The sequence below is a fragment of the Azorhizobium sp. AG788 genome (assembly GCF_943371865.1).
Taxonomy (GTDB): Bacteria; Pseudomonadota; Alphaproteobacteria; order Rhizobiales; family Xanthobacteraceae; genus Azorhizobium.
This window is the reverse complement of sequence record NZ_CALRWL010000010.1, coordinates 57672-115342: the sequence shown is the minus strand read 5'-3', so window position 1 is coordinate 115342 and position 57671 is coordinate 57672. Positions and strand designations below refer to the sequence as shown.

General features: G+C 65.8%; 46 protein-coding genes (2 of these 46 cut by a window edge). 16 read left to right on the top strand and 30 right to left on the bottom strand.

Annotated elements, in window-relative coordinates; genetic code table 11:
- The 15 genes from tssC to tssH form a co-directional block, all read right to left on the bottom strand.
- Positions 1-1419 carry the 5' portion of a type VI secretion system contractile sheath large subunit gene (tssC, locus tag AAG816_RS08615; protein ID WP_341989187.1) on the bottom strand. 84 nt of this gene lie to the left of the window's left edge, so 1419 of the gene's 1503 nt are visible here — the first part of the coding sequence; the start codon lies at positions 1417-1419; its stop codon lies beyond the left edge, outside the window.
- A gap of 4 nt (positions 1420-1423) precedes the next feature.
- Positions 1424-1942: a type VI secretion system contractile sheath small subunit gene (tssB, locus tag AAG816_RS08610; RefSeq protein WP_341989186.1), complete on the bottom strand. Its 519-nt coding sequence runs from the start codon at positions 1940-1942 to the stop codon at positions 1424-1426.
- A gap of 72 nt (positions 1943-2014) precedes the next feature.
- Entirely contained in the window at positions 2015-3145 is a 1131-nt protein-coding gene (gene tssA, locus AAG816_RS08605; RefSeq protein ID WP_341989185.1) for a type VI secretion system protein TssA, read from the bottom strand.
- 179 nt (positions 3146-3324) lie between these two features.
- Complete coding sequence (gene tssM / locus AAG816_RS08600; RefSeq protein ID WP_341989184.1) at positions 3325-6867, bottom strand: type VI secretion system membrane subunit TssM; 3543 nt, start codon at positions 6865-6867, stop codon at positions 3325-3327.
- Between the two features lie 36 nt (positions 6868-6903).
- On the bottom strand, positions 6904-8472 hold the full coding sequence (gene icmH / locus AAG816_RS08595) for a type IVB secretion system protein IcmH/DotU (RefSeq protein ID WP_341989183.1): 1569 nt from the start codon (positions 8470-8472) through the stop codon (positions 6904-6906).
- Positions 8473-8559: 87 nt separating this feature from the next.
- Positions 8560-9894 (bottom strand): type VI secretion system baseplate subunit TssK, encoded by a 1335-nt coding sequence (tssK, locus tag AAG816_RS08590; RefSeq protein WP_341989182.1) that lies wholly within the window; start codon positions 9892-9894, stop codon positions 8560-8562.
- Positions 9891-10907: an FHA domain-containing protein gene (locus AAG816_RS08585; protein ID WP_341989181.1), complete on the bottom strand. Its 1017-nt coding sequence runs from the start codon at positions 10905-10907 to the stop codon at positions 9891-9893. Before AAG816_RS08585 ends, tssK begins: the two co-directional genes overlap by 4 nt.
- Positions 10908-10912: 5 nt before the next feature.
- Positions 10913-11512 (bottom strand): hypothetical protein, encoded by a 600-nt coding sequence (locus AAG816_RS08580; RefSeq protein ID WP_341989180.1) that lies wholly within the window; start codon positions 11510-11512, stop codon positions 10913-10915.
- Positions 11513-11523: 11 nt separating this feature from the next.
- The gene (gene tssI / locus AAG816_RS08575; RefSeq protein WP_341989179.1) at positions 11524-13617 is read right to left on the bottom strand and encodes a type VI secretion system tip protein TssI/VgrG; all 2094 of its coding nucleotides are present in this window, start codon (positions 13615-13617) and stop codon (positions 11524-11526) included.
- Positions 13618-13773: 156 nt separating this feature from the next.
- On the bottom strand, positions 13774-14250 hold the full coding sequence (locus AAG816_RS08570; protein WP_341989178.1) for a type VI secretion system tube protein Hcp: 477 nt from the start codon (positions 14248-14250) through the stop codon (positions 13774-13776).
- Positions 14251-14298: 48 nt separating this feature from the next.
- On the bottom strand, positions 14299-16212 hold the full coding sequence (locus tag AAG816_RS08565; protein ID WP_341989177.1) for a hypothetical protein: 1914 nt from the start codon (positions 16210-16212) through the stop codon (positions 14299-14301).
- Positions 16213-16235: 23 nt separating this feature from the next.
- Complete coding sequence (locus tag AAG816_RS08560) at positions 16236-16712, bottom strand: type VI secretion system tube protein Hcp (protein WP_341989176.1); 477 nt, start codon at positions 16710-16712, stop codon at positions 16236-16238.
- A gap of 200 nt (positions 16713-16912) precedes the next feature.
- Positions 16913-17971, bottom strand: coding sequence for a methyltransferase domain-containing protein (locus tag AAG816_RS08555; protein ID WP_341989175.1), 1059 nt, complete (start codon positions 17969-17971; stop codon positions 16913-16915).
- A gap of 4 nt (positions 17972-17975) precedes the next feature.
- Positions 17976-18359, bottom strand: a complete 384-nt coding sequence (locus AAG816_RS08550; protein WP_341989174.1) for a PAAR domain-containing protein — start codon at positions 18357-18359, stop codon at positions 17976-17978.
- A gap of 60 nt (positions 18360-18419) precedes the next feature.
- Positions 18420-21053, bottom strand: a complete 2634-nt coding sequence (gene tssH / locus AAG816_RS08545) for a type VI secretion system ATPase TssH (protein WP_341989173.1) — start codon at positions 21051-21053, stop codon at positions 18420-18422.
- A gap of 417 nt (positions 21054-21470) precedes the next feature.
- Here tssH and tssJ point away from each other — a divergent pair, with 417 nt between their 5' ends.
- On the top strand, positions 21471-22016 hold the full coding sequence (gene tssJ, locus AAG816_RS08540; RefSeq protein WP_341989172.1) for a type VI secretion system lipoprotein TssJ: 546 nt from the start codon (positions 21471-21473) through the stop codon (positions 22014-22016).
- A gap of 89 nt (positions 22017-22105) precedes the next feature.
- Here tssJ and AAG816_RS08535 read toward each other — a convergent pair whose 3' ends face one another.
- The gene (locus tag AAG816_RS08535) at positions 22106-23464 is read right to left on the bottom strand and encodes an MFS transporter (protein WP_341989171.1); all 1359 of its coding nucleotides are present in this window, start codon (positions 23462-23464) and stop codon (positions 22106-22108) included.
- On the bottom strand, positions 23461-28953 hold the full coding sequence (locus AAG816_RS08530) for an AAA family ATPase (protein WP_341989207.1): 5493 nt from the start codon (positions 28951-28953) through the stop codon (positions 23461-23463). Before AAG816_RS08530 ends, AAG816_RS08535 begins: the two co-directional genes overlap by 4 nt.
- Before the next feature lie 396 nt (positions 28954-29349).
- Between AAG816_RS08530 and AAG816_RS08525 the strand changes: the two genes are divergently transcribed.
- The gene (locus AAG816_RS08525; RefSeq protein ID WP_341989169.1) at positions 29350-30990 is read left to right on the top strand and encodes a Na+/H+ antiporter; all 1641 of its coding nucleotides are present in this window, start codon (positions 29350-29352) and stop codon (positions 30988-30990) included.
- A 47-nt stretch (positions 30991-31037) separates the two neighbouring features.
- Here AAG816_RS08525 and AAG816_RS08520 read toward each other — a convergent pair whose 3' ends face one another.
- On the bottom strand, positions 31038-32066 hold the full coding sequence (locus tag AAG816_RS08520) for a TRAP transporter substrate-binding protein (protein ID WP_341989168.1): 1029 nt from the start codon (positions 32064-32066) through the stop codon (positions 31038-31040).
- Positions 32067-32371: 305 nt separating this feature from the next.
- Between AAG816_RS08520 and AAG816_RS08515 the strand changes: the two genes are divergently transcribed.
- Entirely contained in the window at positions 32372-33361 is a 990-nt protein-coding gene (locus AAG816_RS08515) for a serine hydrolase (RefSeq protein ID WP_341989167.1), read from the top strand.
- Positions 33362-33434: 73 nt separating this feature from the next.
- Here AAG816_RS08515 and AAG816_RS08510 read toward each other — a convergent pair whose 3' ends face one another.
- Positions 33435-33962 (bottom strand): DUF1269 domain-containing protein, encoded by a 528-nt coding sequence (locus tag AAG816_RS08510; RefSeq protein WP_341989166.1) that lies wholly within the window; start codon positions 33960-33962, stop codon positions 33435-33437.
- A 216-nt stretch (positions 33963-34178) separates the two neighbouring features.
- On the opposite strand from AAG816_RS08510, the gene AAG816_RS08505 reads away from it, so the two are divergent.
- The 5 genes from AAG816_RS08505 to AAG816_RS08485 all read left to right on the top strand — a co-directional run bounded on the left by AAG816_RS08505 (position 34179) and on the right by AAG816_RS08485 (position 37291).
- Positions 34179-35096: a hypothetical protein gene (locus tag AAG816_RS08505; protein ID WP_341989165.1), complete on the top strand. Its 918-nt coding sequence runs from the start codon at positions 34179-34181 to the stop codon at positions 35094-35096.
- Between the two features lie 58 nt (positions 35097-35154).
- Entirely contained in the window at positions 35155-35862 is a 708-nt protein-coding gene (locus AAG816_RS08500; protein ID WP_341989164.1) for a chromate transporter, read from the top strand.
- Positions 35859-36380 (top strand): chromate transporter, encoded by a 522-nt coding sequence (locus AAG816_RS08495; RefSeq protein ID WP_341989163.1) that lies wholly within the window; start codon positions 35859-35861, stop codon positions 36378-36380. The genes AAG816_RS08500 and AAG816_RS08495 overlap by 4 nt, the downstream gene beginning before the upstream one ends.
- Before the next feature lie 102 nt (positions 36381-36482).
- Complete coding sequence (locus AAG816_RS08490; RefSeq protein WP_341989162.1) at positions 36483-36884, top strand: response regulator; 402 nt, start codon at positions 36483-36485, stop codon at positions 36882-36884.
- On the top strand, positions 36881-37291 hold the full coding sequence (locus tag AAG816_RS08485) for a response regulator (RefSeq protein WP_341989161.1): 411 nt from the start codon (positions 36881-36883) through the stop codon (positions 37289-37291). The genes AAG816_RS08490 and AAG816_RS08485 overlap by 4 nt, the downstream gene beginning before the upstream one ends.
- A gap of 24 nt (positions 37292-37315) precedes the next feature.
- Here AAG816_RS08485 and AAG816_RS08480 read toward each other — a convergent pair whose 3' ends face one another.
- Both AAG816_RS08480 and glmM read right to left on the bottom strand, forming a co-directional pair.
- Positions 37316-37963, bottom strand: coding sequence for an outer membrane beta-barrel protein (locus AAG816_RS08480; protein ID WP_341989160.1), 648 nt, complete (start codon positions 37961-37963; stop codon positions 37316-37318).
- Positions 37964-38124: 161 nt separating this feature from the next.
- A complete protein-coding gene (gene glmM / locus AAG816_RS08475; RefSeq protein ID WP_341989159.1) occupies positions 38125-39468 on the bottom strand; it encodes a phosphoglucosamine mutase in 1344 nt (447 codons plus the stop codon).
- Between the two features lie 210 nt (positions 39469-39678).
- On the opposite strand from glmM, the gene AAG816_RS08470 reads away from it, so the two are divergent.
- The 4 genes from AAG816_RS08470 (at position 39679) to AAG816_RS08455 (ending at position 43405) form a co-directional block, all read left to right on the top strand.
- A complete protein-coding gene (locus AAG816_RS08470; RefSeq protein ID WP_341989158.1) occupies positions 39679-40680 on the top strand; it encodes an adenosine kinase in 1002 nt (333 codons plus the stop codon).
- Positions 40677-41987: a DEAD/DEAH box helicase gene (locus tag AAG816_RS08465; RefSeq protein ID WP_341989157.1), complete on the top strand. Its 1311-nt coding sequence runs from the start codon at positions 40677-40679 to the stop codon at positions 41985-41987. Before AAG816_RS08470 ends, AAG816_RS08465 begins: the two co-directional genes overlap by 4 nt.
- A gap of 143 nt (positions 41988-42130) precedes the next feature.
- Positions 42131-42580 (top strand): hypothetical protein, encoded by a 450-nt coding sequence (locus AAG816_RS08460; RefSeq protein WP_341989156.1) that lies wholly within the window; start codon positions 42131-42133, stop codon positions 42578-42580.
- A gap of 87 nt (positions 42581-42667) precedes the next feature.
- Positions 42668-43405: a helix-turn-helix domain-containing protein gene (locus AAG816_RS08455; protein WP_341989155.1), complete on the top strand. Its 738-nt coding sequence runs from the start codon at positions 42668-42670 to the stop codon at positions 43403-43405.
- On the opposite strand, the gene AAG816_RS08450 is transcribed toward AAG816_RS08455, so the two are convergent.
- On the bottom strand, positions 43392-44237 hold the full coding sequence (locus AAG816_RS08450; RefSeq protein WP_341989154.1) for a sterol desaturase family protein: 846 nt from the start codon (positions 44235-44237) through the stop codon (positions 43392-43394). The genes AAG816_RS08455 and AAG816_RS08450 overlap by 14 nt on opposite strands.
- Positions 44238-44404: 167 nt before the next feature.
- Complete coding sequence (locus AAG816_RS08445; protein ID WP_341989153.1) at positions 44405-44803, bottom strand: PRC-barrel domain-containing protein; 399 nt, start codon at positions 44801-44803, stop codon at positions 44405-44407.
- Between the two features lie 320 nt (positions 44804-45123).
- Here AAG816_RS08445 and AAG816_RS08440 point away from each other — a divergent pair, with 320 nt between their 5' ends.
- Positions 45124-46296 carry a phosphoserine transaminase gene (locus AAG816_RS08440; protein WP_341989152.1) on the top strand — a complete coding sequence of 391 codons (1173 nt, stop codon included), beginning with the start codon at positions 45124-45126 and terminating at the stop codon, positions 46294-46296.
- 179 nt (positions 46297-46475) lie between these two features.
- Positions 46476-48062, top strand: a complete 1587-nt coding sequence (serA, locus tag AAG816_RS08435) for a phosphoglycerate dehydrogenase (RefSeq protein ID WP_341989151.1) — start codon at positions 46476-46478, stop codon at positions 48060-48062.
- Positions 48063-48151: 89 nt separating this feature from the next.
- Here the strand turns inward: serA and AAG816_RS08430 are convergent, their stop codons facing one another.
- The 7 genes from AAG816_RS08430 to AAG816_RS08400 form a co-directional block, all read right to left on the bottom strand.
- The gene (locus AAG816_RS08430; protein ID WP_341989150.1) at positions 48152-49096 is read right to left on the bottom strand and encodes a DMT family transporter; all 945 of its coding nucleotides are present in this window, start codon (positions 49094-49096) and stop codon (positions 48152-48154) included.
- A gap of 308 nt (positions 49097-49404) precedes the next feature.
- Positions 49405-50007, bottom strand: coding sequence for a disulfide bond formation protein B (locus AAG816_RS08425; RefSeq protein ID WP_341989149.1), 603 nt, complete (start codon positions 50005-50007; stop codon positions 49405-49407).
- Between the two features lie 10 nt (positions 50008-50017).
- Entirely contained in the window at positions 50018-50173 is a 156-nt protein-coding gene (locus tag AAG816_RS08420) for a DUF5993 family protein (RefSeq protein WP_341989148.1), read from the bottom strand.
- Between the two features lie 93 nt (positions 50174-50266).
- The gene (locus AAG816_RS08415) at positions 50267-51148 is read right to left on the bottom strand and encodes a dienelactone hydrolase family protein (protein ID WP_341989147.1); all 882 of its coding nucleotides are present in this window, start codon (positions 51146-51148) and stop codon (positions 50267-50269) included.
- 101 nt (positions 51149-51249) lie between these two features.
- Positions 51250-52122 (bottom strand): VOC family protein, encoded by an 873-nt coding sequence (locus AAG816_RS08410; RefSeq protein WP_341989146.1) that lies wholly within the window; start codon positions 52120-52122, stop codon positions 51250-51252.
- A gap of 633 nt (positions 52123-52755) precedes the next feature.
- Positions 52756-54756 carry a protein meaA gene (locus tag AAG816_RS08405; protein WP_341989206.1) on the bottom strand — a complete coding sequence of 667 codons (2001 nt, stop codon included), beginning with the start codon at positions 54754-54756 and terminating at the stop codon, positions 52756-52758.
- 85 nt (positions 54757-54841) lie between these two features.
- A complete protein-coding gene (locus AAG816_RS08400) occupies positions 54842-55078 on the bottom strand; it encodes a GlsB/YeaQ/YmgE family stress response membrane protein (protein WP_341989145.1) in 237 nt (78 codons plus the stop codon).
- A gap of 252 nt (positions 55079-55330) precedes the next feature.
- On the opposite strand from AAG816_RS08400, the gene ccrA reads away from it, so the two are divergent.
- Positions 55331-56632, top strand: a complete 1302-nt coding sequence (ccrA, locus tag AAG816_RS08395; RefSeq protein WP_341989144.1) for a crotonyl-CoA carboxylase/reductase — start codon at positions 55331-55333, stop codon at positions 56630-56632.
- 157 nt (positions 56633-56789) lie between these two features.
- On the top strand, positions 56790-57671 hold the 5' portion of the coding sequence (locus AAG816_RS08390; protein WP_341989143.1) for a TIGR03862 family flavoprotein. It continues 420 nt past the right edge of the window; the window shows 882 of its 1302 coding nt (coding positions 1-882); its start codon is at positions 56790-56792; its stop codon lies off the right edge, out of view.

Sequence of the window (57671 nt, the reverse complement as noted above, 5' to 3'; positions counted from 1 at the left end):
GGCGTTGTACGAGCCCGGCTTGCCGGGGATCTCGCGCACTTCCACCTTGGCTTCCGCCAGCGGATATTTGGCCTTCATGTCCTGGCCGGCTTCGGGATTGCCGTTGACATAGTTGATGATCCAGCGGTTCAGCCACGCCTCGCAATCGCTGGCTTCCATGAAGGAGCCGACCTTGTCGCGGCCCATGATCTTCAGATAATGGGCGAAGCGGGAGGTGGCCATCATGTACGGCAGACGCGCCGAGATGGCCGCATTGGAGGTGGCTTCCGGCCGGTCGTACTTCTTGGGCTTCTGCGTGGTCTGGCCACCGAAGAACACCGCATAGTCCGTGCCCTTGTAATGGCACAGGGGCAGGAAGCCGAGCTTGGACAGTTCGGCCTCGCGCCGATCGGTGATGCCGATCTCGGTGGGGCACTGCTGATCGCTGTCGCCATCATCGGAGATGAAGACGTGGCTCGGCAGGTTTTCCACCTTGCCGCCGCCCTCGGCGCCGCGGATGGCGGTGCACCATCCATGCTGCGCGAACGCGTCGGTGAGGCGCGCACCCAGCACATAGGCCGAGTTCATCCAGGTGTATTCGCTGTGGTGCATGGCGTGGGGCACGCCATTCACGATCGGGGCTTCCTCATAATCGAAGGCCTCGACCGGCTTGGTGTCGGCGCCATAGGGCAAACGCGACAGGGTGCGCGGCAGGGCCAGCGTGACGAAGCGGGAATCCTCGCTGTCGCGGAAGCTGCGCCATTTGGCATATTCGATGGTGTCGAAGATCTTTTCCAGATCGCGCGGCTTGGACAGTTCGGTGTAGTCGTCGAAGCCGAACAGCTTGGGGCTGGCCGCCGCAATGAACGGCGCGAACGCCGCTGCGGCAACGCTGGAGACCTGGGTCAGCAGCTCGACGTCTTCGGGATGGTTGGTGAATTCATAGTCGCCGATGAGGGCCCCATAGGGCTCGCCGCCGGGGCTGCCGAACTCGGTCTCATAGATCTTCTTGAAGATGGTGCTCTGGTCGAACTCCGACGACTTCGTCAGGCTCTTGTAGAGCTCGCGCTTGGTGCAGTTGATGACGCGGATCTTGAGGCCGGTGCCGGTCTCGGAATTCATCACCAGATAGTTCAGGCCCCGCCAGGTACCTTCCAGCTTCTGGAAGTCCGGGTGGTGCATGATGGCGTTGAGCTGGGTGGAAATCTTCGCATCAATGCCCTTGATGGCATTGTTGATGGTCTGCGACAGATTCTTCGAATAGGTCACCGTCCCGGCGAGCGCTTCGCGGGTAAAGGTGCGCAGCAGTTCGGTGGTGCGGTCAGGATCGGTCTGCTTGGTGGCAGCGATGGCCTGATCGAGGAAGCTGGCGGTGCCAGCGGCGGCTTCGGAAGCTGCGGCTTCCGGGGCGGCGCCGTCTTGAGCCTGTGCGTCAGCCATGATCTCAGCCCTCCTTCTTTTCGGGGGCAGTCTCGATGCCGAGCTGACCGCTCAAGGTCTTCAGGTCTTCTTCCTTGGTGAGGATCTGCTCCAGCAGATTCTCCAGATTTTCCGAGCGATCCGCCTTGGACAGCAGGTCGCGCAGCTGGTCGCGGGCTTCCATCAGCTTGCGCAGGGGCTCCACGCGGGCCACCACCGACGCGGGATCGAAGTCGTCCATGGACTTGAAGCCCAGCTCGACCGTCATCTGGCTGCCGTCGTCGGCCAGGGTGTTGTCCACCTTGAGCTTCAGCCCCGGGGTCATGCGGGCCAGGATCTGGTCGAAATTATCGCGATCGATCTGAATGAACTTGCGATCATTCAGGGGCTTCAGCGGCTCCGTGGGGTCGCCGGAGAAGTCGCCGAGAACGCCGACCACGAAGGGCAGTTCCTTCTCGACCACAGCGCCTTCGGTTTCCACATCATAGGTGATGTGGACGCGCGGTTTGCGCACCCGGTTGAGCTTCTCGTGAACACTGGCCATCGCGCTTCACCCCTTTGCCTTTGAACACCTAAAAATCTTGCAGAGCCTCTGGCCCACGCTGCGGTCCGCCGCTTAACCGTCGCTGTCCGCGGCCGGCGCCGGGGCCTTCAGGCCCGAGGCGATATAGAAGTAGCGGCGGGCGTCGGCGTCGACGATCAATTCCTCGAGCAATTGCCCAAGGTTCATGCGCCCGCGCCGCACGATCTCCTCAAGACTGTAGGAGATGGGCGAATGGGGCTCAGTCTTGCGAAAATAAGCTGCAACGCTCAGAAGCTGCCGGAACGCCTCTTCCCGATTGGAGAGCGCCCCGGATGAAACTGACGCCGAACCCACGTCCCCGTCCGCCGTGGATCCGTCCGCCCCTCCCACTTCCGCCGCCGCAATTTCCGCCGACTGGGCCGATTGCGCAAGCTTGTCGGCTGCAAAAACATTGACCGCATCCAACATGCTGTTCAGCACGTTGCGCAGGCTGCCGGCGGGGGGCGCATCCACGCCGACGCGGGCGGAAAACGCACTGGAGAGCTCATCCAGCGCCGTCAGGCAGCCTTGCAGGTCCACCACCAGCTGGCGATAGAAGCTCGCCGGCGTCGCCTGCACCGCCTGGGTGATGGCATCAAGCACCGGACCGCCGCTGGCCAGCCGGGCCTCGCGCTTGGCCTCGTCGGTGATATGGCTGATATCGAGCGCCTGCTCATATTGCCAGAAGGCATAGGCGGTGCCGCCGCCGGTCACCGGGATCATGCGCAGCGGCTGGATCAGGATTCCCTGCCCGTCGGCCCCGTTCAGACCGATGAACGGCATCAGCCGCGGCTCTTCGCCGTCCTCGTCCGGCTGCGGGAAGATCCCGTCCCAGAACGCGTTCACCAGCCCTTCGGCCACCTTCAGCCCGGTATAGAAGCCAGCGAGGCCGTCCACGCGCACCAGGCCCTCCACCAGCCACGCGGCGACCTCCAGATCCTTGGCCTCTTCGATCAGGATGGCGCCGGTGAGTTCCACCACCTCGGCCCATTCCTGGCGCGGCGGCGCGCCTTCGCCATCCACGTCATTGGCGCGCTCGGCGCGCCGTGCGGCGGCGCGGGCGTCTTTGGCCTGGAGATAGCGCGCGGTCGGCGAGCCGTCCGCCCGCGGATCGGTCCCGCAGGGGGCCTCTTCGCTGATGGGCTGCAGCAGGGCGTCGGTTTCAAAGGTGCAGGTCGGGAGCATGGAGATCCAAGCAGGCCTGAGGCAAAACGGCTGAACGGTGATGACAAAGTGGACTGCGCATTTCTGCTAAAACATAAGCCAAAGCTTATCGGTCAAAAAGGCTAGGCGGTACACCAAAACATTGATGTGACACGGGGGTCAAACGACGAGGTGATCACCGCCGCTTGAACCGTGCCGGTCTAGGACGGCACCAGCGACGGCAGGCAGCGGAAGCCTGTCAGCGGGTTCTGGCGGAACGGATTGTTCACCGACGACGCCTCCAGCGTGAAGCTTGCGGACCGCGGCCCGAGATTGACGTTGAACGCGAAGCTGTTGGCATTGATGCGCGACAGCCCGCGCGCATTCAGGAACCGGAACAGCGCCCACGGCCCGGTCACGCTGACCGCCGCCGGTTGGCCCGGCTCCTGATTGCCGAATTCCACCCGCATCACCCCGCTCGCCCCCGGCCATTTCACCGCCAGCGGCAAGGTCGGGCCATATTGATACACCAGCGCCTGGCCGTCGATATCCAGCCGCACCCGCAGCGCCGCCGGATCCAGCCGCGTGGGGACGATTTCGAAGTCCAGCTGCGGCGCGGTGGCCCCCGCCGCAAAGAACATGGCGCGGATCCGGGAGGCCTGCTCGAAATAGCCCAGGGCCGCAGGCGAGATGTCCGGCCGCGCCCCGGCATTGGCCAGCAGTTTCCACGGCGCCGAGCCGGTGTCCACGAACGGCTTGAGCTGCTTGTCGAAAAACTTGTCCAGCAGGCCGCCCGGCGCGAACATCTTGGAGAAATCGGCGAACGTCACCTCATTCTGCGCGTTCTCGAACGGATAGCGCCCATTGATCGCCGCCTGGCAGAAGGGGAGCACCTGCGCCTTCCAGGTGGTGTTCAGATCCTCGCGCACCCCCGCATTGGCGATGGTCGAGGTCTGGCGCACCAGCGACATGATCGAGTCCGCAATGGCCGGCGGGGCACTGAGCGTGCTCAGCTTGAGCTGGCCCATGATCTGCGCGAACGAAGCACCGGAGGTGAGTTCCGTCACCTGCGCGGGGCTGGCATCCCCCATGCTGGCCGCCGGCCCGATGACCATGCGCAACTGCGCTAAGGCCTTGATCACGTCGTCCACCGGCGCCGGCGTGCCATTGGTGAACTGATGCAGGCCGGAAAAGCGGTTGGTGACCGCCTGGCCGGGCGAGGGGGCCGAACTGAGCAGGTTGGACAATTCCGCCTTCGCGGCGGAGGCGCCCGGCACCGTCACCGGGGGCGCAGGGGGGGTGAGGGTGGTCTGCTGCGCCACCGCGGTCAGATAGAGCTTCAGCGGCGAGGGCGGCCCGACCACCGATTGGAGCACGGCCATTTCCTGCTGCAGATTGGAAAACGGCGCCAGCGTCACATCGCTGAGCAAGGCTTCCCACTCGGCGGCATAGTCGCTGGTGTAGAGATTGAGCATGTCGCTCTTGAGCCGCGTCAGGCGGACCAGGGTGGGCGTGCTGTTGTTCACCGGCGTGCGCACCCAGTCCTCATGCACCAGCACCTCGGCCGCCTTCGCGATGGCCGGGAGGATGACGCTGAAGAAATTATCGGCGGTGTACATGCCGGAAATGCCTTCGGCCAGCGTCTTGCCCGAGCGCCGCACCAAGGCATAGCTCGCCAGCGGACCGGCGCTTTCGGCCACGGTCCAGGGCTGCAGATTCTTCACCTCGGGCAGGTTCTGGATGATGGCCAGGCCCCGCTCGGCGGTGGGATATTGGTTCAGCACCGCCCGCGCCCGCACGATCAGGCCGACATTCATCTCGATGGGGGGGAAGCCGGCTTCCAGCAGATTGGTCAATTGCACAGCGAGCGCGGCCCGCAGCGGGGCCTGGCCTGGCCCCGGATAGGCAACGCTCCATTCCCGGCGCATCCATTCCTGGACCAGATCCTTATCCATGGGGCCGGCGCCGCCGAACATCAGATAGACCATCAGCGCGCCATAGAGGTTGCTGGGCTTGGTCAGGTTGTCCTCGATCTGCCGCTGCATCATGGCCTCAAGCCGATGCAGGAACAGGGTCTGAAGCGCGTCGGTATATTCAGTGCGGGTCACGGGCGCCAGGAAGCGCTCCTGGTTCAGGCCCCCGGTCATCTGAAGCGGCACCGGCTTGTCGCGCTCGTTCCAGCCGGTGGGCAGCGCGGCCAGGGCGGTCAGCACGGGCAGGACGGTCGAGAAATCCTCGCGGCCGGGAACCGACACGGTGGGATCATTGCCGAGCGCGGAGATCAGCGGCTCGATCTTCTCGGCGCTGCGTCCCACCTGCAGCAGGAGGTTGCGATTGTCGATGAAGCTCACCGTCCACCAAGCGGTCAGGCCGATGGCCAGCAGCGCCCCGAGCCCGGTGATGCCGAACAGCAGGCGCTTCTGGCGGCGCTGGACATCGGGGTCCACCTCCACCAGGCCCGCCTCGCCGAAGACCACTTTTTCCAGCGCGTCATGAATGAAATAGCCGATGCGGCGGCGCTCGCCGGCCACCGCGTCCTTCGCCCGCTCGCTCTGGATCAGGCGATAGTGCGGCTTCGCATCGCTTTCCTGCGTGTCCGCGCTGGTGAAATACATGCCGCGCAGCAGCAAGGGGCGCTCGTAGCCGTTCGGCTTGAACATGATTTCGAGAAAATCGCAGATGATCGGCTTCAGCGTCGCCATCTGCGGCAGGAACATGAATGTGTCGAAGCCGCGGACCGGATCGGACTGCGTGTTCACCCGCTCCAATACGCGCGGGAGCTGCCATTTCATCAGGTTGAAATATTCGCGATCAATGAAGGTGAAGATGGATTCGCCATCTTTGGTCTGCGCATTCTCATCGCAAAGCGGCAAGGTGAGGCCGAACACCCCGTTGCGCTCCTCGGGGCTGATGCCTTCGAAGAAGGCGTGGAAGCCGGGGACGGAATCCACCTTGGTGAGTGCGATATAGATCGGGAAGCGCACCTTCAGCCGGGCCTGCAAAGCCACCAGTTGGTGGCGGAATTCGGTGCCTTGCGCATGCCGCTCGGTCTCGCTCCAGCGCTCCAGGTCCGGCAGGCTGAGGGTCAGGATCAACCCGTTGATGGGCTGGCGCGCGCGGTACTTCTTGATGAGGCCGACGAAGCCGTTCCAGATCGGGTTCCCACCCGGCGCCACGCTGCCATCCGGTCGAAACGGACCTTCCGTATCCACCAGCACCGCATCATCGGTGAAGAAGAAGGCGCTGTTGACGCCCTGCGCGATCATCTGCCCGGCGCCGCTGCGCCCTTCGGTGATGGGAAAGCGCAGGCCTGAGCCGCGGATCAGCGAGGTCTTGCCCGATCCCGGCAGGCCGAACACCAGATACCAGGGCAATTGATAGACGTAGGAATGACCCCAGCGCCGGGACTCCCGCATGCTGCGCAGGACACCGAGCGCCCGTGCCATGCCCTGTTCCATGGCGGTGATCTGCCCCTCCGCCTTGCCATCCGGCGCGGTGGGCACCACGGCGCGGGCGCCATTGGACCCGCCGGGCATGGCCTGTCCCTTGGGCTCGCGCCGCCAGTGCCAGCTGAGAACGATCAGGACGTCCACCAGCAGCACGAGCACCAGGCACAAGGCCCGCGGCAGGATGTCGGCCAAGGGCGCGTCGCCCGCGACCTCCAGCTTCGGACCCAGGAACCAGATCGCGGCGGCAAGTCCCACGGTCACGACAGTCAGCACGACCCAGCGCCAGAAGCCGCGGGAGGTCAGTATGTTCGTCATCGCTCGCATTGCCTCAGCCGGGACATTCCAGGCGCGCTATTGGGGGGTCAGGACGATTTCGAGACGCCGGTTGGCCTGTCGTCCCTCCGGCGTACTGTTGGTGGCAATGGGGTCGGCGGCGCCGCGCCCGGTGGCGCTCAACCGCAGCGGGCTGCCCATGGCCGCGGCCAGGAAATCCGATGCCCGGCCGGCCCGCGCCTGGGACAAAGCCAGATTGTCCGGGAAGGCCGCGGTGCGAATGGGGACATTGTCGCTATAGCCGATGACCACCACCGGCCCGTTGGTCTTCATGAGGGCCTGCGCCACATGGGTCAGCACGTCGATGAAGGGCGTGCGGATATTGGTGCTGGCGGTGGCGAAAACCTCGCCCACGGTGCGGATGACCACCTGATCGCCAGACTTGAGCACTTGCAGCACGCCGGCCTTCTGTTCCGGCTCCAGGAATTTGGAGACGATCTCATAGGCGGTGAGGATGGGCGGGGGCGGCGGGGCGGGCGCCGGCGGGCGCACGACCGGGGCCACGGGTTCCACCACCGGCGGCTCCGCCGGCAATGTCACCACGGGGTGCGGGATGGGCGAGGCCAACAGCGACATCACCTTCTCGGTGATGATGGCGGTGTCGCGCCGCAGCACGCTGGACAACTGGATGAAGGCAAAGAACATGATCACCAGCAGCGCCGTGGCGCCGATCCAGACCGGGAGCATCTCCCGCAGGCGATGATGCCGAACGCTCACCCCGTGCCATTTGGGCGACAGCTCCGTCTTCACCGCGCCGTAGGAACTGCGCAGGATCTGGTAGATTTCCTCACGCAGATGGGCCAGCTCACCGGCCCCATTGGTCACCAGCCGGTATTTGCCCTCAAAGCCGAATTCCAGGCAGTAATAGAAGAATTCGAGCTCCTTCAGCGCGGCCTGCGGCGATATCTTCATCTGCTGCAGCAGGAGGAAAAACCGCTCGCCGCCCCAGGTCTCCTGAAAGAACATGGAAATCATGCTCTTGGACGACCAGAAGCTGTCCTTGCCCCAATTGGTCTTGAGGATGCCGTCGTCCACGGTCGCGGCCAACGCATAGAGGGTCACGCGCACATGGCGGCTCGAGAGGCCATATGTGGCGGCCTGGCTCTCGAAATCCTGCAGCCCTTCCACCAGGGTCTGATGCAGCCATTCGACGTCGGGCGCCTCGGTGGTGGCGGCGATGCTGGCCAGCAGATCGAAGATGGGCGCGGCCAGGCCAAGGCTGGGATTGTAGCGATAGACGTCGAGAGCGGCGTAGAGCGCGTTGGAAGGCTCCCGCCGCGCGGGCGCCGCCACCGGGGCGGCGGGCGGCGCCGATCGCCCGTTGCGGGCGGACCGGGTCCGGGACGGAAGCACATCATCCGCCGGGTGTCCGCCCCCGGGCTCCAGGAACGGAGATGACCGCACCGGATCGGAACTGCCATAGCTTGCGACCGCGACATCCACCGGGCTCGCCGCCGACGGGGCGGGCGGGCGCTTCAGCGGCGTGTCGGCGGCGGCCGCCACCACGGCGCCCGTGGTTCGGGCGGCGCCTGGACGAGCGAAAATGGTCTCTTCCGCCCCTCCGTCTTCCGTCCCTTTTTGGGTCATTTTCTCCGCTTTCAATCCACTGCTCACTCCTTTTAGCCGTGGTTCCCATGGCGTGGAGGAGATCTTGGCAAAAACTATTGCTTAACCTTAATTGCGGATGGCCCACATCTCCATGTGAACGCCTGGAAACTCGCCGGCCAGATGGACCGCGACGCCGCCGGAGAGGGCCAGTTGCTTCCACAGCGGATTGGCGGACTCCAACTCAAAATACACCGCGCCCACATTGTAGGGAATTTGCCGGGGCGCCATGGCCAGGGGGCGCACCCGAATGCCGGGCAGCTGGACGTTCACCAGTTCGCGGATCTGCTCCACCGGGCCGATCTTGATCAGGGAGGGCAGGGAGCGGCGAATGACTTCGCCGGGCATCTCCGCCTTCACCACCAGCACAAAGGTGGCGTTCGAGATCAGGTTGCGGTCTTCGATAATCCCCACGCGGATGCCGTATTTGCGATCCTGCAAGGCGATCTGCACCGCGGTCTGCTCCAGCACCGCACTGAGGGAGCGCCGCAATTCGATCATCACGGTCTCGAACGTGTCCTCCAGATTGTCGTGGCGATACACGGCAAAGTCGCGCGGCCGCTTTTGCAGCGCGGTGAAGGTGGAGAGCTCGCCCGCCAGTTCCATCAGCGTGGTGTAGAGCCGCTCGGGGTGGAGGGAGGACAGCCGCGCCAGATGCGCCAGATGCGGCTCGGCCCGGTTGATGACCTGGAGCATCAGGAAGTCGGCGATCTCGGCGACGCCCTGGCTGTCGGCGCCGGTGACCCTTGGTGCCAGCGCTTCGCCGCGATGGTGCAGCATGGCGGTGAGTTCGTTGAGGAAGCCGTTGAGCACCGGCGAGGCGGAGGCATCGAGGAACGGCGGAATGTAGTTTGGATCCAGCCGCGCCTTGCGGTCGGCGCCCACCTCCGCGATCCGCGCCAGGCCCAGGCAATGAAAGCCGCTGCGATCCTGGTGCTGGAGCAGCAGCGACAGCCGCAGGCGCGCAGTGCGGATATGGGCGGTGTTGTTGGAGCCGCTGATCTCGTCCACCACGTCCTGCTCTTCCGAGCCGAAGCGCGCCGCCGAATTGGAACTGGTGCCCACCTCCACATCCGCCGCCCCGCGCTGGCGCACCGGCACGCAGAGATAGACCACGGAATCGGTCAGGGTGATGGGCAGGTCGATGGGGTCGGGATGCTGGTGATCTTCGGGAATGGCGAACGGCGTGCCGTCCTCGAATACCCCCTCGCAGCGATCCAGGGCGAACTTGCCCAAAGCCAGCAGGTCGCGATTGATGGAGATGGCGCGCAGTCCCCAGGGGAATGGGCACAAGCCCTCCACCCGCAGCCGCACCAGGCGCTCGAGGTAGCGGTCCTGCTGCTGGAAATGCTGGGCGCGCAGAAACATGCCCTCGGACCAGACGACCTTGCCGTTGGAATTCATTGCGTGTCGTCTCCGTCAAAGGGCGTGCGCCGCGCGGGAAGGGGGGGAGCGGGCCAATCGTCGAGCGGCTGGCGTGCCTGTTCCCCTCCGGATGCAAAGTCCCGGCTGGCTGAAAGCTGCTTGGCAATGCGTACGGACAGGCTGACCAGGGACAGGCTGGCCCATTCCGGGTCCAATTGGGAAAGCCGGCCCAAGGCCTCCTCCGAGGTCCCGGCGAGCAGGTCTTCCGGTGCGCTCGGATCGGCGGCCCGGGCGACCCGGCTCAGCGCCTCCACCAGCGACAGCACGACGCTCCGCGGCAGCGCGGCGGTATCCGCGGGCCGGGGTTCGGGGAGACGCGGTGGCGCGGCCTTGCGCGGGGCGAAAGCCGGCTCCTCGTCATCCCAGGCGTCGGGGATATGGGCATTCACCGGCTTGATCGTCCCCAGCGCCTGGAACTCCGCCGGCGCATGGTCCGATTGGGTTTCGGTCTGCCAGGCGCTCTGGGCGAACAGGGGGCGGGGCAGCGGGGTCGCCTCGTCCTCGGCCCAGGGCAGCAAAGGCGAGGGCGCGTAAGCGGGAAAGGCGGTGTCCTGCACCACATTGCGACCGTCGCCGAACAGCTCGTCGCCGGTCGGGCGGGGCGCCGGGCGCGTGCCGCCCGCGCCGGGCAGAATGGCCAGGAACGGATCCCGCGCGCTCTCGACGCTGTCGCTGACGCCGACGGAGATGCTGATATTGGCCAGATGCAGCACGTCGCCATCGCTGAGGATGACGGAGTTGCCCCTGCCGAGCGGCTGATCGGAGGTGTTCACCAGCAGGCCATTGATCGATGTATCAATGACCAGGAACACATTGGACTTGAACTCGATGGTGCAGTGATGGCGCGAGACGAGGCGGGCCGGATCATCGATGACCCAGTCATTGTCGTCCTCCCGGCCGATCCGGAACGGGCATTGGGTGACGCTGCGGGTGCGCTCATGCAGCGGCAGGATGGCAGGCTCGATGATTGTCAGTCGCAAATTGGGCGCCATGGTCCTCACGCGCTCCTGGTCTCGGCCGGCTGCCCGCTGCCCCCATTGGCGATGTCGACGCCAATCAGCAGCGCCGAGCTGTGGCGCGCGCCAATGGTCTTCGCCGGCCCCGGCACGCAGGATAGCAGCAACGAGGCGCCAATGGCGCTCCCCGTGAGGGCGTCTCCCGGCGGCACCACCACGGCGGCCTCGGGCGGGGCGAGGCTGCCACCGGACCAGAACACGCCCAAGGCCGCATAAGCGCCCGGGGTCTCGAACTTCAGCGCCGCCGCCGGCGCATAGGCGGCGCGACGGTTGGCTTCCGTGGGCTGGTAGACCCAGGCCTCCGCCGCATTCCAGGCGGCCGCCTCCGCCGCCGGCAGTTCCGCCGGCAGCAGGCTCTGGCGGACGGCGCAGGCCCACCACACCGCCTCCCGGCGCGGCAGGCCCAGCGCCAGATAGCGCATGGCCTCGGTGACCAGGCCGGCATCCGCAAGGGCCTGGATCAGTCCGGCCGCGGTCATGTCGGGGGTCAGGAGGGCCAGCGCCTCCTCGCTCGGTTCGATCTGCGTGGTCAAATGGCTCGCCAAGGCGAACCGGAGCTTGGGAAGAAATCCGAACGTCATGATTGCCTCCCTCAGTTGATGGTCACCAGGCCGCCCTGGACCTGCACTGTGCCGCTGCCGTTCACGCTGACCATGGGGCCGCTGACCTGCACCTTGGCGTCGCCGGTCAGGGTGATCTGCGTTCCCTTGAGGGCAATGCCGCTCTGGCTGATGGTGATGGAATTGCCGCCCACCTTCAGGGTGATGGTCTGCGCCGCCTGCAGCGTGATGCTGCCGCCATTGCATTGCAGCGTGGCATTGCCCGAGCCTAGCGTCACCGTCTGGTTGCCCTGGCTGATCTCGGTGGTGGAATTGCCCTTCGACACCGTGAGGGCATGGTTGCCTTCCGAGACGGTGGTGGAGGCATTGCCCTTGGAGACCGTGGTGGTGGAATTGCCGCCGGAGACGGTCAGGGTCTGATTGCCCTGGGTCACGGTGAGCGCCTCATTGCCCTCGCTGATGGTGACGCTGCGATTGCCCTTGGAGACCGTGACGGTCTCATTGCCCTTTTGCACCGTCTCGGTGCGGTTGTTGACGATGGTGATGGTCTGGTCGTTGTTCACGGTCAGGGTATCGTCATTCACCACGTCCCGGGTCTGGTCCTTCTGGGCGTGAATATAGATCAACTCCGAGCCCTTCTTGTCCTCGAACCGCAGCTCGTTGAAGGTGGTGGCGTCGCCTTGGGCGCTGGAGCGGCTCTTGAACCCGCTCTGGGTCTTGTTGTCCGGCAAGGTATAGGGCGGCATGTTGGTGCCGTTGTAGACGCAGCCGGTCACCAGCGGCCGATCCGGGTCGCCCTCCAGGAATTCCACCACCACTTCCATGCCCACGCGGGGCGTGAACAGGGTGCCCCAGCTGTTGCCGGCCATGCTCTGGGCCACGCGGATCCAGCACGAGCTCTTCTCATTGTTGGTGCCGAGGCGGTCCCAATGGAACTGGACCCGGATGCGGCCATACTTGTCGCAATAGATTTCCTCGCCGGACGGCCCGACCACGGTCGCGGTGTGCGGTCCGGGAATGATCGGGCGCCGGGTCACCGGCGGCGGGCGATATCCCGTGGTGGCGGGCAGCGCGGTGAAGGTGTTGGTATATTGCTGCGGGGTGGTCTGGTTGCCCAGATGGGACAGATCCTTCGCCTCGTGGCTCACGCTGGCCAGGACACAACTGCGTCCCTGCTCGGACGCCACTTCGTGCTTGGCCATGGTGAATTTGGCGCCGGCCTGGAACGAGGGATAGGTGCCGCGCCCCTTGGTGATGGCATAGTTCGCCTCATCCGCTTCCATGCGCACCCGGGAGGTGGAGGTGCCCACATCCTTGACCTCATAGTCGCCGGGATAATCGTAGATTTCCCAGGACTTGAAGCTGGAATTGCTCAGAACCGTGGTGGTGGATGCGGTGAGATCGGTGGTGGGCTGCTCGAAATTATAGTCGCTCAGCGTGGTCTTGCCGGACTGGAAGAAATACCCCGACTCCCACGCCTGGACCGCCAGCATGTGGCCGGCCTCCGGCTGGGCATGCTGGACGCTCTTGTCGGCGCAATCCACGTATCCGGCGGCGCTGTCGCTCAGGATCAGGGTGTGGCTGCCGTTGGCGTGCTGAAAATAGAAATAGATGCCTTCCTCCGCCAGGATGCGGGTCAGGAAGGCGTAATCGGTCTCGCGATACTGGACGCAGAATTCCCGGGTGGGATGGGAGCCGGTGAGGCCCTGCTTCTTGTAGTCGGACACTCCGGCGTCGGAGAGCAGCGTCTCGGCGATCTGCACCACGGTCTGGTTCTGGAAGATGCGGCAGTCGGCGGTGCGGGTCATCAGCCACAGCTTCGGCGCGACCAGGGCCTCATAATTGCGCATGCCGTCCACCATCTGGTCGGCGGCCTTGAAGGCGATCACGATCCCATTGATGTAGCGTGGGTCGGCTTGCGGCCGGGCGATCTGGAGCGTCACCGATTTGCCCAGCAGGCTGTCGGGCGTGATCGCATTCTGCTTCGACACCATTGCCAGGGTAAATTGAAACAGCTGCGAAAGCCCCTCCGTGCCGGTGAATGCGGTCGGGATCAGCACGTCACCGCCCAGGGGAGTGGTCAGGGTCAGCAGGCGGTCGGTCTGGACCGGCGCTTCAGCACTCATGGGTCTGGTCCTGTGTCCTGCGGGGCAAGCGGGATCTCCCCGCCGCGGGAATGGAGGCGCTCATCAAATGGAAAAACCGGGATGCCCTGGCTCACGCCCGGCACCCCGGCTGCACTGCGTCCAAACGGGCGTCACCGCACCGGCTGCGCGGGACGATCAGGACGTCTTGGTGGTGGCCATGTCGTAGGACACGGTGACCGGTGTGCCGGCCTTGTTCTTGTCGTCGTAAGGGGTGAACTTGAATTCCAGCTTGGTGAAGCTGATGGAGACGGATTCCGTGGGGCGATCACCGCCGGTGGACACCGAATAAGACGAGATCAGCGCATTGGTCAGCGTGTAGGTGCAATAGGTCACGCCGGGGCTGCCGGTGGTGGTCAGATCGATCTTCACCGTCTTGCCCACATTGCCGGTGCAGGCTTCCGTGAACAGCTTGGGCGAGGAGGCGTCGAACATCTTGACGATGGACACTTCGCTCACCGACGGCTCGGAGGCCTCACGGTTGTTGGTGGAGCCCGACACGGTGGAGATGCCGCGGCCCACGCCCCAGGACAGCGACAGCACGTCGATCCACTTCTTGTGATCCTGCTGCGTGGCTTCGCCGGGAATGCCGTCGTAATTTACATAGATGGCCATTTGTGCGCTCCTTGAGCTCAGTTTTAGTAATGAATGCAGAACGGCTTGCTAGAGTTCTGCCGAATTGATGATGCCGATCGTCACATATAGATTATCTTTGACCTTGTCCCAATTCTGGGTTCCAGTCACGATTTTTCCAAGGTCAACGTTCATCACGACAACGCTGGCAAACATGTAGATCATCGTTCGCTCGGCATCGCTGGGAAGGCTGCCGGGAAATCTCAGACGATAGTTTCCGGCCGACGCGGAGCCGTGGCCCGTGACTTCCCGTTTCTTTGCCTCGCTGATTTGCCCGAACCATTTGGAGTATTTCGCGACGAAGTTCAGTTCCGCCAGTGTATCGATCCAGCTGTCCTGGTACGAGAAGGATTTTTTGCGCGCGACGGCGCCGAGAACCTCGTTCACAATCAGGCTGCAGACGGCGACAAGCCGCACGATGTCGGAAATGCTGGGCGTATTGGTTTCACCGCGGCGGAGGTTCTTGGCAAGCGTGTTCGAGAGGGACGATTTCAACAGGCCGAAATATCTCCCGGCACTGGTCCCTGCGGTATCAATCGCGTCGTTGATGACCGGCCCCGTTGGGGCGGACCAGATCCGTCCGTCCTGAGGCGCCTCGATGACGCTCTTGAATTGCTGTGTGTTGATGAACGCTTTGGCGATGGCTTGCGACTCCGGATTCAGAGTCGGCAGCATGGCCGTGAGCCCGCCGCCCGGAACACTCGCCGTGATCGTCCAGCCGGGATAATATTTTCGCATAATGGCGAGGAGCGCGGCATTATGTAATGGGTTGTTCTTTATATAGCGATAGAAATAGTACCCCATCACAAGGGTCGAGGCGGCTTCGAACTTCTTGTCCGCAGACGCCGCCATGAAGGTGGGGGGCGGTACGCGCTTTGCTGTGGCGAGCGTCGTAACCTCCTGCCGCAATGCAGTGATCTCGTCGTTCAGCGACTCGACGATCGAGGCGTACATCAGCGCCAGAACGTATTGTCGATACGCATTCAGCGTCTCTGGAACCTTGTCGTAATATTGCTTGATCGTGTCGGATTTTTTATTGAGCAGCGACTCAAGCTTTCGCTCTTCGACATCCGGCCTTACAGTCGAGAAGAGGCGGTCATAGATCCGATTGGTGACCACTTGATTCTGGGTCTGCGCACTCATAATCCGGACGATGTCGACCTGCTGGTCCAGGTTGCCGCCCTGAACGATTGCGTCGATCTCTTTATTCTTGTTGCGTTCCTGCCGCGCCTGCCAGAGGCCGTAGAAGAAACTGACGGCACCGTCATATCCACCGAGGACCGGTGCATTCTTGGCGATGGCGGCGGAAAGCCCCTTGCCGGCGTCCTGGATCAGGCCGGACCCGACCCCCGAGGTTAACGTGGTGCCTCCCAGAACCGTGGCCAAGGTGCTTTCGTCCTTCGGAGGGGGCGTCAAGGCATAATTAGTGATGGCTTGGAAGCCGCTCGCCACGCCGGCACTGAGCAGTGTGCCGGCATTCTGCGCTGCGGCGGACAGGAACGGCCCCGCGTACGGAACGGCCATCAGCGACTGCGCGAGGAGTGCGTCGAGAACTTTAACAAGCGGCGAGGGCGGCGCCTTCTTCTCAAGCTCGGCCTTGCCGATGGTCGTGATAGCGCCACGCAGCGCATTGATCGCCTCGCCGAGGGCAAACAGCGTTTCGGCGCCGCCATTCCCGCTGCTGATGGTGGAAAGGTTCAAATCATTACGGATCGATCGTAGCTGGCTCTGGAAGCCGACGTCGTTCTTAAACTCCAGCGCCATGACGGCCGCGCATTGTTTGGTCTTTTCGCTCTCCAGCTTGGTCGTGAGCGGGCCGAGCTCTGTCTGCAGGCTCGGCTCAGGGGTTGCCAGGACAGTGATCTTGTCCTGCCAATTGAGAGCCATAGCTCTGTCTTGGACCCGCTTGAGGTGACCTTTGAGGTCTTCGGTACTCGTCGCCATGGGCGAATTCCCTCCCGTCCCGGCTACGAGCTTTTCGTCGTCGCCATGTCGTAGGAGACGGTGACCGGGGTGCCGGCCTTGTTCTTGTCGTCGTAGGGCGTGAACTTGAATTCCAGCTTGGTGAAGCTGATGGAGACGGATTCCGTGGGGCGGTCGCCGCCGGTGGTCACCGAATAAGACGAGATCAGCGCATTGGTTAGGGTGTAGGTGCAATAGGTCACGCCGGGGCTGCCGGTTGTGACCAGATCGATCTTCACCGTCTTGCCCACATTGCCGGTGCAGGCTTCCGTGAACAGCTTGGGCGAGGAGGCGTCGAACATCTTGACGATGGACACTTCGCTCACCGACGGCTCGGACGCTTCACGATTGTTGGTGGAGCCCGACACGGTGGAGATGCCGCGACCCGAGCCCCAGGAGAGCGACAGCACGTCGATCCACTTCTTGTGATCCTGCTGCGTGGCTTCGCCGGGAATGCCCTCGTAATTTACGTAGATCGCCACGGTCACTGCTCCACTGATGGGGTCAGAAGGGTGGTGCTCTGACTAACACGGTTTAGCTTTAGCAGCCACGATTGACACTCGTACTACCGTACCAAAATTGGGTAGGTTTCTTTCGAGGCTTCCCCAATACCGGAATGCCGGCGGCGGCCGCGTTGGGCGCAAGATACTGAATGATATGATGAAATCGCGTGCGGTCGCCGCTAGCTGTGGACGGCGGTGAGCATATGGGCAGCATATTGCATGCTCGCGCGATCGTGCAGCCGCACCTGCCAGTCCACCTCCACGCCGGGGCCCGTGGGGAGCAGGGCGCCCAGCCCCGACCGCTCCGTGCCCGTATTGACCTGCGCCAGGAGGGCCGCGAGCGCGACCGGGCCGTCGATCCAGGCCCCCGGCGGCGTGGCATGGCTGGCCCAGTCGAACGGTGTCACCACCGCCGCGCCCCCGCCTGCCGCCAGCACGCGGGTCATTTCCCACAGCAGTCGGGCAGGATCGCTGACGCAATCCAGCACATTCATCGCCATCCCCATGGCCATGCTCGCGCCCCGGAAGGGCAGGGCCAGCGCATCGGCCACCCAGAAGTCCACCCGCTCGGCGCCGGGCAGGGCCACGCTCTGCCGCCGACGCTCGAAATGCAGACCCAGCCGCCGATGCGGATAGGAGAGCTCGCCTTGGTCAATGACGCCGCGGCCGATCGTCAGCAACGGCCAGTTGAGGTCGATCCCCAGCACCAGCCCGCCGGTTGCCGCCGCCAGGTCGAAGCTGGTCCGCCCCACCGCGCAGCCGATGTCGAGCACGGGACCGTGCGGGGCCGGAAGGCGCGCCAGCGCAGTGGCCAGACAGCGCCGCACCGCGCCCGGCGCTGCCCCCAACCCTGGCTCCCCCTGATCGCCGCTGCTGGTGAGATCGCCATAATGATCGTGTGCGTAGCTCGCCTGCTGATGGCGGATCACATTATAGGCGGCATCTGGGCCCAGCGCCGCGGCAATCAGGTCCTCGACCGGATCGGGCAGGGCATGGCGTTGCAGCAGCAGATGGCCGTTCGACGCCAGCCAGGCAGGGAGGTCCGGTACCAGGATCGGCGCGCCGTCGAGGATCGGATAGGCCTGGCTGCAATCGGGCGCCGTGCAGCGCAGCACTCCGGCATGGATGCCGCGAGCATCCTCCTGCGCACCCGCGTCAAGGCGCAAGGGGGCCTCCAGCCCGCGCCGGAGGCAGGCCGGGCACACCGGCTGGAACGCCTCGAAATGAGCCTGACGCATAGGGTCAGCCGCCGACGATGACGGTTGGGCAGCCCGGCGGCAGGATCGAGCCGTCCGGGCTGGGGATCGGCGCCACGCAACTGGAATGAAGCGAGGCATCGCCCACCCGTGCCGCGGGCATGCTGCCGATCATCACCGTGGACGAGCCCTTCATGATCATGCCGGGGCCGGCGGGAATGCAGCCCATGAGCATGCAGGGCATGGTGGTGTCGGTCATGCGCGCGGCGGGCATGTTGCCGATCAGCACCGTCGGGCAGCCCTTGATGATCGCCAGCGGCATGGCCGGATGGGGCACCGCCGTCGGCACCAGCGCCGGCGGATGGATCGGGGCATGGCAATGGGGCGCCGACTGCAGCACCATATCGCCCATGCGTGCGGCGGGCGGCATCAGCCGCGCCCCGGGGAAAAGCGGAACGGGGCCCGTCCCCGCGCCCTGCTGGGCATGCGATCAGGAGACGTCATAGCTGAACGCCCCATGCTCAGCGATGCCGACCGCGATCGCGGTGATCGGCAGGCCCGTGGCCAGGCGCTCCAGCACCCGCGCGGAGATTTCCGGCAGCAGGGTGCGGGAGAGAATGTTCTCCACGTTGCGCGCGCCCGAGGCGCTTTCCGTGCAGCGGGCGGCGATGGCCTCCACCAGCGCGGGATCGTAGGTGAACGCGGCCTTGTAGGCCTCGCGCACCCGCTTGCCCACGCGGTCCAGTTGCAGGCCGACAATGGTGCGGATGGTGGCATCGTCAAGCGGCAGATACGGCACCAGCGTCACGCGGCCGAGGAAGGCCGGCTTGAAGTATTTCATCAATTCCGGCCGCAGCGCTTCCGCGAGAACCGCCGGCTGCGGCATGGTCTCAGGGTCGGCGCACAGCTTCGCCAGCAGGTCGGAGCAGGCGTTGGAGGTCATGATGATGATGGTGTTCTTGAAGTCGATGTCGCGGCCTTCGCCGTCCTTCATGTTGCCCTTGTCGAACACCTGGTAGAACACGTCCTGCACGCCGGGATGGGCCTTCTCCATCTCATCGAGAAGCACCACCGAATAGGGCTTGCGCCGCACGGCCTCGGTCAGGATGCCGCCTTCGCCATAGCCCACATAGCCGGGCGGGCTGCCCATCAGCAGGCTGACCTTATGCTCTTCCTTGAACTCGCTCATGTTGATGGTGGTCAGGTTGTGATCGCCACCATAGAGCAGTTCCGCCAGGGTCAAGGCGGTCTCGGTCTTGCCCACGCCGGACAGGCCGATCATCAGGAATACGCCCACAGGCTTGCGCGGATCGGTGAGCTTGGCGCGCGAGGTGCGGATGGCCTGGGCCACCGCCTCGATGGCATAGGATTGGCCAATGATGCGCTTGCCCATGGCTTCCGTGAGGCCCAGCACCGTGCGGATCTCATTGGACTGCATGCGCCCGGCCGGGATGCCGGTCCAGCTCTGGACGATCTCGGCGATGGCCTGCCCGTCCACCACCGGGAACACCAGCGGCTGCTCGCCCTGCAACGTCTTCAGCTGGGTGGCCGTGTCCTGCAAGGTGGCGAGGAGCGCCTCCTTGTCATCCAGCACCGCCGGGTCTTCCAGCTTGGCGCGGGTGGCGTCATAGGCCTCCACCAGGGTCTTTTCCTCGGCCCAGCGGGCTTCCAGCGCCTCCAGTTCGGTGGCGACCCGCGCGCGGTCCTCGCTCAGTTCGGCGCAGCGCGCCGCGTGGGTGACGCCGGAGGCGGCCTCGCGCTCCAGAATGCTTATTTCGGTGTCGATCAGCGACATCTGCCGCTGGCGATCCTCGATGGGCGCGGGAATCGTGCTCTGGCTCACCGCCACGCGGGCGCAGGCGGTGTCGATCAGCGAGACCGCCTTGTCCGGCAACTGGCGGGCGGGAATGTAGCGGGCGGACAGGCGCACCGCATCGATCACCGCTTCGTCCAGGATGCGCACCTTGTGGTAGCCCTCCAGGGTGGCGACGAGGCCGCGGATCATCGCGACGGCGACGGGCTCGGCCGGTTCCTCGATCTTGACCACCTGGAAGCGGCGGGTGAGGGCGGCGTCCTTCTCGAAATATTTCTTGTACTCCGCCCAAGTGGTGGCAGCGATGGTGCGCAACTCGCCGCGGGCCAGGGCAGGCTTCAGCAGATTGGCCGCATCCCCTTGTCCCGCCGCGCCGCCGGCGCCCACCAGCGTGTGGGCTTCATCGATGAACAGGACGATGGGGGTGGGGCTGGCCTTGGTCTCGTCGATCACCGAGCGCAGGCGGTTCTCGAACTCGCCCTTCATGCCTGCGCCCGCCTGCAACAGGCCAAGGTCGAGGGTGCGCAGCGTCACATTCTTCAGCGCCGGGGGCACGTCGCCGGCGGCGATGCGCAGCGCGAAGCCTTCCACCACCGCGGTCTTGCCGACACCGGCCTCGCCGGTGAGGATCGGGTTGTTCTGCCGGCGACGGGTCAGGATGTCGATGATCTGCCGGATTTCCTGGTCGCGGCCCAGGATGGGGTCGATCTTGCCCGCCCGCGCTTGGGCGGTCAGGTCGATGGTGAATTGGTCCAGCGCGCCCTTGCGGCTCGGCAGGGCCATGTCGCCGGGACCGCCGGCGGTGGCTTCCGCCAGTTGCGCGGCGCTCTTGGCCTCGGGGGTCGTGGCGGTGAGGCCGGCCAGATCACGCTTCAGGGCTTCGGCGGGAATGCGGCGAAACTGCTCGGAGATCTCATAGGTGCGGCGGGCCAGGGCGTCATCCGCCAGCAGCGCCCACAGCAGATGTCCGGAGCGCGCCCGTGCGAGGCCCGCATCCACCGAGGCCAGGAGCCAGGCCTGCTTGGCCAGGTCCACCACGTCCGGCGCCAGGCCGGGCGGGCGGGAGTTGCCGGTCTTCAATTTGTCGAGGGCGCGGGTGATATCGACGGACAGGCGCCCCTGATCGACGCCATAATGAACCAGAACGGCCGCGAAATCTGAATCGCTCTCGCTCATCAGCTTGGAGAGCCAATGCTCGATTTCGAGATTGTAGTGGGTGCGCATCAAGGCGAAGCCGGCTGCGCTTTCCAGCGAAGCCCGGCACAGATCGTCCAGACGCATGATCAGGGATTTCAGGTCCACCGCGGCCATTGACATCCTCACCCGCAATTGAAAGATCGCATCCATGACCGGTGCATGGGTACGTGATTTTTTCCGCACAGTGGCGTTCCGGACGATGTATGGCTAGTGGAATGTGTCACCTTCACCACGGACGCTGAGATTTCCGCAAAACAGCGCGCGACCGCACAGAGCTGTGGAAGCCGGGGCCACCCGTCAGGCGTGTTGCATGGGGGCGGGACCGCATCCAGATCGTCGGCGCATGTAAGAGCCTCGGCTTCGGCATGCCCGAATTAACCCATTCGCCAACCCGCGTTCCGGGACGCGAGGTTGTCTTCGATCCGTGGGATCAGGAATGATAGGCTCCGTTTGCGCATCGCCCATGTCGAGGGGATAGAGGGCGGGTCGTCGCTGAGCAGCATGTCGCTGAGCAATCATCAGGAGTGCTTCTTGTCAGGACGGTCCGCGACGGAAAAACCGGGACATGGGTGCGGTGCCGCTTGGAGCGGTCCGCATCTGGCGCGGCGAACCTTCCTCATTGGCAGCCTGGCCAGTTTGAGCGGATGCGCCGGCCTGGGCGCGCCGAAGCCCACCATCATCGGTGTGCGCCTGCTGGCCGATGACACCATCAATCCCAGCCCCACCGGGCAGGCCTCGCCGGTCAATGTCCGGCTCTATGTGCTGAAGGACGAGACCGCCTTCCTGCAGAGTGATTTCCAGACGCTCTATGCTTCCGATGCGCAGGTGCTCGGTTCCAGCATGCTCTCCAAGAAGGAAGTGCTGGTGCCGCCGTCCGGCAATATTCCGATCCAGGAAACGGTGCCGCTGGAAGCCACCTCGCTCGGGGTGCTGGTGGCGTTCCGCACCATCGACACCGCCCAATGGCGCTCCACCATCGGGTTGCAGCCCGGCCTGGTAAATGACGTGCAGCTCAATTTGTCGGGCATCACAGCCAAATTCATCCCGGTCGTGGTCGGGCACAAGGGCTTTCCGTAAGGCGGGCAACGGCAAGACGGGCAACGGCAAGATGGGCGACGAGCGTTCCGGCGGATGCCCCTGCTGAGGTGCGCCGGATCTGGGTTGGCCTATGCCATGCGGCGGCCGTGCATTTCCTCGGCGAGCAGCAGGAACGCCAGGGCGACGCAGATCATGCAGCCGGCAAACACCAGGAAGGTCGGGGCGATGGCGGCCTGGGTCATGGCCGGGGCGACGATATTGCTGGCGCCTGCCATCAGGGCGAGAATCAAAGGCCCCACGATCCGGCCGATGCCCGATGCCGCCTGGGCCAGGCCCGCGGCGCGTGCGCCCAGTCGCGCGCCATATTGTTCGATGGCAAACGGCGCCAGATTGGCCAGCCCGCCCTCGCAGAAGAAGGATGTCATGGCGATCAGCGCGATCATCACATTGCCGCTGGTGGCTCCCAGATGGGTCGTGATCGCGATGGCCGCCAAGGACGCGGCGGCCGCGATGGCGCAGGTCGCCCCGGAGCGCCGGCGTCCCAGCTTGGGCGCGATCATCGCCACCACCACCCGGCCCACGGCCCCCGAGAGGGCAATGATCATGAAATAGCGCGCCGCGGTCTGCGCCGAGGCCCCATGGACATCGGCGATGATGCTGGGCCCCCAGAGATAATAGCCGAACACCACGGTCAGCGAACAGGCGTTGAGGATCATGGTCTGCCAGAACAGGCGCGGCGACTTGTAGAGTTCGCGCAGGCGCACGGCGGGGATGGGCGGGCGCGACGTGAGCGCGGCGGCCGGCAGATCGCGTCCGATCTGTCGGGCGATTTCCGCCCGCGCCAGGTCCTGCCGGCCGGTCGCATGGAGCCAGCGGGCGGATTCCGGAAGGAAGAAGAAGGCCAATGCGGCGGGGATCAGCGGGGCGGCCCCGAGGAAGCTCAGGCCGCGCCATCCGAGGACGCCCAGCAGCAATCCCGCGGAGGTGGCCGCCAGCAGAATGCCAAGGCTGGAGAACACCATGAACAGGCTGGTGATGGCCGTGCGATGGCGGGTCGGGGTGGTCTCGACGATCATCGCGAGCGAGGGGGTTGCCGCGGCCGCGAGGCCGAAACCCACCAGGACGCGCAGGGCCACAAGGCCTTGCCAATGCCCGTCCGGCAGGAAACCGATCAGCCCGGAACTGATGGCGCAGATGCAGGTGCCGGCCACAATCAGCCGTCGGCGGCCCCATCGGTCCGACAGATATCCCCACAGCAGCGCCGCCACGATGGAGCCGACACCGCCGCCGTAGAGGATGGCGGCGGACTGCCAGTAAGTGAGCTGCCATTCACGGCCGATGATCGAGAGGATGAAGCCGATGAAGAAGAAATCCGCAAAATCCATCACCGCGATGGTGGCGATGATGGCAAAACTTGACCAGTAGCTCCCGTTGAGCGGGCGCTGGTCATAGTAGTCGAGCAGATCATCTGGGGCAGGTTGGGTCATTCCCGGTTGCCGGTGTCTGAGGGGAGGGAGAAGCTGAACACGGTGCCCACGTTCCGGGCGACGGCAGTGAGGCGACCCCCGTGGGCCTCCACGATGGATCGGCAGATGGACAGCCCCATGCCCATGCCCGTGGCCTTGGTTGTGTAGAACGCATCGAAGATGCGGTCAGCGTCCTCCGGGCGGATGCCGCTGCCGGTGTCGGAAATCTCCACGTGCAAGCGGTCATCATCCACTTTGTCCGACATGATGGAGAGCAGCCGCGCTCCTGGGCGATCGGCCATGGCCTCGGCGGCGTTCATCACCAGATTGATCAGCACCTGCTGGATCTGCACCCGATCGCCCAGCACCACGGGATGGCGCGGCGTGAGGTGAACCACCAGCGTGACCCGATGCCGACGCAGCTCGGCTCCGGTCAGCACCAGCACCTCGTCCAGCGCGTCCTTGAAGGCGAATAGCGCCCTCTCCGTGCCCGACTTGTTGGCAAGGCCGCGCAGGCCGCGGATGATATCGCCGGCGCGCGCGCCCTGCTCGGCAATGCGCGCCATCAGGACCCTGGCCTCGCCGATATCGGGTGGAGACCGCTCCAGCCACCGTACCCCCGCGCTGGCATTGGTGACGATGGCCGCCAAAGGCTGGTTCACCTCGTGGGCGATGGAGGCCATGAGTTGGCCCATGGTGGTCAGGCGCGACACCCGCGCCAGTTCCGCCTCCGCCATCTTCAGGCCCTCCTCCGCCTGCCTGCGTTCGGTGACATCCATCAGTGTGCCGACAAAGTCGAACAACTGGTTGTTGGGACGCGGTACCGGCGTGCTCAGGCTCTCCATGTACCGCACCTGTCCATCTGGAAGCACCACGCGGAATGCGGCGGAGCAACTGACCTGGGTTCGGAAGCCCGCATCCAGGATCTTGCGGGCATCTTCGAGATCGTCGGGATGGACCCGCGCCCAGAAGGCGTCGAACGACGCCGGTGTCTGGTCGGGGGCATAGCCCAGCAGCCGGAACTGCTCATCGGACCAGACCACCGTGTGGGCGCCCTCGTCCCAATACCAACTGCCGACCCGGCTCACCTGCTGCGCGGCGGCGAGGAAGGTGCGGCTGCGGCGCAGGTCTTCCTCGATGGCGATCCGCCGGGCGATGTCTTGATGAAGCTCTTCATACAGGCGCGCATTTTCGATGGAAATGGCCGCCTGGGCACCGATCAGCTCCAGCGTGCTGAGGCGCTCCTCGGAGAATACATGCGGGGAGAGGGTGTTTTCCATATAGAGCACGCCGATCAACGCGCCGCGCTTCATCAGTGGCAGGCAGAGCACCGAGCGGGCATCTCCGGCAGCGCAAAGCGCGCTGCCCGCGTCCGATGGGGCCTGCGCATCATCGAGAATGACGCTCTGGCGACTGCGCGCCACGCGGTTGATCAGGGCGGTGGGAAGCGGCCGCAGGGGCGCGGCAAATGGCGCGATCTGGATGACGATGCCGCTCGTGCGCGTCTCTGCGGTGCCGATGACCTCCAGTTTCTGGTCCTGCAGCAGCAGCAGGGCACCACGGTCGGCGCCGGCGTTCTCCAGGGCCAGGTGCAGCAGACGCTCGATCAGCGTTTCAAGGACAATCTCCTCCGATACCGCCTGAGAGGCGCGCAATACGGTGGCGATGTCGAGGGTGCCGGACCTGAGCCCGGTGCCGTGCGCCGGCGGCGAGAAGGGCGTCCGGTTTGTGGCGCCGTGACTGCCGGCCTGTCGCAGTTTCGCGGCCGCGCCCCACCGGCCGTAGCTCGCCACGGCATTCTGCTCATAGCCTTCGGCGGCAATGGGAAGGGAGCGCTGCCGGTAAAACGCGCCGGCGCATTCGCTGGCCAGGGCCTCGTGATGGGGCATGCCAAATCGGCGGCCGCAGGCGATGGCCCGTTCGTAAAGCTCGGCCGCATCGCTGGGGCGATCGTCCAGCCGCGCGACCTCAGCGCTCAGCAGATGGAACATGGCGGCGAAATTGTCCGGGCATGATGCATGCCAGATCGCCGCCTGATCGCGATGGCCGGTGACCTGGGCCGCCGCGGCTGCGGCTCCAGTCTCGTGTTCCGCCAGGGCGTAGGCCAGGCCGGCATAGAGATGGAATTCCGCCGTCTCCAGAAAATAGGGCGACGTCCACATGAGCGCTTTTGCGCGCGTCGCGGCATCCTGGGCCTCCCGGTAGCGGCCGGTCAGCACCCGCATCTGTAGCTGGCGCACCCAATAGCAATATTCGGCCACCGCCAGGCGGGGGGCGTCGACGAACATGCGCTCCATGGCTGCGGCGTCCGCGTCGGAGCCCGCACTCTCGCCCGGCGTGGGCGCGCCATCGCGCAGCGCGCGCACCAGCATCAGCTGGGCCTTCAGGATCAGGCTCACCCGCCCCAGGCTGACGCGCTCGGCATAGGCCAGGCCCCATCGGATCTCCTCCTCCACATGGGGGAGCGGATCACCCGCCAGAAGCATGTTGGAGACGAGATTGTTGCAGCTGTACGCGGCAAAGTTGATGTCGCCGCTGGTTTTCGCCAGCTCGAAAGCGGCGCGGATCAGGGGCTGGCCCTCCCGCACCGGCCGCGTCCAGGGCAGCACCAGATTGCCGAGGCACATCAGCACCTTCGGCTTGACCCGGTCGAGCCCCGGACGGGCCGTCAGGTCCAGGCCCAACTGGCCGAACCGGAAGGCGATCTCATAGGCGCCGAAGGCCGGGCCGATGACCATGGCCAGGTGGACAAAGGCAAAGCAGGAGGCTTCCGCGAGGCCGTGCTCCAGGCTGAGATTGGCCAGTCGGAGCGGGATCAGGTCATGCAACTCCGGATCGAGGAAGGAGGCCGGCGACATGACCTCGGCGAGCACATTCACCGCCCCCTCAAACACCGGGTCGGCCATGCGCGGGAGGTCCGCCAGACTCTCGATGGTGCGCCCATCCAGGCGGGCGAGCAGGGCGGCATATTCGGCCTGGATGGATGTGCCGCGTCGGGGCGACCAAGCGGGGCCAAGGCGCGCGAGATAGGCAAGGCCGGTCGCCACCGCTTCGTCGGACCGATCCATGGTGGTGAAGAGGGACACCCGCAGCCGGGTAACGGCCCCAAGGTCCAGCAGGTTCGCGGCACGGTCCGCCAGGGCGGCGAGGCGCGCATCGGCCAGGGCGCGCTCGCCGGTGAGGATCTCACATTCCGCCGCGAGCATATGCAGCGCCAGCATCAGCCCATAGTGGGAGGACCAGGCGGTCTCGGGCAGCAGGTCGGTGCCATGCCGGCAATAGCCGAGCGCGGCGGGGTAATTGTTGGCGGCCTTGGCCTCTCGCGCCGCGTCCAGGTTCAGCGCCGAGGCCAGTGCCGGGTCCACACCGGCGCTGTGGCTGTCGATGCTGGCCAGATTGAATTGGGCGGTGACGTCGTAAATCGAGACGTCGCGCCCTGCGGCTTGGCGGTGCTCCAGCAGACGCGCGGCGATCTCGGCATGACAGCTGGCGCGCCGCAGTGCGGGAATCCCCTCGTAGACCGCGTCGCGGATCCGGTCGTGGGTGAAGCGATAGCCTTTGTCCTGGCGCAGCAGGAAGCCGGCCTGAATGGCCTCCGCCAAAGCGGACCGGAGGCGTTCCGCGTCAGCGGTTGCGGACTCGAACAACGCGTCGCGCACGTCCGACCCGAGGCATGACAGCCATTCAAGAGCCAGGAGCGCGCCCGGGGTGAGTTTTCGCAGCGTGCTGACCAGGAGATCAGCTACGTCATCGGTGAACGCGCGCTGGGTAATCTCGGCCTGATCCCAGCTCCAGCGGGCCAAAGCGGCGTCGTAGGTCAGCAGCCCATCGTCGGCGAGGCTGTAGAGGAACTGGCCGATGGCGAACGGGTTGCCACCTGTCGCCGCGCCAACGATCGGCGCCAGCGGCGCCGCCTGATCAAGATCCACCTGGAGCAGGCTGGCCACGAGCGCATGGATGGCACCCGCTTCGAGCGGGGCGATGGGAATGCCGCGCGCGGTCGCGGCGAGGCGGGCGAGCTGGCGCTGGCGTGGGGCGTCCGGCTCGATCCCCGCAGCGGAAGGGCGCAGGGCGCAGACCATGAGAATCCGGTCGCCGTCGCCCCGTTCCACCAGATTGCATAGCAGCTCGATGGTGCCCACATCGGCCCATTGCAGGTCGTCCAGGAACAGGACCAGGACCTGGCCCTGGGCGGTGAAAGAGGCCAGCAGCCGCCGGATGGCGTCGATCATGCGCGCGCCGGCGGTTTCCGGAGAGCTGGCGTCCGGTGGGGTCTCGCCGATGAGCGCCTCGATCTCCGGCACCATGGTCGCGATCAGCCCGCCGCTGTCGCCGAGAGCCCGCCGCACATGGACCTTGGTCAGTTCATGGCGGGCCTGATCTTCGCCGAGGAGACGATCCACCAACGCCTTGAGCGCCACCTTGAGCGCGGAATAGGGGACCTCCGCATGGACCGGATCGGACTTTCCGGCGGCGAAGATGACCCGCGACGGCTGCAGGAGACGCCGCGTCTGCTCCACCAGCGCAGTCTTGCCAGCGCCGGCCTCGCCGCGGACGAGCACGACGGCGGAGCGGCCACTGTCGGCGACCTGCTCGAAGGCCTCGATCAGCGCGGCCAGCTCCCGGTCTCGTCCGATGACGGTTCCGCTCTGGCGCAGCATCGAGGCAGGATCAAAACGACCGAGGGGAAACGTCTCAACGCTTCCGCGCAGGGCCGCCGTCAGGCAGCGCTGTAGATCCGCTTCCAGGCCCTTTGCGGACTGGTAGCGCTCATCGGGGGATTTCCGCAGCAGCTTCGAGACGATCCGCGACACCTGGATCGGAATGGCGGGATCCTCCTCCTGCAGCAGGCGGGGCTCGCGCGCCAGATGGCAGTGAATCCACTCCATGGGCGTATTGGCAGAGAAGGGCAGGTGGCCGCACAGCAACTCGTACAGCACAATCCCGAGCGCATAGAGGTCCGATCGGGCGTCGGGCACCGCGCCGGTGCGCCCGCTCTGCTCGGGCGCCATGTAGGCGAGGCTTCCGGGCCAGGAACCGGAGGGCGCCTGTTGATGGGACGTGCATCGCTCGTCCATGGTCAGGCCCATCAACCGGGCGTTTCCGCTCGCGGCGTCGGCGAGAATGTTCTCCGGCCTGATGTCTCGGTGCACAACACCTTGGGCGTGCATGCCGCGGACAGCGTGGCTGATGCCGACGGCCAGGCGCAGGCGCTCCGCGACGCCGAGCTCAGTGGTCATGATGGAATAGAGGGGGACGCCGCCGGGATCGTCCAGCAGCAGCGCCGCCGCGCCCTTTGTGTGGGTCAGGCCCAGCGGGCGGACCGCCCAATCGCGGTCGCCCACGATGGTCATCTGGGCTTCGCGCGCCAATTGCGCCGCGTGCTCGGCGGCTTGGTCCGCACGGTCAGATGTCTTTAAAAGTATTTTGTTACCATCATTCGCTGCGCCTCGATACAGCGCAAAATCCCGTACGCCGATCAACGAATATCCGAGCTGATCAAATCCCATCCTCTGATCGCCGACGTCAGGCTTAGCCATCTCATGCTCCGCCACCCATGGCAGGCGACCCACGCCACCCGAGCCATGATGGCATAAACTGGTGGCTGTTATAGGCGACCGGACCGGCAATGGAAATGCATCGTGCAAAAGATGATCGTGCAAAGCCGGGAAGGTGCCGATGCGCGGCCGCTGGGTGTCCCACGGGGCCATGACATCGGAGCACCACCTTGCCTCCCGAGAGCGTCGCGGTTTTCGTCGCGAGGTCACGGGCCGTGACATGATCTGGACATTCTGATGCTGGTTCTAGGGCACGGGCTGATCCCTTTGCCGCGCAGGGGATCGAATTCAGCTTTCCGTCTCCCAAGGGCGCTTCGCTCGTGGTGGATCGGCGATGGGTGGTGACGCGTGGAGACCATTGCGCTTATTCTTCTTCTGCTGCTGGCGGTGGTGATCAGCGGCACTCTCACGCGGCTGTCGCCGGTGCCGGTGCCGCTCCCTCTGGTCCAGATCGGCCTGGGTGCGCTGATCGCTTCGGTGGCTGAGCTCACCGTGCCGTTGCAGCCGGATATCTTCTTCCTGCTGTTCCTGCCCCCTCTGCTGTTCCTCGATGGCTGGCGCATCCCGAAGGAAGGCCTGTTCCGCGACAAGGGCACCATCCTGGAACTGGCCTTGGGCCTGGTGGTGTTCACGGTCATCGGCGTCGGCTTCTTCATCAACTGGCTCATCCCGGCGATGCCGCTGGCGGTGGCGTTCGCGCTGGCGGCGATCGTTTCGCCCACGGATCCGATCGCGGTCTCCGCCATTGCTGCGCGGGTGCCGATCCCGGCTCGGCTCATGCACATTCTGGAAGGGGAATCGTTGCTGAACGATGCCTCCGGCCTGGTCTGCATGCGCTTTGCCGTGGCGGCCGCTTTGTCGGGGACGTTCTCTCCCGCGGCGGCATTCGGAACGTTCCTGTGGGTGGCGATCGGCGGCGTCGCCATCGGTGTTGCCGTCACCTGGGGGACCACGGTGGCGAAGAACTGGATCTCCCGCCATCTCGGGGAGGAGACCGGGTCGCAGATCCTCATCAGCCTGCTCATCCCGTTCGGCGCGTATCTTCTGGCCGAGCATCTGCATTGCTCCGGCATCCTGGCCGCCGTGGCGGCCGGCATTACCATGAGCTATGCGGAACATAGTGGGCAGGCGCTGGCGGTCACGCGCGTCCGCCGCAGCGCGGTGTGGGATACGGTTCAGTTTGCGGCCAATGGCGTGATCTTCGTGCTGCTGGGCGAGCAGCTGCCGCAGATTATCGCGGGGGCGGCGCAGGTGGTGCGGGAGACCGGACATCATGAGCCGGCCTGGCTCATCGCCTATGTGGCCGCGATCAATCTGGCTCTCGCCGGTCTGCGCTTCACCTGGGTCTGGGTGTCGCTGCGCTTCACCCTTGCCCGGGCGGCGCGCAAGGGGAAAGTGCCGTATGTGCCGGGCTGGCGCCTGGTGGCGGCGACTTCGCTGGCCGGCGTGCGGGGCACGATCACCCTTGCGGGCGTCCTGACGTTGCCGCTCACCTTGGTGGACGGCTCGGCATTTCCCGCGCGCGACCTGGCCATCTTTCTCGCCGCCGGGGTGATCGTGTTCTCCTTGGTGGCAGCCAGCATCGGCCTGCCGTTCTTGCTGAAGGGCCTGAAGCTTCCGCCCGAGCCGTCCCACCAGAAGGAGGAGGATCAGGCGCGCGACGCCGCCGCCGAGGCGGCCATCCGGGCGGTGGAGCGGGCGCAGCATGAGATGGGCGATGGACGCGCCGATGTGGATCTCTACGTCGATGTGGGCGCCCGCATCATGGAGCTGTACCGGCAGCGGATCGACGGTCGCGCCAAGATCGGCGCGGAAGGCGACCTGGTGCGCAAGCTCGATGCGGTGGAGCGGGAGTTGCGGCTGGCGGGTCTGCGGGCCGAGCGGGAGGAAATCTACCGGTTCGCCCGGCTGCGCCGGATCTCGGACGACATGACCCACAAGCTGGTGCGCGAGATCGACCTGCTGGAGGCCCGGTTCAGCGCGGGATGACCTGGCGCGGAGCGGCGGCGCGGGGCGTCGTCCCGCGCCGGGACGCCTTATCGGGTTTCTTTCAGGAACTGGTCGAGGATCGCGGTGGCTTCGGGCCCAGCGGCGGTCCGCCAGTCGGCCAGGGTCTTGGCAGCGGCGTCTTGCATGGCCGTCATGACCGCGGCGGGCGGCGCCACGTCGATGGTGACGCCATTCTCGCGCATGCGCTTGAAATTGGCGTCCACGCGGCCGGTCATGGCACTCCATTGGTGCGCGGTGGTGGCCGCTCCGGCCTTCAGCACGGCCGCCTGCATCGGCGCATCCAGGGCATTCCAGGCGGTCAAGGAGACGGTGCCGAAGCTCAGGGGCACCGCATAGACGATTTCGGAAAAGTGCGGCAGGTACTTCCACAATTGCCGCCCCGCCCCGCCATCACCGGAGGACAAGACCGCATTGATCGCGCCGCTCTCCAGTTTCGGCGTGAGGTCGGCATAGGACACGACGCTGGCGGCGCTGCACAGCCGGGCGAACAACTCGGTGCCGGTGCTGTCATAGGTCCGCATCTTCAGCCCCTTGAGCGCCGAGAGACTGTTCACCGGCACCGTGGACCAGATGCCGCTGGGCGGCCATGGTGTGATGAACAGCAGCTTCTGTCCGCGGGCGGCAAACAGGGCCTCGTAGAACGGACGGGCCATCTCATAGAGACGGCGGGCCTGATCCGGCGAGGCGGTGACGAACGGCAGCGACGACAACAGGAACACCGGGCTGTCGTCCCCCAGGCCTCCGCCAAAGCTGTCGGCCATGGCGATGCGGCCCTCGCTGACTGCCTTCAGCTGCTCGCGGCTGCGCAGGCCCGATTTGGCGTCCGGCACGGGGCGGATGACAACGGCTCCCGCAGTCTCACGGGCGACCTCAGCGGCGAAGAAGCTGTCGGCCTGGCCGGGAATGGCGGTGGCTGGATATTCATTGGCCAACTCCCACACCACCTCGGTTCCGGCTGCCCGTGCCGGGGCCGCGAGCGTATTCGGGAAGGGGAGGGAGAGGGACGCAAGGGCAAGAAGGCTGCAGCAGGCAGCGCGGGCAAAGAAGAGGCGCATGAAAGGGCTCCGCGGCGGCGTCGGTCTGCGACGACCGAGCAGAGCCTAGGGGGCAGGATCACCTGCTGTCGATGCATAAATGAGCACGCGGCGTGAAAGCCTAATTTTAGGCCAGCCGGTCGCTTCGCCTGCGCCGCAGGGGCGCCGTGGTGGGGTGCATTCGGCCATTTGAACAAACATGCGCCCGATCGGATACGGCCGCTGGAGGCGCGTGGTGTGGCCGGACGCTTGACGACGGCCTCTGGCGCGAGGGACAGGTTGACGCTGCGATGCGTCTGGCGTCGCGCCTGGGGAGGAAGCGGGCCATGGCATTCAATCGACGGTTGTTTCTGGGCAGTGCCGCGGCGATGCCGCTGGCCACCCTCGCCGCGAGCGGCGCCCGCGCCGCAGATGTCCCGGCGGGTGTCCAGACGGGAATGGCGCAGTTCGAGGCGGTGACGGCGCAGGCCGGCGGCCTGATCCGCTGCCACCGGGGGCAGGACCTGCAATGGGAACTGGGCAAGAAAGCCGCCGAGCCGCTGTTCGTCGGCAGTGCGGTGAAGACTTTCATCCTGGCGGAGGTCTTGCGGGCGGTGGAGGCGGGCACGCTGTCCGAGGCCGATCAATGGGCCGTCAATGACAGTGTCCGCTCACTGAGCAGTCCGGTGCTGATCAACCTCACCGGCACCACCACCGGCCGCAGCGTGCTGGAGGCCATGATCGCCCATTCGGACAATACGGCCACCGATATTGCACTGGCCAAGGCCGGTCCTGACAATGTGCGCCGTCTGATCGCCCAGGCGGGCGCCACGAAGACCCTCATTCCCCATTCCACCCGGCGGATGGTGTCCTACTTCGCCGGCGCCCCGGTGGGGAAGGATCTCAGCTGGGACGAGCTGAAGAAGCTGGATACCGGTCCGCAGGCGGGGCCCGGGCGACCGCCGATGAATGATCGCGAGACCATGATCAGCAGCGCCGTCGATCTGGTGAATTGGTATCAGACCGCATTGGCCGGAACCTACTTCAAGAACCCGTCCACGCTGACCGAGTTCAAGCGCATCCAGAACATGGCCGATGCGATCGCCATGGTGGTTCCGGCCGGCATCGCCGCTTATGCCAAGGGCGGCAGCATCGAATGGGAGGGGTTCCGGTGCTTTGCCCTGGCGGGGCAGATGGTGTCCGGACCCCACAGCGTGACGTTCAGCTTCACCATCAACTGGTCCGGACCGAACGAAACCGTCGCGCCGATCTTCAAGGGCTATGGCGATGCGGTCCGTCTCACGCTGGCGGCGGCCATCGACAGCCTCAAGGCCTGAGCGTCTAAGACCTGAGCGTCTCAAGGCGTGGCCGGCCCAGGGCATCCGTGCCCGGGGCCGGCGATGCCGTCGATCAGGCGGGTTCGGCCGGAGTGACCGGAGCGGGCGTCGTGGTCGGGGCCGCGGCGAGGGCTTCGCGCAGCGCCTGTTCCTTGGTGTGATCCAGAGAGGTCTTCAGCACCACGCCGCCGGAGCCCTTGATGTCTTCCAGCACCTTGTCCGCGGTCATGGACTTGATGAGCACGAACAGTGCCGCATTGCCCGGCGAGATCGAGCCGGCAAGATCCTTCATGAACGCGTCGTTGATGCCGAAATCGGTCATGGCCCCGCTCAGGGCACCCGAGGCGGCACCGATGGCGGCACCAACCACGGGCATGAGGAAGATGGCGCCGACCAGCAAGCCCCAGAAGCTGCCGCCCAGGGCGCCGGCGGCGGTGGTGTTGACCATCTGGTTGAGCTTGACCTGCCCATCCTCGGTCTTGACCGCGATCACCGCATCTTCCAGGGCGATGACATATTCCTTTTGCAGCGAGAGCAGGTGCTGGCGGACTTCTTCCGCCTTCTGCTCGGTCGGATAGACGATGACGACGAGATCGGCCATGGGATGTCTCCAGTGCTGTTTCTTACCACCGGGTCATGACATATCCGCTTGATCCGGTTGTGACACCCCTTTTTGCACGACCACGGAGATTGGCGAGCTCCGCCGGGATCTGCCCGGGCGTAGGCATCATGGTGCTTCCCTGCGCAAGTTTGGCACACTAATGTGACAGCGTGGAACAAGGGCGGGGCAATGCCCGCAGGTCCGAGGGAGATGCGCGTGACGGGCGAAAATCAGACGACGGCTGTCGACGGAGCCGCGCCTCGGCAGTATGCTGACGGTCATCCCCTCGACGAGATCCACTATATCGAAGCGAAGATCATTCTCCATGGCGGGCGCTTCACCTGCGTCCAGAATTTCTTCGACTTCGCCAAGATCGTACGCAAAGTCGCCAAGGAGACCGGCGTCGATTTCAATCAGGATGAAGTCGAGGGCATGCGGCCGCAGATCCGCGAAGTCCTCTTCATGGATACCAAGGATTTCAAGCTCTACAACAATGCATTCATTCTGCGGCGCCGGATCAATTATGAAGACGGCTTCCCGGTGGGCGACCCGGAGATCGTGTTCAAGTTCCGCCATCCGGACCTGGAAACTGCGACCTTGTTGGATGTGCGCCCCTCCATTAACGGCCAGTACCGCATCAAGTTCAAGGAAGAAGTGCTGCCGCTGAAGGACCGCATGGGCGGTATTCGTTCGCTGTATTCGCACAATGTGGAATTCAAGTTCCACCCCACCAACATGAGCGAGGATCCCACCGCCGCCAGCACCCTGGTGCGGGTGTTCCCCGCCTTGGCTCCGGTGCTCGCCGGCACGAAGGAGCATGTGCAACTGGTCAACCGCACCGCGGTGGAAGAGGTGCTCCAGCAATTGGGCACGCTGGATTTCGGCAAGGGCGTTCTGGCTGCCAGCAACGTCTCGGTCTGGCGCACCCGCGGCGATCAGCATCAATTGGTGGGCGAGTTCTCCTACCAGATGCGCATGGAGCGCCGGGCGGACGTCAGCGCCAAGGCGATCCAGCGCAGCAACGAGTTTTTCTGCGCCCTGCAGCATGCGGCGCAGGACTGGGTGTCGCTGGGGACCACCAAGACCGGCGCGGTCTATCGCCTCAAGGGCGCTCCCCCGCAGAGCCATGAGTGAGTGCGGGCTTGCTCGATGCCACGCCTGATGATGTCCATCCGAAGGATCTCCGTCCGTCATGAGTGACAGCGTCGCCGGGTTGCCCGGCGCTCCAGATCCGACAGTGTCCGAGGGCGTGCCATTGCCGCCGCCCTCCGTCCTGGCGATCTTCCTGGCCTTCCTGTCCATCGGCGCCACCAGCTTCGGGGGCGGCGTGGTGGCCTATCTGCGTGCCGGTCTGGTGACGCGGCACAAATGGGTGGATGACAAGACCTTCCTGGAACTGCTGTCCATCTGCCAGTCCCTGCCGGGGCTCAACGCCTCAAACATGGCGATCCTGGTGGGCGACCGGCTGCGCGGCACGGCGGGGGCGGCGGCGGCGCTGGTGGGCATCTGCCTGCCGGGCGGCCTCCTGATGGTCGCCGCCGCCATTGCCTACGGCTCGCAGCACTCCCAGGGCGGCGTGGTCAATGCCATGCTGCACGGCGTCTCGGCGGCGGCGGTGGGCATGGTGCTGGCGGTCACCATCCAACTCGGCCTGAAGACCGTCACCCGGATGGCGGATATCGTGTTCGTGGCGCTCACGGTGATCGGAGTCACGGTGCTGCACCAATCGGTGCTGCTGGTGCTGGCGGTGGTGGGCGCGCTGGCCATCTATTGGTATCGCCCCGGCGCCCCGGCCCATGCCGGTGCCAAAGAAGAAAATCACGAGGCCGCCCATCATGCGGCCGGTACCAAGCCCGCTGACGCAAACATGGGCGACAAAAGCGGCGGTGGTGCATCATGAACCAGTTGCTGCCGCTGATCAGCGTCTTCGCCTATCTGTCGCTGCTGACCGTGGGCGGCGGCATGGCGGCGTTTCCCGAGCTGAAGACCCTCACCGTCGATGTGCACCACTGGCTCACCTTTCCCGAGCTGATCCACCTCTACAGCATCGGGCAGATGGCGCCCGGTCCCAACATGATGATGATCGCCGCCGTCGGTCAGTGGGTGGCCGGGCCCCTGGGCGCGATCGCGGTGACGCTGGCCTTCTTTCTGCCCACCGGGCTGCTGACGCTGTTCGTCGGCCGGCTGTGGGTGCGACTCGCCGATTGGCCCTGGCGGGCGTCCATCCAGCGCGGACTGGCGCCCGTGTCCATCGGCTTGCTGCTGGCGGGGGTGATCAGCATCTCCAAGGGGGCGATCACCGGCTGGGAGGCGGGCGCGATCGGCGCGGGCGTGCTGGGCATCTTGTTGGCCACGCGCATGAATCCGTTGCCGCTCATTGCCATGTCGGCGGTGGTGGGCGCCTACGTCTTCCGCTGAGCGGCAGGCGCGCGGAACCGTGATCGATTTTTCGGCGCTGGCGCCGGAACCGGGCCCATCTCGGGGCGTTGCTCTTCGCTTGCTTGGTGTGCGAGGGGTCCGATGGCCAGTGCCGCGTATCGTCCGGAGGTTGTAGCGGAGCCCCGTACAGTTCTCTTGGTGGAAGATGAAGCGCTCCTGCGCATGCTCATGGCGGAGCTTCTGCGCGGCGCCGGTTTGCGGGTCATCGAGGCGGCGACCGCGGACGAAGCGGTGGCTGTTCTTGATGCGGGCCTGCACCTGGACATGGTTTTCACCGACGTGCGGATGCCAGGCCGCATGGATGGCGTTGGTTTAGCGCTGACGGTTCGGCGAGACCGACCGGAGGTTGCTGTTCTCGTCACCTCCGGTGATCTCGCGCCTGACATTGCGCGGCAAATGCCTGCCTTCATCCCCAAGCCCTATGATCTGGACGCCGTCGTGGTCCAGATTCTGGATCGGCTGGATGCGCCGGTGCCCGAATGAGCGGACCCGAAAGCAGAGCCCTGCCCGGCGTCCTTCTGGTGGATGCCGACATCCTGGTCCGCCATGTGCTGGCGGAATATCTGCGAGGGTGCGGCTATCGCGTGGTCGAGGCGGCCAGCAGCGACGAGGCGCGGAGCCTGCTTGCCGCAGGCGAGGTGGAAGTGGATGTGGTCCTGGCGGATGTTCAGGCGCCCGGCCAAATTTCCGGCTTCACCTTTGCCCGATGGCTTCGCGAAGCGTTTCCCCACATCGACGTGGTCGTCGCCGGTGCCCCAGCCCAGGCGGCGAAGGAGGCGGCGGGGCTGTGTGAGAGCGGCCCGCATTTGGCGCGGCCCTATGAGCCGGAGCAGGTGGTGGACTACATCAAGCGGCTGCGGGCCTCCCGTGACCGGGCAGCGGTTCCCTGAGCCACACCATCGGGACCGTGCCCCTCAGTGGAGCGCGTAGCGGATGCCGATGCGGATCTGCTGGGTGCTAAGGTCGTCAAACACTAAAGGCTGTTGCAGCAGATGGAAGGTGGGCGAGCCGAAGCTGGAATAGCGATAGCCCACATCCAGCGTCCAGAGCGGGGTGATGGCCCAACCGACGCCGGCAGAGACATTCCAGCCATATTCGATCTGCGACTGGTCTCCCAACGAGGTGGAGAAGGTCGGCGTGAAGTTGAACGTCAGTTGCGTTACGCCAATGCCGGCACCCACATAAGGGGTGATGTTGGCAAAGGTGAAGATGTCCCAATAGACATTGGCCATGGCGGTCACGGCGGACAGGTTGGTCACGCCGTTCATCGTCGTGGCGGACACGGCGGTGCCGTAGTCCATGGTCAGGTCCGCCCGCAGCCAGGGCTGGAAGCGATATCCGGCACCCGCGCCGAAGACGTGCCCGTAAGTGGCATCGGTGGCAGCAAGGCGCGCAGCGCCCCGGACATGGCCCTGCACGTCGGTCGCGCCGCCGGTGGACCGCAGATACCAGCCGCTGCCGACCTCGTCGTCCACCTCTGGCGGGGTGAGGCTGAAGTCGCCCGGCTTGCCGAGCATAGGCAATTCCGGGTCCGCCGCGCGGGCGGCGGTTGCCAGGGTCAAAATGGCGGCGCAAACGCACAGACAACGGAGCATGGCAATCCCGAACCCGCGGCGGTCGCAGCCGCTCAATGGCGTCACCGTTGCAGAGGATGCTTAATTCGGAATTAACCCTAACGTCATGTCAACAGAAGACCGGCGGCGTCCTCCGGCGTGTGGCCGCTTCAGGCCGCCACGCGGCGCAGGGCCTCGATCACGCCGTCCACCGCGCCTTCCACCAGATCATAATCATCGCCTTCCCCCATCACCCGGATGACAGGCTCGGTGCCGGAGGGGCGGATCAGCAGGCGGCCATGGTTGGCAAGGCGCAGTTCCGCATCGGCGATGGCCGCGATCACATTCGCATGTTCCAGCGGGCGGCCCGAGCTGTAGCGCACATTCTTCAGCACCTGCGGCAGCGGGTCGAAGCGATGGCACACCTCAGAGACCGGGCGTTGGCTGCGCGCCACCACGGCGAGCACCTGCAGCGCCGCCAGGAGCCCGTCGCCGGTGGTGGAATAGTCGGACAGGATGATGTGGCCGGATTGCTCGCCACCCACATTGTAGCCGTCGGCGCGCATGCGCTCCAACACATAGCGGTCGCCCACGGAGGTGCGGGCCAGCGTCAGCCCTTCGCTTTGGAGATAGCGTTCCAGGCCGAGATTGGACATCACCGTGGCGACGATGCCGTCCCGCGAGAGGCGCCCGTCCTCCTTGAAGCTCTGCGCCACCACGGCCATGATCTGGTCGCCGTCCACCACATGGCCCTTCTCGTCCACGATGATGACGCGGTCGGCGTCGCCATCAAGGGCGATGCCGATGTCGGCGCGCACTTCGCGGACCTTTGCGGAGAGAGCGGCGGGGGACGTGGAGCCCACGTCGCGGTTGATGTTGACGCCGTTCGGCTCCACGCCGATGGCGATCACATCGGCGCCCAGTTCCCAGAGCGCTTCGGGCGCGACCCGGTAGCCGGCGCCATTGGCACAGTCCACCACCACCCGCAGCCCCTCGAAGGACTGGTCGCGGGGCAGGGTGCGCTTGGCATATTCGATATAGCGCGCATGCACCCCTTCCAGCCGCTTGGCGCGACCGATCTCGGCCGGGGGCGCGAGCTTCTTGACCATGTCATGGTCGATCAGTTCCTCGATCTCCTGCTCGATCTGGTCGGAGAGCTTGAAGCCGTCGGGGCCGAACAATTTGATGCCGTTGTCGTCGAACGGATTGTGCGAGGCGGAGATCATCACGCCCAGGTCCGCGCGCATGGAGCGGGTGAGCATGCCCACCGCGGGCGTCGGCACCGGGCCGAGCAGCAGCACATCCATGCCCACGGAGGTGAAGCCGGCCACCAGCGCGTTCTCGATCATATAGCCTGACAGGCGCGTGTCCTTGCCGATGACGACGCGATGGCGATGTTCACCGCGCCGGAACACGACACCCGCCGCCATGCCCACGCGCAGGGCCAGATCGGCGGTCAAGGTTGCATTGGCACGCCCACGCACGCCGTCGGTTCCAAAATACTTACGCGCCATTCGCCAAAGCCCTCGCCCGCATGGGTGCTTGTACCGCCATTTAGCATCGTCCTTCCGTGAAGACAGTCACGTTTTATGAGCGCGCATGTCGAAAATACGTCCGATGGGTGTGCCGAGGCTGAGCATTTGCGGCGCTCGCGCATGCTGTGCATTGCCCTTGGCAGGGCGGGAATGGTAACCGATGCGCAGGTTCGCTGGAGTCTCGTGCCCGTGTCGTCTCTTTCCCTCGACGTCCTCACCATCGGAAACGCCATTGTCGACGTCATCGCACGTACGGACGAAGCGTTCCTGGCCGCCCATGGCATGCCCAAGGGCTCCATGACCCTGATCGACGAGGCCCAGGCGGAAACGCTCTATGGCGCCATGGGGCCTGGCCTGGAGATTTCCGGCGGCTCGGCGGCCAACACCGCGGCCGGGGCGGCCTCGCTCGGCGCGCGCACCGGCTTCATCGGCAAGGTGCGCGGCGACGGGCTGGGCGGCGTGTTCGCCCATGACATCCGCGCCGCCGGTGTGGCTTATGCCACCGCCGCCGCCACCGACGGCCCGGCCACCGCCCGCTGCCTGGTGCTGGTGACCGCAGATGGCGAGCGCACCATGAACACCTATCTCGGTGCGGCGCAGAATCTCACCGCCGCAGAAATCGATGCGGAGATGGTGCGCGGTGCCGCCATCACCTATCTGGAAGGCTATCTGTGGGATCCGCCGGCCGCCAAGGAGGCGTTCCTCACCGCCGCGCGCATCGCCCATGATGCGGGACGCGAAGTGGCGCTGACCTTGTCGGATGCCTTCTGCGTCGGGCGCTATCGGAGCGAGTTCCTCGACCTGATGCGCACCGGCGTGGTGGATCTGGTGTTCTGCAACGAGGGTGAACTGAAGGCCCTCTATGAAACAGCGGATGTGGATTCCGCGCTGATCCAGCTGCGCCGGGATGTGGCGTCCGCCGTGGTCACCCGCTCGGAGCATGGCGCGCTGTTCGTCACCAAGGATGCGGTGGTCTCGGCTCCCGCCTTCCCGGTGGAGACCGTGGTGGACACCACCGGCGCCGGCGACCTGTTCGCCGCCGGCTTCCTTGCCGGCCGCACCCGCGGTCTCGATCCGGCCACCTGCCTCCGCCTGGGCGCGCTCGCTGCCGCCGAGGTCATCTCCCACATGGGCGCCCGGCCGCAGAAGAACCTTCTGGACCTTGCCCGCGAGAACGGTCTGATCTCGTGAGCCTGCCGGCGGCGCCGGAGGATGGCGCCGCCCGCGCGCTGGCGCATATCGATGCCGGTGCCCGGGCGATCCTGGTGCTCGGCGGCGCGGGGACGGGCAAGACCACGTTCCTGCATGAATTGCGCAAATCCCCTCGCGGGCGGCAGGTGTTCCTGGCGCCCACGGGAGTGGCCGCCCTGCAATTGGGCGGGCAGACCCTCCATTCCTTTTTCGGCATTCCCCCGCGCATCCTCAATCCGGAGGATGTGAAGCCACGGGTGCAGGTGCGCCGGCTGCTGAAGAAGCTCGACCGGCTGGTGATCGACGAGATCTCCATGGTCCGTGCTGATCTGCTGGATACCGTGGACCGGACCTTGCGCATCGCGCGGGAGAGCAATGTCCCGTTCGGCGGCGTGCAGGTGGTCCTGGTGGGCGATTTCCTGCAATTGCCGCCGGTGGTGCCCAATGTGGAGCAGCAGGTGCTGGAGCAGATGGGCTATGAAGGCCCGTTCGCTTTCCATGCCAGGGTGCTGGCGGACCATGCGGTGGCCCATGTGCCTTTCACCGTGGTGCATCGCCAGTCCGACAGCGAGTTCATCCGCCACCTCGGCGCGATCCGGCGGGGCGAGAATCTGCGAGAGGCGCTGGCGGCGCTTAATGAAGCCTGCGTGCGGCCGCACCGGTCGGGCGTCCTGCCGGTGCTGCTCACCCCCACCAACGCCCGGGCCGATGCCTATAACCAGCGCGGCCTTGCGGCACTCGCCGGCAATGAGCGGGTGTTTGAGGGGGCGCTGAAGGGCGAGTTCGGCCTGGATGGCGATCGGCTGCCGGTGCCCGAGCGCCTGGTGCTGAAGACCGGCGCGCGAGTGATGGCGCTGCGCAACGATCCTGCCCGGCGCTGGGTCAATGGCTCGGTGGGCACGGTGACCGGCATCGGTGCCCATAGCGCGCTGGTGCGGCTGGACGGCGGCGGCACGGTGGAAATCGAGGCCTTCACCTGGGAGCGCATCCGCTATGCCTTCGACGATGCCACCGGGCGCATCGAAGGGCAGGTGGTGGGCACCTTCAGCCAATTGCCGCTGGTGCCGGCCTGGGCCATGACCATGCACAAGGCGCAAGGCCTGACCCTGGAAGACGTGCGCATCGATTTCGACAATGGCGCCTTCGCGGCGGGCCAATCCTATGTGGCGCTGTCGCGGGCACGCTCGCTGGCGGGCTTGTCGCTGGTGCGGGAGATCCGTCCGTCGGACATCCGCATCGACCGCCGGGTGGCGGCCTTCGTGCGCGATTTCGAAGCGGGATCAGCCGCAGCCCTGCCGCCGGCCTGACCCCGGACGGGAAAAGAGCCCCCTTACCGGCCCATATCGGCAGCTGCTGCGTCCGCCAGGGCAGGGCACTGCCCGGCGGCGCCTCGGCGTTCGGACATATTGTCTAGTGGCTTCGGACGAAAGCGCGGCTATCATCGTGCGTGATGGATGACAGGCTCTCACCTTCCGGACAGAAAGCGGCGCGCCAGACGCGTTGGCGCCGGTTCGTGCGCAGCGTGCCCGTGTTGCAGATCCTGTGCGTCTTTGCGCTTCTGCTGGTGGGGTCGCTCCATCAGCCGCCGCAGCCTCGGGCCGATGTGGCCAGCACGTTCGACGTGGCGGAGTACGTGCTTCCGGACGGGAGCGTTCCGGATCTTTGCCTCTCCGCGGCGGGGGATGAGGGCGGTTCGGCGGCCATAAAGCACAGCCACGGCTGCGAAGCCTGCCGCCTCACTGCAATTCTCGACTTCCCGGCACCGGCGCACGACGTCTATCGACAGGCCGACTATCGCATCACGGCGCCGATCATCCCGGTGGACACCGGCGGCGTTGGTCGAGAACCGCGCTACCGCGCGCCGCCTCGCGCTCCACCTGGTTTCGGCATCGAAGCATGATCCATGGCAGGCCTGCGCCTGCCGTCGTCGCTGCGGATCGGCTGAGCCTCGCTTGCAGGTTCGCCGGGAAAATGTCGGAACTTCAATATGTTGATTAGCCCAGCACTTGGCGGCGCCAGGCCGGCCACTGGCTTTGATCTGCCGTTCCTCTCGCTCGGACGCGCGGCATGCCCGCTGTCGGAGCATTTCGAGGCCTATACCAACCTCCCCGCAGATGCCCTCCAGGACGGGCAGCTCTACCGCGTCAGCGAAGGCTGCCTGGCCCTCTATCACCAGCTGGATCGCGCGCGGCGGCAGATCCTCGATATCCTCGGGCCGGGCCGGATCGTCGACCGGGCGATCCTCGAACGCCTGCGGTGCGAAGCCATGACACTGGCGCCGACCCGTCTCGAGCGGATCGACGACGCCCCGCTCGCGCTCAAGATCCTGGCCGCGGACAATCAGGACCTCATGCTCAGCCGGGCGTTCGGTCATCTGACGCGGATCGGCAAGCAGGGGGCGTCCGAGCGGGTTGCGGCAGCCTTGCTGGATCTGAGCAAGCAGTTCGCGCCCAACGCAACGCAAGAGGCGAGCCTGGGTTTCCCGCTTCATCTCAGCCGGAGTGATCTGGCCGATTGGCTCGGCCTGACCCTTGAGACCGTGAGCCGCTGCCTGAGCCGGTTCAAGCGCGACGGCCTGGTGGCATTCGGCAAGGCGCCGCAGATGATCATCACCGATCGCCGGGCGCTCCAGGAGATCGCCCGAGGGGAACGAACGGTGGAATCCATCTACAAGCCGATGGGGGAGCCCGCCCCAAAGGGCCTGTCCTCCGTCAGGGGCCTTTGACTATTCGCGGGCGGCTGGCACGCTCTCCCTCTCCGGGGGCGGGCGTGCCGGCGGCTTGCGCCATCTCGCCCGGCTCGAAGCTGGCCAGCGTCGCGTCATAGCGCGGGTGGAGGGTGCCCATCAGCCGGTCCCACCACGAGAAGGTGTGGCCGTAATTGTATTTGAAATGGCCGTGGTGCTGGTCGTGAAACACCGTCGAGGCGAACGGGAACGGCGCCCGCCCGGCCGGCGAGGCGAAATGCTCGAAGCCCGCATGGCCGAGCATGCCACTGACCTGATCATAGAGCTTCTGCACCAGCAGCATCTGCCAGGGGATCGGCAGGATGAACGGCAGCAGCAGATAGAAGCTCTGGTTGAGAAAGCCTTCCATCAGCGTCTCGTGGTGGTTAGTCCACACGGTGGGGGCGACGCTTTTGTGGTGCAGGGCGTGGAAGCGATAAGCCGGCTTCCAGTGCAGCAGGCGGTGGATCCAATAGAACCACGCGTCGTAGAGCACCACCGAAATGCCCAGCATCAGCGGACCCGACCACCAGGTCAGCGGCAAAGGCGAGATGGTCCAGCCCTGCGCCTGGGCAAACAGGCCGCCGGCAAAGCAGAAGGCGATGATGGCGATGGATCCCGGCGCGTGCGCCAATTCCTGCCATTTGCGTTTGTTAACGCGGGTCTTCTGGATGCGGCGCTCCGGGTGGCGCGCATTCATCACCTCAAAGAACACACCCACTACCACCAGAACCACCACGATGGCGGCAACCACGCAGCCGAAGAGGGCGAGGAAGTCCAGCGCGAGGCCGGACCAACCTGCGGCCGGGTCCGAGGGTCCCAATATGCCCATGTCGCGCGTCCCGCCGGTTGAGAGGTGTGGGCAGACCTAGCAGAAGCCCCGACCTCTCACAATCAAGCGCCTGTCGCGGGGCTTTCCGGGGCGCGCCATCGGCATCGCCGGACGAAAAAGGGCCCCCGTGCGGGAGCCCTTTCCGTGATCCGCCTCAGATCAAGCGATCAGCGCTTCCAGCGGCCGTCGTACTTGAACTCGGGCGCGCCCTTCAGCTGCTCCTTGGTGGCGTCCATCATGGCCGTCCACTTCTTGTCGGTCTCGTTGTAGGTGATCTTCACGGAGGAGGGGCGCACGATCACGTAGCGCTCGCCCATGCCGAGAAAGCCGCCCACCGACAGGATGTAGCCGGACAGCTGACCCTGAGCCAGGATCAGATCCTTGATCTCGCCCACGGTCTCCTTCTGGCCGTTCATCACATTGAGGCCGATGAGATTATAGCTGAGCACATCAGTCTGATTGGCACGCACGAAGGTCTCGGTCGCGACGGTGCTCTGCGCCAGGGCCGGAACAACCGGCATCACGAGCGCGGCAGTGGCAGCGAGAGCGATAAGGGTGCGACGCATTGATATAAGCTCCTCATATGAAACGAATGCCCTAACAATGATCCAGGCGATGAAAAGTTCCTCATATGCCTGTTTGGTTGGCGAGAATTGCGAATTTTTTTCATCGTTCATTTCAGATGAGGACGTGGGGGTTGAGCTGAAACTTGACCTTGTGGCTGAAAGCTTGGCTGTAGGGCTTTTTCTATTTGACTCTCTCGGTCGCCGGCGCGGCTCTCCCCGCGCGCCTGCGACGCGCCTTGCTTTTGCCCGTGCCCGGATCTAGACCCATCAGTGGGACACTCCTCCCCAACGAGGAGCGCCCATCTGCGAGGATGGACCACATGACGATGAATGACGCCCCGGCCCACAAGCCGGCGAACCCGAACTTTTCCTCGGGCCCCTGTGCCAAGCGTCCCGGCTGGACGCTGGACGGCCTGCGCGATGCGCCGCTGGGCCGCTCGCACCGTGCCAAGGTCGGCAAGGCCAAGCTGAAGCTGGCCATCGACCTCACCCGCGAAATTCTCGAAGTGCCGGACAATTACCGCATCGGTATCGTCCCGGCCTCCGACACCGGTGCCGTGGAAATGGCGCTGTGGTCCCTGCTGGGCGCCCGTCCGGTGGACATGCTGGCCTGGGAGAGCTTTGGCGAGGGCTGGGTCACCGACGTCGCCAAGCAGCTCAAGCTGGCTGACGCGCGCATCATGACCGCCCCCTATGGCGAACTGCCGGATCTCAAGGCGGTGGATTTCAGCCATGACGTGGTGTTCACCTGGAACGGCACCACCTCCGGCGTCATGGTCCCCGATGCGGACTGGATCCCGGCCGACCGCGAAGGCCTGACCATCTGCGACGCCACCTCGGCGGCGTTTGCCCAGCCGCTGGATTTCGCCAAGCTCGATGTGGTCACCTTCTCGTGGCAGAAGGTGCTGGGCGGTGAAGCCGCCCACGGCATGCTGATCCTCTCCCCCCGCGCGGTGGAGCGGCTGGAGAGCTACAAGCCGGCGTGGCCCATGCCGAAGATCTTCCGCATGACCAAGGGCGGCAAGCTCATCGAAGGCATCTTCGAGGGCGAGACCATCAACACTCCCTCCATGCTGTGCGTGGAAGACTATCTGGACGCGCTCCATTGGGCCAAGTCCGTGGGCGCCCTGCCGGGCCTGAAGGAGCGGGCGAACCGCAACTTCGAGGCCATCGCGCAGTGGGTGCATCGCACCCCCTGGGTGGACTTCCTGGCGGTGGATCCCGTCACCCGCTCCAACACCTCGGTCTGCCTGAAGGTGGTGGACCCGGCGGTGACCTCGCTGGCGCCGGAAGCCCAGGCGGCCTTCGCCAAGGCCATCACCTCCGGCCTGGAAAAGGGCGACATCGCCTACGACATCGGCGCCTATCGCGACGCCCCTCCTGGCCTGCGCATCTGGTGCGGCGCCACCGTCCAGACCACCGACGTGGAAGCCCTGACCCATTGGCTGGATTGGGCGTTCAATGTCGCCAAGGGCTCGTTGCCCCAGGGCTAAGGCGGCCGGCGTGACGCGTCACGCCTGAGCGGTCCGCTTCTGTGGCCGGGTTCACCCGGCCACTCCAGATGCACCACATCGCTGCGCTTGCGCCCTGTCGTCGCGCCTCCCGGACTATTGTGGGAGCGACGCGCCGGGTGCGTGAGCGCCCATGGCACTCATATTCCGGAGCCCACACCATGGCCCCTCGCGTTCTCATATCCGACAAGCTGTCCGCTGCCGCCGTCCAGATCTTCAAGGATCGCGGCATCGAGGTGGATTTCCAGCCCGACCTCGGCAAGGACAAGGACAAATTGGCCGAGATCATCGGCGCCTATGACGGCCTTGCCATCCGCTCGGCCACCAAGGTGACCCCGAAGATCCTGGAAAAGGCCACCCGCCTGAAGGTGATCGGCCGCGCCGGCATCGGCGTCGACAATGTGGACATCCCGGCCGCCACCGCAAAGGGCGTGATCGTGATGAACACGCCGTTCGGCAATTCCATCACCACCGCCGAGCACGCCATCGCCATGATGTTCGCGCTGGCCCGCGAGATCCCCGCGGCGGACGCCTCCACCCAGGCCGGCAAGTGGGAGAAGAACCGCTTCATGGGGGTGGAGCTGACCGCCAAGACTCTGGGCATCATCGGCTGCGGCAATATCGGCTCCATCGTCGCCGAGCGCGGCATCGGCCTGAAGATGAAGGTGATCGCGTTCGATCCCTTCCTCTCCGCCGAGCGCGCCAAGGATCTGGGCGTGGAGAAGGTGGAACTGGACGACCTGCTGGCCCGCGCCGACGTCATCACGTTGCACACCCCGCTCACTGAGAAGACCAAGAACATCCTCTCGGCGGAAAATCTCGCCAAGACCAAGAAGGGCGTACGCGTCATCAATTGCGCCCGCGGCGGTCTGGTGGACGAGGTGGCGCTGCGCGCCGCGCTCGACAGCGGCCAGGTGGCCGGGGCGGCGTTCGACGTGTTCACGGTCGAGCCGGCGGAGACCAATCCGCTGTTCGGACATCCCAATGTGGTGTGCACCCCGCATCTGGGCGCCGCCACCACCGAAGCGCAGGAGAATGTCGCCCTCCAGGTGGCCGAGCAGATGAGCGACTATCTGCTCTCCGGCGCCATCTCCAATGCGGTGAACTTCCCCTCCATCACCGCGGAAGAGGCCCCCAAGCTGAAGCCGTTCATCGAACTGGCGGAGAAGCTGGGCTCGTTCGCCGGGCAGCTCACCGACACCGACATCAAGACCGTGCGCATCGTCTATGAAGGCGCGGTGGCGGATCTGAAGGTGAAGGCGCTGACCAGCGCCGCGGTGGCGGGTCTGCTGCGGCCGGCGCTGGCGGACATCAACGTCGTCTCCGCGCCCTCCATCGCCAAGGAGCGGGGCATCGTGGTGGAAGAGACCACCCGCGCCGCCGAAGGCGATTACGACAGCCTCATCACATTGACCGTGGAAACCGAGAGCTACGCCCGGTCGATCTCCGGCACGGTGTTCGCCGATGGCCGCCCGCGCATCGTGGACATCAAGGGCATCAAGGTGGACGCGGAATTTGCGCCCTCCATGCTCTATGTGACCAATGAGGACAAGCCCGGCTTCATCGGCAAGTTCGCCAGCCTGCTGGGCGATGCCGGCCTGAACATCGCCACCTTCGCGCTGGGGCGCGACCGCCAGGGCGGCGATGCCATCGCCTTGGTGGAAGTGGACGGCGCGGTGCCGGCCGACGTGCTCGACAAGGTGGCGGCGCTGCCGCAGGTCAAGCAGGCCAAGCCGCTGGCGTTCTGATTCCCCGCCGGTCTGCATCCAAAGGCCGCCTCCGGGCGGCCTTTGTCGTTCCGGGACCATGCCCGCGCCGGCGGATATATGCGGCGCAATCAGAGCCCGTCGGCCGGCTCCGCCACCGCCGGGCGGGCGCGGGTGGCCGTCAGGATGCCCGCCAGCACCAATGCGTAGCCGGCGCCGTGGAACCACTCGAACCGCTCGCCCAGGAACAGGATCGCCAGCGCCGAGCCGAACACGGGCATCAGGTGAAAGAATGGCGCGGCGCGGTTGGCACCCACCAGTTGCACGCCACGGTTAAAGGCGAGATAGGCCAGCAGCGACGGCGCCGTGCTCACATAGGCCAGCACCGTGAAGGTGAAGCGATTGAAGTGCAGTTGCGCGCCGCCGGCCAGTTCCAAAATCATGAGGGGGGTCAGCAGGAGGCCGCCGATGAACATGATGCTGGTGAGGAAGGACAATGGCCCCAGCGGCGGGCGCACCCGCAGGATGGCGGTGTAGAAGGCATAGATGACCAGCGCCCCCAGGATCCACATGTCACCCACGTTCAGCGTCAGGTGCAGCAGCGTATTGGGGTCGCCGCGGCCGACGATCACCAGCACCCCGGCCAGCGAAATGAGGATGCCCGTGACCTGTCCGCCGGACAGGCGATCGCGGAACAGGACCAGGCTCCACACCCCCACCAGGAGCGGCCCCATGGACTGCACCAGCAGGGCGTTGATGGCCTGGGTATATTGCAGGCCGTAATAGCTCATGGCGTTGTAGCAGGCGATACCGCAGGCGGAGAGCAGCACCAACTGCCAGAAATGGCGCCGGATCAGCGGCGCCTCGGCGCGCAATTGCGGCCATGCGAACGGCAGGGCAATAAGGGCGGCCATAAACCAGCGAATGCAGGCGGTGGTGATGGGCGGCATGGCCCCCACCATGTAGCGGCCCACCACGATATTGATGGCCCATAGCAGAGCGGTCAGGGTCAGCAGCACATAAGGCGCGTTGCTCAGGCGAGCGACGCCGCGGCTGACGAGTGTTGGCGTGGGCATGCGTCCTCCATGCGCCCCTTGGGCGGGGCGTCGCGTTGGCTGGACGATGAGGGGGGAGTGCTCATGTCCGCGCCGCTTGACTTGCGCTGGCGCCGGATGCCCAGAGCGGCCAAGGCGACGTCAACACGCAGAGACGCCAACTTGGGCGACGGGAAGCAACGGCCGATCGTGTCAGCCGCCACGGCGGCCGGGACGATGCGATGGGCCCCTGCTTCCCTCACCTGTAGCGGCTGCGGCGTCCGGGGAGAAATGCAAAGTCCGCAGGGCTTTCATCGATCCTGGTGATCAATCGTGGGGCGGGCGGGCTATCAGTGCTGCGGCAGTTGCAGGCCCGGCAGCAACTGGTAAGCCACCGGATTGTCGGGGCAGAGGCCAGCGGCGCATTCCAGCACCGTCGAGACCCCATTGCCGAGCGCCAGGAGCGCGGCGAGCGCCACCATGGCAAGGCCGAAGGTGGCCGCCCCCGATCGCGACAGTCCGCCCTGGGATTGCGACTGGCCGTGTGCGGGTTCTGCAAGTCCGAAGAACTGGCGGTCGAACAGCAGCATGATCGCGCAGCCCAGGATGATCGCCACATAGACCACCAGCGCCCACGTATAGAAATGCAATCCCATGATGGCATCGCCATAGGTGCCGGTCCCCGGCGCGATATGCAGCAGGGTCTGGCGGGTGGAGACCAGGGCGCCGAAGAAGGCCGAGAGGATGACCACCGCATAATGGCTGGGACGGGGGCCGAATTTCACATTCAGCGCCAGACCGAATGTGGCGCCCACGAAGCCGACGCGCTGGAGGATACACAGGGGGCAAGGCAGGTCGCCGAGCACGATCTGGTCGACGAAGGCGACGATCAGAACCATGCAGAGGCCAAGCAGGCCAAGCGCATTGAGGATGCGGGCGGTGGCGGCATTCATGGCTTTGCCCTCACAGGACGATGTTGAGGGGATCGGTGGCGTGCAGCTTAAACAGCACCATCAGGCAGACCATGGACAATGCCCACAATGCCAGGGCGGCCCTGCGCCGGCCCGCGAACACGCAGGCGAACGCCGCCAATAAGCCGAAGAACGGAATGCTCATCATGGTGCGGCCCCCCGCGGTCTGGCCATGGTGGCCGACCTTGCACTTTGCGTGACCCTAGAGCGCGCCTCCCCGCCGCGGAAGCGAAAACGGGGGTTATTTCAGGTAGGTGGCCAGGAAGTCGGGGACCCGGGACAGGGCATCGGCGCGGGCGCCCGGATCGGTGCCCGTCACCGGCACGACGCCGGCGGCTGTCCGGTACTCGGGCCGTTCCCGATAGGGCAGGTTCGGCCAATCGAAATCGTGATAGGCGCCCGGATAGATCTTCAGCTGGACCGGGCTGCCGTTTGCCGCCGAACGCTCCAGCAGGGTGCGGCACGGGTCCAGCGGTGTCCAAACATCGCCCGTACCCAGGAGCACCAGCAATGGGACGCGGGATGTCCACCCGCCGCGCTGGCGCTCGGGTTTGCACGAGGCCGGATAGAAGGCGACCGCCGCGCGGAAATCATGGTCCGGGGACAGTCCGGGCGGGCGGCCCGAACTGTCGGTGCGAAGAGCGTTCAGCACCGCGCCGCCGCCCAGCGACCAGCCCATGACACCCACCTTGGTCGGCAGCACGAATGACTGTGCCTGAAGATAGGCCAGTGCGCCATAAAGGTCCTGGGGCCGCGCGCGGTAAACATCCCCTTGGAACGTGGCGGGCGCACACATGTTGCGGATGCCGCGCGTGGTGAAGCTGTCCACCATCAGCACCACATAGCCGGCGGATGTGAGGGTCCGCGCCCATGCGGTCTCGCGGGCATTGATCCGCCCTGCCTGGCTCAATAGTCCGCCGCAGCCATGGGCGAAGACCAGGGCCGGGGACGGGCCGGAGCCGGAGGGGCGGAACAGATAGGCGCCCAGCGCCGTCCCGTCGCCGGAGGTCACGATGACTTTCTCCTGCGCCCGCGCCGCCGGCATGTCGGTGAACAGGACCAGGGCCGTGAGACACAGGATACGGAGAAGAAACGCCGTGCCGCCACGCTGCCGCTTGTCCATGCTTAGCTCCAGGCTTCCGTGGCTCCAGGCTTCACCGCCGCGAACCTAACATGGAGGGTGGCATGACCCTGAGACAGTCGCCGTCCGTTTTTGCAGGGCGGTCAGGCGGCGACCACATGCGCAGTGTTGCCGCTGGGGTCGGTGAGGACGATCGCGGATCCGCGCTGTTCCACCGGATATCCCGCCGCTGCCACCCGCGCCGCCAGGGCCGGGATCTCGTCAGGCGGCAACCGGATTTCGAACTGTGCCAGACCGCTGGATGCGGCCGGCGGCGGGGCTGCGTGGGCGGACTGCCACACATTCAGCCCAAGATGGTGGTGATAGCCCCCCGCCGCCACGAACAGGGCGCCAGGGTAGCGGGCCATGATGTCGAAGCCGACGGTGTCGTGCCAGAAACGGTGGGCGTCGCCGAGGTCTGAGACCTTCAGATGCACATGGCCCATGTCCGTGCCGGCAGGGGCGGCATGGATGGTGTCGGGAAGCGGGATTTCTGCCGCAACGGCGGCCACGTCCAGCCGCAAGGTGGCCATGGCGATGCCGCCGGCGCTATCGCGCGGCCATTCCGCCGGCGCGCGGTCGCGATAGATCTCGACCCCATTGCCGTCGGGATCGTCCACATAGAGCGCTTCGCTCACCAGATGATCGGAGGCGCCGAACGGCACCCCCAGCGCCCGCAAGGCATGGATGCGGGCGGCCAGCGCCTTGCGATCCGGCACGCGCACGGCGAGGTGGAACAGCCCCGGCGCGGGACGCGCCAACGGAACGGCGGCGGGATCGCGCAGCAGGATCACCAGCGGCGCGTCGCCTGCTCCCAAGGTGATGTCCTCCGTCGTGGATCCAAGGCGCGAGAGGCCCACGGCTTGCTCATAGAAATGCGCGAGACGTTCGGGATCGCGGGTGCGCAGGCTCACCGGGCCAAGCGACAGGTGGGCGGACAGGGCAGGGTGGGTCTCGATGGCGGCGGCGGCAGTCATGATCGTGTTGTCCTCAAAGGCCCACGGGCGTGGGCCGGTTCCGTGCATTTTCATAGAGATAAGGACGTGGGTGGCACGGCGCCATTGCAGCCGTGCAAACGGCGCGATGCAGGGGCGACGCCGAGAACTTGATCCTGGCCGACCCGCCACTGGCATCGAAGGTGCGAAGGGGGCGTCTCGAAGCGGGACGCTCGGGCGCGCACCAGTGGAACGGGGCGAGATCAAAGGTGGCTCGAATCGGCGCGGGCCGGATGTGCGCGGTTCGTTCCGCCCCCGCTTGGCCGCGGAGGGCTGTGCCGAAACGGGATAGCGGAGGGCCACCGCAGGAACGGGCTGAGATCAAACCCAGCCCGAATCGGCTTGGGGCGGAGGGGCACGGTTTGTTCCCGACGTGCCACGGGATGGATTACGCGGAGGCGGGCCTCTGTCCCGAAACGGGACCGGCGGCAGGTGCAGAGGAACAGGCCGGGGACAAAGCCGGTCCGAATCAGCGGATCCGCCCCGTGCCTGCTTCGTTCCGCCGACGGCGCGCCCGCAACCGCCGATGGCGCGCGTGCGTTATCGGCGCCGGGAAGGCGGCATCTTAGGTCACGGTCGGGAGAGCAGGGCGTCGCCCCCCCCGAGAGCCCGCGCTCAGGCGGCGCGCTGGGCCTCGCGGTCCACGATGGCGACGATGTCGGCCATGATGCGGTTCAGCTCGAAATTCTTCGGCGTATAGACCGCCGCAACTCCGAACGCCTGCAACTGCACCTCGTCCTCCGGCGGGATGATGCCGCCCACCACCACCGGAATGTCGTCCAGCCCCTCGGCCCGCATGCGCTCCATCACCTCGCGCACCAAAGGCACGTGGGAGCCGGACAGGATGGACAGGCCCACCACATGGACGCCCTCTTCCAGCGCCGCATTGACGATTTCCGCCGGGGTCAGGCGGATGCCCTCATAGACCACTTCCATGCCCGCATCGCGGGCGCGCACGGCGATCTGCTCGGCGCCGTTGGAATGGCCGTCGAGGCCGGGCTTGCCCACCAGGAATTTCAGCCGCCGGCCCAGTTTCAGCGACACCGCATCCACCCCGGCGCGCACCTCGTCCAGGCCCTTGGTATCTACCCGCGCGGCGCGACCGACCCCGGTGGGCGCGCGATATTCGCCGAAGATCTCCCGCAGCGCCGTGCCCCATTCGCCGGTGGTGATGCCGGCCTTTGCGCACAGGATGGAGGGCTCCATGATGTTGGTGTTCTCCCGCGCGGCCCGCTTCAGGGCTTCCAGCGCGGCAGCGGCAGCGACCGGGTCGCGGCTCTCGCGCCAGGCTTTCAGGCGCGCGATCTGGTCCGGCTCCACATGCTCGGGCACGGTGAGGATGGAGCCTTCGCCGGTGGTCAGCGGCGACGGCTCGGTGTCGGTCCAGCGGTTGACGCCCACCACCACCTGCTCGCCGCGTTCGATGGCCTCCAGGCGTCGGGTGTTGGACTCCACCAGTTGCTGCTTCATGTAGCTGTTTTCGATGGCCGCCACCGCGCCGCCCATGGCATCGATGCGCGCCAGTTCGGCGCGGGCCTCTTCCTTCAACTCTTCCACCTTGCGGGCGATCTCGGTGGAGCCGTCGAAGATGTCGCCGTAATCCAGCAGGTCGGTCTCATAGGCCACCACCTGCTGCATGCGCAGCGACCATTGCTGGTCGAACGAGCGCGGCAGGCCCAGGGCCTCGTTCCAGGCCGGCAGTTGCACGGCGCGGGCGCGGGCCTTCTTGGACAAGGTGACGGCCAGCATCTCCAACAGGATGCGATAGACGTTGTTTTCGGGCTGCTGCTCGGTGAGCCCCAGGGAGTTCACCTGCACGCCATAGCGGAACAATTTCTGCTTGGGATCGGTGATGCCGTAGCGCTCGACGCAGATTTCATCCCACAGATCCACGAACGCCCGCATCTTGCACATCTCGGTGATGAACCGCATGCCGGCATTCACGAAGAAGGAGATGCGCCCCACCACCTCGCCGAAGGTCTCGCCCTCGGCTTCGCCGGACTTCTTCACCGTGTCGAGAATGGCCACGGCGTTGGCCAGCGCGAACGCCAGTTCCTGCACCGGCGTCGCCCCGGCTTCCTGCAGATGGTAGGAGCACACATTCATCGGGTTCCAGCGCGGCAGATGCTGGGTGGTGAAGACGATCACGTCCTTGGTCAGCCGCATGGACGGGGCGGGGGGGAACACATAGGTGCCCCGCGACAGATATTCCTTGATGATGTCGTTCTGGGTGGTGCCCTGGAGGCGGGTGCGATCGGCGCCCTGCTCGTCCGCCACCGCAATGTACAAGGCCAGCAGCCACGGGGCGCAGGCGTTGATGGTCATGGAGGTGTTCATGTCGGCGAGCGGAATGTCCGCGAACAGCGCCCGCATGTCGCCCAGATGCGAGATCGGCACGCCCACCTTGCCCACTTCGCCGCGGGCGAGGGGGTGGTCGCTGTCATAGCCGGTCTGGGTGGGCAGGTCGAAGGCGACCGACAGGCCGGTCTGGCCCTTGGCGAGGTTGGAGCGGTAGAGCTTGTTGGATTCCGTGGCGGTGGAATGGCCAGCATAGGTCCGGAACAGCCACGGTTTATCACGGCTCGCCATGCGTTTTCCCCCTCGCGTGCGTTTCAGCACCTCTTCAGTGGCATCATTTTGCGCTGCAACGCGCGCGTCGTCGATGCCAAACTTGCGTCTCAGGTGGTCTTGTCCGGCGGTGTCAGGTCACCAGCGAGATGACAAACAATAGAATCACCGCGCCAACGGTGGCGCAGATGATCTGGCCGACCAATCCTCCGACGATGAAGACATTGCCGAACAGAAAACCACCCACCAGAGCGCCGACAATGCCAACAGCAATGTTGCCGAGAAGGCCGAAGCCCTTGCCCCGGAACAACTGACCCGCGAGAAAGCCGGCGATGGCGCCGACGATGAGCATTCCGATCAATCCACCCATGCCCGAAAGTCTCCCTTAGGTTCGCGCCGTGCAGTGTGCCGCGCCAGGTGCTCCACTGGAAGTGGCTCGGCGGCGTTGCAACGCCGCATCGTGGCATGCCGGACCTCTGCACCGCCGTTATCAGGCCGAAGGCGGGGTGGAAATGCGTCTAAAGAGGTCTCGTCAGGCGAAATTTCTCTGCTACGCTGCAACGCGAAACACCCTGAGTACAACGAGACCGAACGGTCCGTCAGAGCAGAGAGGACCGTCGCCATGGGCCAGCACGCCACTGCCACCTCCCCCACGTCCGCGGTTCCGGCCGCTGGCGCAGCGGTGAAGGATCTCTACGAAATCGGTGAGATCCCGCCGCTCGGCCACGTGCCGAAGCAGATGTATGCCTGGACCATCCGCCGCGAGCGCCACGGTCCGCCGGAGCAATCGTTCCAGGTGGAAGTGGTGCCCACGTGGGAATTGGGCGAGACCGACGTGCTGGTGCTCGTGATGGCCGCAGGCGTCAATTACAACGGCATCTGGGCGGGCCTGGGCGAACCCATCTCGGTATTCGACGTGCACAAGCAGCCCTATCATATCGCCGGTTCCGATGCCTCGGGCATCGTCTGGGCCGTGGGCGCCAAGGTCAACCGCTGGAAGGTGGGCGACGAGGTGGTGGTCCATTGTAACCAGGATGATGGCGACGACGAAGAGTGCAATGGCGGCGATCCCATGTTCTCCCCGTCCCAGCGCATCTGGGGCTATGAGACGCCGGACGGATCTTTCGCGCAGTTCTGCCGGGTCCAGGCCCGCCAGCTCATGCCGCGGCCCAAGCATCTCACCTGGGAAGAGAGCGCCTGCTACACCCTGACCATGGCCACCGCCTATCGCATGCTGTTCGGCCATCCGCCCCATGACGTGAAGCCGGGCGACTTTGTGCTGGTGTGGGGCGCCTCCGGCGGCCTCGGCGTGTTCGGCGTGCAACTCGCCGCCGCCTCCGGCGCCCACGTGATCGGGGTGATTTCCGACGAGACCAAGCGCGATTACGTGCTGGGCCTTGGCGCGCGCGGCGTCATCAACCGCAAGGACTTCAAGTGTTGGGGGCAGTTGCCCAAGGTGAATTCGCCCGAATATGCCGAGTGGGTGAAGGAAGCCCGCAAATTCGGCAAGGCGATCTGGGACATCACCGGCAAGCGCGACGTGGATATCGTGTTCGAGCATCCCGGCGAGCAGACCTTCCCGGTCTCGACGCTTGTGGCCAAGCGCGGCGGCATGATCGTGTTCTGCGCCGGCACCACCGGCTTCAACATCACCTTTGATGCCCGCTATGTGTGGATGCGCCAGAAGCGCATCCAGGGCTCGCATTTCGCCCATCTCAAGCAGGCGTCCGGCGCCAACCAGTTCATCATCGATCGCCGAGTGGATCCCTGCATGTCCGAAGTGTTCCCATGGGACAAGATCCCGCTGGCCCACACCATGATGATGAACAACAAGCATGCCCCCGGAAACATGGCGGTGCTGGTGAATGCGCCGCGCACCGGCCTGCGCAATCTGGACGACGTGCTGGAAGTGGTGGGCGGCTGAGGCCGCTCCGCCCGCCGGGCCGCGGGCGATGGCTTGAGATCGCGGCGGCGCTTCGGTGCCGCTGTCTGGTCCTTCTACTAGGCCCTGCGCAGCCTCCCCACGGGGTTTGGTCGCGCTATGCCTTCCCTGGAGTGGCGCTCGGCCTTACAGGGGAGGGATGAGCGCAAACCTCTCGTCATCGCCGCCGTCCACCCCCGATCCATCGGTGCCGCAGCGTCCCCTGGTGGCGATCATCGGGGCGGGCCCCGCGGGCCTCATGGCCGCCGACCGGCTGGTGCAGGCGGGCCTCGCCCCGGTCCTGTTCGACCGGATGCCGGCGCCGGCGCGCAAATTCCTCATGGCCGGGCGCGGTGGATTGAACCTCACCCACAGCGAGCCGCTGGACCTCTTTCTGACCCGCTACGGCGCTGCGGCTGCTCATCTCGCGCCCGCCATCCGGGCCTTTCCCCCCGATGCGGTGCGGGCGTTCGCGCAGGAACTGGGCGAGCCAACGTTTACCGGCAGCAGCGGGCGGGTGTTTCCCCAGAGTTTCAAGGCATCGCCCATGCTGCGGGCCTGGCTCCGCCGCCTGGGGGCGGGCGGGGCGACATTGCGGCTGCGGCATCACTGGGCCGGCTGGACCTCCGAGGGCGCGCTTGCCTTCCAGACGCCGGACGGGCCGGTGGAGATGGTGGCGGACGCCACCATTCTGGCGCTGGGCGGCGCCTCCTGGCCGCGGCTCGGGGCCAATGGCGGTTGGGCGGCCCTGCTCAAGGCCCAAGGATTGGAGGTCGCACCGTTTGCGCCGGCCAATATGGGCGTGCGGCTGGCGTGGTCCGAGCACCTGCGCACCCGCTTTGCCGGCACGCCGGTGAAGCGCATCGCCTTGTCCTGTGCCGGAGTGCGGGTGCGGGGGGAGGCCGTGATCACCGCCGAGGGCCTTGAGGGAGGAGCGGTCTATGCGCTCTCAAGCCGGATCCGTGACCTTGTGACGGAAGCTGGAACCGCGTCGATCCAGATGGATTTGCGACCGGATCTGGATGCGGCGCATCTGGCGGCA

What these genes read in the sequence shown, in the direction of transcription:
- AAG816_RS08455 (WP_341989155.1), top strand. Translation starts at nt 42,668, where the DNA reads ATGTTGATTAGCCCAGCACTTGGCGGCGCCAGGCCGGCCACTGGCTTT.
- AAG816_RS08535 (WP_341989171.1), bottom strand. Translation starts at nt 23,464, where the DNA reads ATGACCCAACCTGCCCCAGATGATCTGCTCGACTACTATGACCAGCGC.
- AAG816_RS08415 (WP_341989147.1), bottom strand. Translation starts at nt 51,148, where the DNA reads ATGGACAAGCGGCAGCGTGGCGGCACGGCGTTTCTTCTCCGTATCCTG.
- AAG816_RS08425 (WP_341989149.1), bottom strand. Translation starts at nt 50,007, where the DNA reads ATGAATGCCGCCACCGCCCGCATCCTCAATGCGCTTGGCCTGCTTGGC.
- AAG816_RS08515 (WP_341989167.1), top strand. Translation starts at nt 32,372, where the DNA reads ATGGCATTCAATCGACGGTTGTTTCTGGGCAGTGCCGCGGCGATGCCG.
- AAG816_RS08450 (WP_341989154.1), bottom strand. Translation starts at nt 44,237, where the DNA reads ATGGGCATATTGGGACCCTCGGACCCGGCCGCAGGTTGGTCCGGCCTC.
- AAG816_RS08420 (WP_341989148.1), bottom strand. Translation starts at nt 50,173, where the DNA reads ATGATGAGCATTCCGTTCTTCGGCTTATTGGCGGCGTTCGCCTGCGTG.
- tssM (WP_341989184.1), bottom strand. Translation starts at nt 6,867, where the DNA reads ATGACGAACATACTGACCTCCCGCGGCTTCTGGCGCTGGGTCGTGCTG.
- tssI (WP_341989179.1), bottom strand. Translation starts at nt 13,617, where the DNA reads ATGAGTGCTGAAGCGCCGGTCCAGACCGACCGCCTGCTGACCCTGACC.
- AAG816_RS08580 (WP_341989180.1), bottom strand. Translation starts at nt 11,512, where the DNA reads ATGACGTTCGGATTTCTTCCCAAGCTCCGGTTCGCCTTGGCGAGCCAT.
- AAG816_RS08550 (WP_341989174.1), bottom strand. Translation starts at nt 18,359, where the DNA reads ATGCCGCCCGCCGCACGCATGGGCGATATGGTGCTGCAGTCGGCGCCC.
- tssB (WP_341989186.1), bottom strand. Translation starts at nt 1,942, where the DNA reads ATGGCCAGTGTTCACGAGAAGCTCAACCGGGTGCGCAAACCGCGCGTC.
- ccrA (WP_341989144.1), top strand. Translation starts at nt 55,331, where the DNA reads ATGGGCCAGCACGCCACTGCCACCTCCCCCACGTCCGCGGTTCCGGCC.
- AAG816_RS08490 (WP_341989162.1), top strand. Translation starts at nt 36,483, where the DNA reads ATGGCCAGTGCCGCGTATCGTCCGGAGGTTGTAGCGGAGCCCCGTACA.
- tssA (WP_341989185.1), bottom strand. Translation starts at nt 3,145, where the DNA reads ATGCTCCCGACCTGCACCTTTGAAACCGACGCCCTGCTGCAGCCCATC.
- AAG816_RS08440 (WP_341989152.1), top strand. Translation starts at nt 45,124, where the DNA reads ATGACGATGAATGACGCCCCGGCCCACAAGCCGGCGAACCCGAACTTT.
- AAG816_RS08510 (WP_341989166.1), bottom strand. Translation starts at nt 33,962, where the DNA reads ATGGCCGATCTCGTCGTCATCGTCTATCCGACCGAGCAGAAGGCGGAA.
- tssK (WP_341989182.1), bottom strand. Translation starts at nt 9,894, where the DNA reads ATGAATTCCAACGGCAAGGTCGTCTGGTCCGAGGGCATGTTTCTGCGC.
- AAG816_RS08565 (WP_341989177.1), bottom strand. Translation starts at nt 16,212, where the DNA reads ATGGCGACGAGTACCGAAGACCTCAAAGGTCACCTCAAGCGGGTCCAA.
- icmH (WP_341989183.1), bottom strand. Translation starts at nt 8,472, where the DNA reads ATGACCCAAAAAGGGACGGAAGACGGAGGGGCGGAAGAGACCATTTTC.
- AAG816_RS08410 (WP_341989146.1), bottom strand. Translation starts at nt 52,122, where the DNA reads ATGACTGCCGCCGCCGCCATCGAGACCCACCCTGCCCTGTCCGCCCAC.
- AAG816_RS08430 (WP_341989150.1), bottom strand. Translation starts at nt 49,096, where the DNA reads ATGCCCACGCCAACACTCGTCAGCCGCGGCGTCGCTCGCCTGAGCAAC.
- AAG816_RS08555 (WP_341989175.1), bottom strand. Translation starts at nt 17,971, where the DNA reads ATGCGTCAGGCTCATTTCGAGGCGTTCCAGCCGGTGTGCCCGGCCTGC.
- AAG816_RS08495 (WP_341989163.1), top strand. Translation starts at nt 35,859, where the DNA reads ATGAACCAGTTGCTGCCGCTGATCAGCGTCTTCGCCTATCTGTCGCTG.
- AAG816_RS08530 (WP_341989207.1), bottom strand. Translation starts at nt 28,953, where the DNA reads ATGGGATTTGATCAGCTCGGATATTCGTTGATCGGCGTACGGGATTTT.
- AAG816_RS08500 (WP_341989164.1), top strand. Translation starts at nt 35,155, where the DNA reads ATGAGTGACAGCGTCGCCGGGTTGCCCGGCGCTCCAGATCCGACAGTG.
- AAG816_RS08460 (WP_341989156.1), top strand. Translation starts at nt 42,131, where the DNA reads ATGGATGACAGGCTCTCACCTTCCGGACAGAAAGCGGCGCGCCAGACG.
- tssH (WP_341989173.1), bottom strand. Translation starts at nt 21,053, where the DNA reads ATGGCCGCGGTGGACCTGAAATCCCTGATCATGCGTCTGGACGATCTG.
- AAG816_RS08520 (WP_341989168.1), bottom strand. Translation starts at nt 32,066, where the DNA reads ATGCGCCTCTTCTTTGCCCGCGCTGCCTGCTGCAGCCTTCTTGCCCTT.
- AAG816_RS08445 (WP_341989153.1), bottom strand. Translation starts at nt 44,803, where the DNA reads ATGCGTCGCACCCTTATCGCTCTCGCTGCCACTGCCGCGCTCGTGATG.
- AAG816_RS08570 (WP_341989178.1), bottom strand. Translation starts at nt 14,250, where the DNA reads ATGGCCATCTATGTAAATTACGACGGCATTCCCGGCGAAGCCACGCAG.
- glmM (WP_341989159.1), bottom strand. Translation starts at nt 39,468, where the DNA reads ATGGCGCGTAAGTATTTTGGAACCGACGGCGTGCGTGGGCGTGCCAAT.
- serA (WP_341989151.1), top strand. Translation starts at nt 46,476, where the DNA reads ATGGCCCCTCGCGTTCTCATATCCGACAAGCTGTCCGCTGCCGCCGTC.
- AAG816_RS08400 (WP_341989145.1), bottom strand. Translation starts at nt 55,078, where the DNA reads ATGGGTGGATTGATCGGAATGCTCATCGTCGGCGCCATCGCCGGCTTT.
- AAG816_RS08485 (WP_341989161.1), top strand. Translation starts at nt 36,881, where the DNA reads ATGAGCGGACCCGAAAGCAGAGCCCTGCCCGGCGTCCTTCTGGTGGAT.
- AAG816_RS08585 (WP_341989181.1), bottom strand. Translation starts at nt 10,907, where the DNA reads ATGGCGCCCAATTTGCGACTGACAATCATCGAGCCTGCCATCCTGCCG.